The following is a 56,192-nucleotide window of genomic DNA, read 5'->3' as shown; positions in this document are numbered from 1 at the left end:
CATGGTCGGCAGCAGCTTATTGATGCTGGCGGCGACCTTGTCGAGGAACTCGGCGTCCGGGCTGACCAGGATCGCCTGGGCGTCCTCGTCGTGCTCGGCCTGGGAGAACAGGTCCATGGCGATCCAGTCCGGATCGGTCTGGCCGTCGCACACCACGAGAATTTCCGACGGGCCGGCGATCATGTCGATACCGACCTGGCCGAACACGTGGCGCTTGGCAGTGGCCACGTAGATGTTGCCGGGGCCGACCACCTTGTCGACCTTCGGCACGCTTTCAGTGCCATAAGCCAGGGCGGCAACCGCTTGGGCACCGCCGATGGTGAACACGCGGTCGACACCGGCAATGCAGGCGGCAGCCAGTACCAGTTCGTTGATTTCACCGCGCGGGGTCGGTACCACCATGACCACTTCGGTCACGCCGGCCACCTTGGCGGGAATCGCGTTCATCAATACCGACGAGGGGTACGAGGCTTTACCACCCGGCACGTACAAGCCGGCACGGTCAAGCGGTGTGACCTTCTGGCCCAGTACGGTGCCGTCGGCCTCGGTGTAGCTCCAGGAATCCTGCTTCTGTTTTTCGTGGTAGCTGCGCACTCGGGTCGCGGCGACTTCGAGGGCCTGGCGCTGGGGCGCGGTGATGCGCGTCAGGGCCAGTTCCAGGCGTTCGCGGGGCAGGATCAGGTCGGACATGGACTTGACGTCCAGATCGTCGAACTGCCGGGTGAAATCCACCAGGGCCGCATCACCGCGCTCGCGCACGGCCTTGATAATGTCGAGGACCCGCTGGTTGACCGAGTCGTCGGACACGCTTTCCCAGCTCAGCAGATGATCCAGATGATGGGCGAAATCCGGGTCGGCAGCGTTGAGTCGGGCAATTGCAGTGGACGTGGTCATAGCGAGGGCCTCAATAGAATTGGCAAAAACTCAGGCGCCCTAAACTAGCAGTCGTTTCCGCTTGGGCACCTGAGAATTCTGGCTATGAGGCGGATAGACGGGCGCAGCTTTTCAGCTACGCGGGTGAGTCAACCGCGGTGTCGAGACTCCACTGCCTGGCGCAGGGTGTCGATCAACGCCTGGATACGGGCGTGCTGCATCTTCATCGACGCTTTGTTGACGATCAGCCGAGAGCTGATGTCGGCGATAAAGTCCTGTGGTTCGAGACCGTTGGCACGCAGGGTGTTGCCGGTGTCGACCACGTCGATGATCTTGTCGGCCAGGCCGATAAGCGGCGCCAGCTCCATCGAGCCGTAGAGCTTGATGATGTCGACCTGGCGGCCTTGCTCGGCGTAGTAGCGCTTGGCGACGTTGACGAACTTGGTGGCCACGCGCAGGCGGCCTTTAGGCTCGACATCACCGACACGGCCGGCGGTCATCAGCTTGCACAGGGCAATGCGCAGGTCCAGCGGCTCGTACAGGCCTTGGCCGCCGTATTCCATCAACACGTCTTTACCGGCGACACCGAGGTCGGCCGCGCCATGTTCAACATAGGTCGGCACGTCGGTAGCCCGTACGATCAGCAGGCGAACGTCGTCCTGGGTCGTCGGGATGATCAGCTTGCGGCTCTTGTCCGGATTCTCGGTCGGCACGATGCCCGCTTCAGCCAGAAGCGGCAAAGTGTCGTCAAGGATGCGGCCCTTGGACAGTGCAATGGTCAACATGGGAAACGTCAGTCCTTCATCAGGCTATTGCTGTCCGGTCGCAAACGGCGCCAGACACAGATCGAGGCCATGACAGCCTCGATTTGAAACAAACCAGTGTCTGTAGGAGCGAGCTTGCTCGCGAAAAACGTCAACGATAACGCGTTTATTCAGACTCAACGCGGTGCCCACGAGTTCTTCGCGAGCAAGCTCGCTCCTACAATGCAGTGGGACTAGCCCGGTACGCGGCGGATTTTCGCGCCGAGCATCTGCAGTTTTTCTTCGATGCACTCGTAACCACGGTCGATGTGGTAGATGCGGTCGATCAGGGTATCGCCTTCGGCGATCAGCGCCGAGATCACCAGGCTGGCAGAAGCGCGCAGGTCGGTGGCCATGACTGGCGCGCCCTTGAGCTTCTCGGTGCCGGTCACGATGGCAGTGTTGCCTTCGACCTGGATCTTCGCGCCCATGCGGTGCAGTTCGTACACGTGCATGAAGCGGTTTTCGAAGATGGTCTCGATCACGGCACCCGTGCCTTCGGCAATGGCGTTCAAGGAGATGAACTGCGCCTGCATGTCGGTCGGGAACGCCGGGTACGGAGCGGTACGCACGTTGACGGCTTTTGGCCGCTTGCCGTGCATGTTCAGCTCGATCCAGTCTTCACCGGTGGTGATTTCGGCACCGGCTTCGCGCAGTTTTTCCAGGACCGCTTCCAGGATGGTCGGATCGGTGTCCTTGACCTTGACGCGACCACCGGTGACGGCGGCAGCAACCAGGTAGGTACCGGTCTCGATACGGTCCGGCATCACTTTGTAGGTGGCCGGGTGCAGGCGTTTCACACCGTCGATGGTGATGGTGTCGGTGCCGGCGCCGGTGATGTTGGCGCCCATGGCGATCAGGAAGTTGGCCAGGTCGACCACTTCAGGCTCGCGCGCAGCGTTTTGCAGCACACTGCGGCCGTTGGCCAGGGCGGCAGCCATCATGATGTTCTCGGTACCGGTCACACTGACGGTATCAAAGAAGAAGTTGGCGCCACGCAGGCCGCCTTCCGGCGCCTTGGCCTTGATGTAGCCGCCTTCGACGTCGATGGTCGCGCCCATGGCCTCAAGGCCACGGATGTGCAGGTCCACCGGACGCGAGCCAATGGCGCAACCGCCAGGCAATGCGACTTCGGCTTCGCCGAAACGAGCGACCATCGGGCCCAGTACCAGGATCGACGCACGCATGGTCTTCACCAGTTCGTACGGGGCGATCAGGGTCTTGATGGTGCGCGGGTCGATTTCGACGGACAGCTTCTCGTCGATTACCGGCTCGATACCCATGCGACCAAACAGCTCGATCATGGTGGTGATGTCGTGCAGGTGCGGCAGGTTGGCCACGGTCACAGGGCCATCGCACAGCAGGGTCGCAGCCAGGATCGGCAAGGCAGAGTTTTTCGCACCGGAAATGCGAATCTCGCCATCAAGGCGGGCACCGCCGGTAATAATCAATTTATCCATAAGAATCTCGACGCCTTGGGGGCTCAGGTGCGCTCGGCCCAGGCCGCGCGGCTGAAAAATTTCATAGTGACCGCGTGGATGCTGCCATCGGTGATCCACGGGTTCAAATGGGCATAGATCTGCTGCTGACGCTTGACCGGGCTGAGTGCCGCCAGTTCATCGCTAATCACGTTCAGCTGGAAGTTGCAGCCTTCGCCTTCAACTTCTACGTTCGTATCCGGCAGCTTTCCTTCGAGAAAGCTTTTAACTTCTAGGGCCTGCATGATCAACCTCTATCGGCGCCCAGTGCGCACGGGTCGCACATCATACAAAAAAGCCCCGCGCCTGCGAACCCCGCATAGCAGGACTCTGACGGGGGGCTTTATCGATAGTGTGTATTAAGGATTCGCCAACAGCTCGGTCAAACCGGAAACTTCGGCGATTTCACGCATGTCTTCGGGCAATGCACGAAGGGTGACCGACTTTTTGGCCGCTTCGGCATCGCGCATGAAACACAGCAGCAACGACAAGCCGACACTGCTGGACTTGGTTACCGCCGAGCAATCCAGCACCAGCGCAGGGGCCGTGCTGGTCTTGATCAGCGCCTGGCCCTGCTTGCGCAGGTCAGGCCCGGTGCGGTAATCGAGCACGCCGCTGAGGAACAGCTCGCCCGCGTCGCCGAGACGAACAGCCGACTCGGTCATTGCGCAGGTTTCCCGGCGGCTTTATCGGTCTCTTCCTTGGCCTTGGCGACTTCACCGGCCCAACCATTGATGGTTTTGTCCAGGTCGTTGCCATTGCGCTGCATGGCGTCGGCGAACTGGTCACGGAACAGCTTGCCGATGTTGATGCCGTTGATGATCACATTGCGCAGTTTCCACTCGCCATTGATCTTCTCCAGCGTGTACTGCACAGGGTAGACGGCACCATTGTTGCCCTTGACGCTCATGTTGACACTGGTGCGGTCACCCGACTCATCCCCGGCGGGAGCGACGGTAATGCCCTGGTTGTTGTACTCGAGCAAAGCGTTGCCATAGAACTGGAACAGGCCGCGCTTGAAGTTCTCCTGGAACGTCTGCATTTGCGCAGGGGTGGCCTTGCGCGAATATTTGACCGTCATGATGCTGCGAGAAATGCCTTCAGCATCGACGACCGGGCCCACGATGCTGTTCAGCGCCTCGTAGAATTTGCTCGGGTCTTGCTTGTACTGCTCTTTATTGGCAGTCAGGTCAGCCAACATCCTGTTGGTAGTGTCCTGCACCAGTTCGTGCGCAGAACCCGCTGCGTTGGCCATCAACGGCAGCGCTGCCAGCAGTACCAGGAGGCCACGTCGCAAGGTAGAGATCATGTACAGATTCCTCATTTGGCGTCTTTATTGACCGTATTGAGCAGGAATTTACCGATCAGGTCTTCAAGTACCAGCGACGACTGCGTGTCGTGGATGGTCGAGCCATCCTTGAGCAGGGCTGTTTCCCCGCCCACGCTGACACCGATGTACTTCTCGCCCAGCAGGCCCGCAGTGAGGATAGATGCAGTGGAGTCGGTCGGCAGATTATCTACCTTCTTGTCCAGTTGCATCGTCACTCGACCGGTGAAGCTGTCGCGATCCAGATCGATTGCCGTGACCTTGCCGATAGTCACACCGGCCATGGTCACTTTAGCTCTGACAGTCAAACCGGCGATATTGTCGAAGTACGCGTAAAGTTTATAAGTATCGGCGGTGGGGCTGGCCGAAAGGCCGCTGACTCGCAGGGCCAACAACAGTAAAGCCAGGATGCCAGCCAGCAAGAAAAGGCCGACACCGATTTCCACAGTGCGGTTTTGCATCAGAAATCTCCAAACATCAAGGCGGTCAAAATGAAGTCAAGGCCCAGTACTGCCAACGAGGCGTACACAACGGTCTTGGTGGTGGCGCGACTGATCCCTTCTGAAGTGGGCTCACAGTCGTAGCCTTGGAATACGGCGATCCAGGTCACTACAAAGGCGAAGACGATGCTCTTTATGATGCCGTTGAGCACGTCACCGCTGAAGGTCACGCTGTTTTGCATGTTGGCCCAGTAGGAGCCGTCATAGACGCCCAGCCAGTCCACCGCCACCCACGAGCCGCCCCAGATACCAACCACGCTGAAGATCATCGCCAGCAAAGGCAGGGAAATAAAGCCGGCCCACAGGCGCGGGGCAACAATGTACTTGAGCGGGTCCACGCCGATCATTTCCAGGCTGGACAACTGCTCGGTGGACTTCATGTTGCCGATTTCGGCGGTCAACGCAGAACCCGCACGCCCGGCGAACAGCAACGCGGTCACGACCGGCCCCAGTTCACGCAGCAGCGTCAGGGCAACCATCTGCCCCACCGCCTGCTCCGAACCGTAGCTGGACAGGATATTGAAGCCCTGCAACGCCAGCACCATCCCGATGAACACCCCGGAGACGACAATGATCACCAGGGACATCACGCCCACCGAATGCAGTTGCTTGATCAACAGGCCGAACCCGCCACCAATGCCACCGCGGCCGAGCAACGCGTGAAACAGGAAAATCGTCGAGCGGCCCAGCACTTCGACGATGTCGATACCGGATCGACCGAAAAGGCGAACCTTCTCGATGAGAGATGTCTTGCGCATCAGCGCTTCCCCAGAAGGTCTGAGCGGTAATCCGCTGCCGGAAAGTGAAAAGGCACAGGGCCATCGGGATCGCCGGTCATGAATTGGCGAATACGCGGGTTGTCGGCGTTCATCAGTTCTTCAGGCGTACCCTGCCCCAGCACCTGGCCATCGCCGACTACATAAAGGTAATCGGCAATGCTCGCGGTTTCTGCAAGGTCGTGGGAGACCACGATGCTGGTGATACCCAGCGCATCGTTGAGCAGACGGATCAGGCGTACCAGCACGCCCATGGCAATCGGATCCTGGCCGACGAAGGGCTCGTCGTACATGAGGATCTGCGGGTCGAGGGCAATGGCGCGCGCCAGGGCCACGCGGCGCTTCATGCCGCCGGACAGTTCGTCGGGCATCAGGTCGATGGCGCCGCGAAGGCCCACGGCCTGCAATTTCAGCAACACAATGTCACGAATCATTTCATCGGACAGCTGGGTATGCACCCGCAACGGAAACGCCACGTTCTCGAACACATCGAGGTCGGTAAACAGCGCACCGCTCTGGAACAGCACCCCCATATGCTTGCGCGCATCGAACAGATCGCTGCGCGACAGTGTCGGCAGGTTCTGGCCGTTGACCCATACTTCACCGGCGCTGGGGCGCAATTGCATGCCCATCAGACGCAGCAGCGTGGTCTTGCCGCAACCGGACGGCCCCATGATGCCCGTGACCTTGCCGCGGGGAATGCGAATATCGACGTTATTGAAGATGCTGCGCGTCCCGCGCTTGAAGGTCAGTCCCTTCAGCTCGACCGCGTAGGCGTTATCGGCACTCATCTAAACTCCTTGGGATGCAGCCTCTCACTCAGACACCATGCATGCGACAAACGTTTGCAACGGTGACGCATATAGATAGCCACATGGGCTGGGCGGACCGAACTGGCGGCGAACTATATCACTGCTGGTACAGGGCGCCCAAGGCCGGAACTGCGCTAGTTCAGTTTAAGGACAGGGAAAAAACGTTGCTGGCTATGTTACTGAGGATCGATCTCAGGCATTCGTTGAATAAAGCCTGACGAACTTGCGTGAGGGAATTGATCATTACCGCTATAATCGCCGACTTTTCGTCAGGCTATACGACTTCAGACATGAGCCAATCCAGCGACCTTATTCAATCCGCGCAACGCACCATCCGCCTCGAAGTTGAAGCCGTAGAAGGCTTGCTGGCCCATATCGACGCAGATTTCGTACGCGCCTGCGAGATGATCCTGGCCAGCAAGGGCCGTGTTGTCGTGGTCGGCATGGGCAAATCGGGCCACGTCGGCAACAAGATCGCCGCCACCCTGGCCAGCACCGGGACCACCGCATTTTTCGTGCATCCGGCCGAAGCCAGTCACGGCGACATGGGCATGATCACCAAGGATGACATCATCCTGGCGCTGTCCAACTCCGGCACCACCAACGAAATCGTGACCCTGCTGCCGCTGATCAAGCGCCTGGGCATCAAGATGATCAGCCTCACCGGCAACCCGGAATCCACCCTGGCCAAGGCCGCCGACGTGAACCTGAATGTTCACGTGGACCACGAGGCCTGCCCGCTGAACCTGGCGCCGACCTCCTCCACCACCGCCGCCCTGGTCATGGGCGACGCCCTGGCCGTGGCGCTGCTGGAAGCCCGTGGATTCACCGCTGAAGACTTCGCATTTTCCCACCCGGGTGGCGCCCTGGGCCGCCGCCTGCTGCTGAAAGTGGAAAACGTCATGCATTCGGGCGAGGAATTGCCCCACGTCCAGCGCGGCACTCTGCTGAAGGACGCGCTGATGGAAATGACCCGCAAGGGCCTGGGCATGACCGTGATCCTGGAAGCCGACGGGCGCCTGGCCGGGGTATTCACTGACGGTGACCTGCGCCGCACCCTGGACCGCACCATCGATATCCGTACCGCGACCATCGACGCCGTGATGACCCCCCATGGCAAGACTGCACGCCCTGAAATGCTGGCAGCCGAAGCATTGAAGATCATGGAAGACCACAAGATCGGCGCGCTGGTGGTGGTCGATAGCGACGACCACCCGGTGGGCGCCCTGAACATGCACGACTTGCTGCGTGCGGGAGTGATGTAAATGACCAGCGACCTGTTGCAACGCGGCAAACACATCAAACTGGCGATTTTCGACGTTGACGGCGTGCTGACCGATGGCCGCCTGTACTTTCTCGAAGACGGCAGCGAATTCAAGACGTTCAATACCCTCGACGGCCAGGGCATCAAGATGCTGATGGCTTCGGGCGTGCAAACGGCGATTATCAGCGGCAGAAAAACCCCCGTTGTGGAACGCCGCGCACAAAACCTCGGTATTCCTCACCTGTATCAGGGCCGCGAGGATAAACTGGTGGTTCTGGACGAGCTTCTTGGCCAACTCAACCTAAGCTATGAGCAGGTCGCCTATCTGGGCGATGATCTGCCCGACTTGCCGGTCATTCGCCGAGTGGGCCTGGGAATGGCCGTCGCCAATGCGGCGACGTTTGTTCGCGAGCACGCCCATGGCGTCACCACCGCCCGTGGCGGCGAAGGTGCCGCCCGCGAGTTCTGTGAACTGATCCTGCGAGCCCAGGGCAGTCTTGAAGCGGCCCACGCCGCCTACCTATAGAGCGTTTTATGCTGAGTAAAAAGATTCGCAACTTCCTGCTATTCGGAGTCATCGCCGCGCTGTTCCTCGCGGTGGGCTACTGGAATATCAGCCCGGGACGCTTCCTCGACCAGCCTGCAGCGCAGGTTGAAGAAGGGGCTATCGACTATTACGCAACCAATGCCTACAGCGTGCAGTTCCTGCCTGACGGCAAGGTGCAGTACGAAATGACCTCGGACAAAGTCGAGCATTTGAAGGCCACCGAAGTCACCCTGCTGACTAACCCGGACCTGAACCTGTACCGCGGCACCGAGTTCCCATGGCATGTCACGAGCAAGCGTGGCGAGGTGAACCCGGACGGCACCGAGGTAGAACTGATTGACTCGGTACGCGTTGCGCGCACTGACGCCAAAAAACGTGACACCGTGATTACCAGCAGTCGCATGACCGTATTCCCACAGAAGCAATATGCGCAGACCGAGCAAGACGTTAGAATCGACGGCGCTGGCGGTGTATCGACTGGCAAGGGAATGAAAGCGTATTTGAAAGAAAGCAGGATACACCTGCTATCGAACGTAAGAGGACAGTATGAGGCTCGTTAAAACTCTCCCTATTTTGCTCGGTCTGGGCGCAGCACTGGGAAGCGTGAGCGCCTGGGCTCTGCCGAACGATAGCCAGCAACCGATCCACATCTCGGCTGACGATGCGCAACTGGATGACAAGCAAGGCGTCGCCACCTATACCGGCGGCGTGATCATCACCCAGGGCTCGATGAAGATCACCGGCAACACGGTGACACTGACGCGCACCCAGGCGGGCGATATCGACGTGGTGACTTCGGTGGGCAACCTGGCGTACTTCGAACAGAAGCAGTCGGCTACCGACACCGGCCCGATGAAGGGCTACGGCAAGACCATCCAGTATCACGCCCAGCAGAATCGCATCGTGCTGATCGACCAGGCCAAGGTACTCAGCCCCGATGGCAACTCCACGGAAGGCGAGAAGATCACCTATGACACCGTGAAGCAGATCGCCAACGCCGGTCGCGCCAATGGCAGCAAGGTCACCGCGCCACGCCCACGTATCGACATGGTTATCCAGCCGAAGAAGAAGGCCGAGTAATGGCAACCCTGAAAGCCCAGCATCTGGCCAAGGCCTATAAAAGCCGTCAGGTCGTGCGCGACGTCAGCCTGTCGATCGACAGCGGCCAGATCGTCGGCTTGCTTGGCCCTAACGGCGCCGGCAAGACCACCTGCTTCTACATGATCGTCGGCCTGGTCCAGGCGGACCAAGGTCGCGTACTGATCGACGACCTGGATGTGAGCCACCAGCCAATGCACGGCCGTGCCCGCGCAGGTATCGGCTATCTTCCGCAGGAAGCGTCGATCTTCCGCAAGCTGTCGGTATCCGACAACATCATGGCCATCCTTGAAACCCGCAAGGAACTCGACCGTGAAGGCCGCCGCAAAGAATTGGAAAGCCTGCTGCAGGAATTCCACATCAACCACATTCGCGACAACCTTGGCATGAGCCTGTCCGGTGGTGAGCGTCGTCGCGTGGAAATCGCCCGCGCCCTGGCCACTGCCCCCAAGTTCATCCTGCTGGACGAACCGTTTGCCGGCGTCGACCCTATCTCGGTCGGCGACATCAAGCAGATCATCCACCACCTCAAGGCCAAGGGGATCGGTGTACTGATCACCGACCACAACGTGCGTGAGACCCTCGATATCTGCGAAACCGCGTATATCGTCAACGATGGCCAGCTGATCGCCGAGGGCGACTCTGCCACCATCCTGGCCAACGAACTGGTCAAGGAAGTGTACCTGGGTCACGAGTTCCGCCTGTAAGGCCGCCTGCAAAAACAAGGCGGTGGCAGGTCGTTTGCCCGATGCGCGGGAGTCAATGAAAACCTCCGGATTTTTATTGTTACCGCGCTCTAGGCAAAGCCCCCGATATCAGGCATATAATTTGCTTATGTTTGGCGCTCACGCGCCCTGTCGTGGATGGCGCATTGCGCCGGCGAATAAGGTGTTAAGCCCCTGCCATGAAACCATCGCTAGTCCTGAGAATGGGCCAGCAGCTGACGATGACACCGCAGCTGCAACAGGCCATCCGCCTGCTCCAATTGTCGACCCTGGACCTGCAACAGGAAATCCAGGAGGCCCTGGAGTCCAATCCGATGCTCGAACGCCAGGAAGAAGGCGACGACTTCGATAATGCAGACCCATTGGCCGACAACATCGAGCAAAAACCCAATTCCGACGTACAGGAACCCTCCTACCAGGAAACCGCCCCCACGGTGGATAACCTTGAGGAAGGCGATTGGAACGAACGCATTCCCAACGAACTCCCGGTGGACACCGCCTGGGAGGACGTCTACCAGACCAGCGCCAGCAGCCTGCCCAGCAATGACGATGACGAGTGGGACTTCACCACCCGCACTTCCGCCGGCGAGAGCCTGCAGAGCCATCTGCTGTGGCAACTGAACCTCGCGCCGATGTCGGACACCGATCGCCTGATCGCCGTGACCCTGATCGACTGCATCAATAACCAGGGTTACCTGGACGAGACCCTCGAAGAGATTCTCGAGGCCTTCGACCCGGAACTGGACATCGAGCTGGACGAAATCGAAGCGGTCCTGCACCGCATCCAACAGTTCGAGCCCGCCGGCATCGGTGCCCGCACCCTGAGCGAATGCCTGCTGCTGCAACTGCGCCAGCTGCCCGCCAAGACCCCATGGCTCGCCGAGGCCCAGCGCCTGGTCACCGACTATATCGACCTGCTGGGCAGCCGCGACTATAGCCAGTTGATGCGGCGCATGAAGCTCAAGGAAGACGACCTGCGCCAGGTCATCGAGCTGGTGCAAAGCCTCAACCCGCGTCCAGGCTCGCAGATCGAGTCCAGCGAAGCCGAATACGTCGTTCCCGACGTGATCGTGCGCAAGGACAACGAGCGCTGGTTGGTGGAACTGAACCAGGAGTCGGTGCCGCGCCTGCGGGTCAACCCGCAATATGCCGGTTTTGTGCGCCGTGCCGACACCAGCGCCGATAACACCTTCATGCGCAACCAGTTGCAGGAAGCGCGCTGGTTCATCAAGAGCCTGCAGAGCCGCAACGAAACCCTGATGAAAGTGGCCACCCAGATCGTCGAGCATCAGCGCGGCTTCCTGGAATATGGTGACGAGGCGATGAAACCGCTGGTCCTGCACGACATCGCAGAAGCGGTGGGCATGCACGAATCGACGATTTCCCGGGTGACCACACAAAAATTCATGCATACCCCACGGGGCATATATGAGCTGAAATACTTTTTCTCCAGTCATGTCAGCACATCCGAAGGCGGCGAATGCTCGTCCACGGCGATCCGCGCAATCATCAAAAAACTGGTTGCTGCGGAAAATCAGAAAAAGCCGTTGAGTGACAGCAAGATCGCTGGTTTACTGGAGGCACAAGGCATTCAGGTCGCCCGTCGAACCGTCGCCAAGTACCGCGAGTCCCTTGGGATCGCGCCTTCCAGCGAGCGTAAGCGTTTGATGTGACGGGCGGGCCACAGCGTTCCAGTGGCGGGTATTCCTACCCGCCGCTTTATGCACTGGCAACGAAGGAGAAGCTGTATGCAAGTCAACATCAGTGGACACCATGTAGAAGTCACCCCTCCACTACGCGACTACGTCGAGCAGAAGCTGAGGAAGCTTGAGGGTCATTTCGACAAGATCACCAACGTGCAGGTCATCATGAAGGTCGACAAGCTTCAGCAGAAAATCGAAGCGACTCTTCAGATACCCGGTGGAGAAGTGGTCGCCAATGCCGAACATGAAGACATGTATGCATCAATCGACTTGCTCACCGACAAGCTTGACCGCCAACTCAAAAAGCATAAGGAAAAGAATCTGAGCCTGCTCCAGGGCACAGGTCGTTAACTCTCCCCCCATGATCCGACTTGAAACCATCCTGACCCCCGGCCGTTCCCTCGTGAACGTGCCGGGCGGCAGCAAGAAGAAAGCCCTCGAACAAATTGCCAACCTGATCAGCAGCCAAGTGCCTGAGCTGGAGATGCAAGATGTCTTTGAGGCTCTGATTGCCCGTGAAAAACTCGGCTCCACCGGTTTTGGCAACGGCATCGCCATTCCCCACTGCCGCCTCAAAGGCTGCGAGACACCTGTCAGCGCCCTGCTGCACCTGGACGCACCTATCGATTTCGACGCGATCGACGGCGCCCCGGTAGACCTGCTGTTTGTTCTGCTGGTCCCACAGGCCGCCACCGACGCACACCTGGAACTGCTTAGGCAGATCGCAAGCATGCTCGACCGCAAGGAAGTACGCGACAAACTGCGCAGTGCCAGTAGCAACGAGGCGCTGTATCAAGTTGTCCTGGATGAGCAAAACGGGCAGTAATCATGCGTTTGATCATCGTCAGCGGCCGCTCCGGCTCGGGTAAAAGTACCGCCCTCAACGTCCTTGAGGACAACGGCTTCTATTGCATCGACAACCTGCCCGCCGGCCTGCTCCCGGAATTGGCGGAACGGGCACTGATCCATACCGAATTGGCCCAGCCCCTGGTCGCCGTTTCGATTGACGCCCGCAACCTGCCGAGCCACCTCACGCGCTTTCCGGAATTGCTCGAAGAGGTGCGCGCCAAGCACATTCATTGCGATGTGCTGTATCTGGACGCCGACGAAGAAACCCTGCTCAAGCGCTTCTCAGAGACCCGCCGACGTCACCCCCTCAGCAGCCCGCACCGTTCCCTGGCCGAAGCCATCGAGGACGAAACCAAGCTGCTGGGGCCGATCATTGACCTCGCCGACCTCAAGATCAACACCACCAGCCTCAACCTGTACCAGTTGCGCGATGCCATCAAGCTCCGCCTGCTGAACCAGCCGGAGCCTGGCACGGCATTTCTGGTCGAGTCCTTTGGTTTCAAGCGTGGCATGCCGGTGGATGCCGACCTGGTGTTCGACGTGCGCTGCCTGCCCAATCCTTATTGGAAGCCGGAACTGCGCGACCAGTCGGGGCTGGATCAGCCTGTGGCCGATTACCTGGCCGCGCAACCGGATGTGGAGGAGATGTTCCAGGACATTTCCAGCTACCTGCTCAAATGGTTGCCGCGCTTTGCCGCGAGCAACCGAGCCTATGTCACCATTGCCATCGGCTGCACCGGCGGTCACCACCGCTCTGTCTACCTGACCGAGCGCCTGGGCCAGGTGCTGCAACAAACCCTCAAGAACGTCCAGGTTCGCCACCGCGACCTTAGCTGAAAGGAACACCCCCGCGATGCCCGCTCTGGAAATTGAAATCATCAACAAGCTGGGCCTGCATGCCCGCGCCTCGGCCAAATTCGTCGGTATTGCCGGGCAGTTCCCTTGCCAGATCCGCGCCGGGCGTACACCTGAGAGCATGGTCGATGGCAAAAGCATCATGGCGATGATGATGTTGGCGGCCGGCAAGGGCACCAAGATTCATTTGAGCACCGAGGGCGAGCAAGAGCAGGAAGCAATGGACGCCCTGGTGGCGCTGATCAACAACTTCTTTGATGAGGGTGAGTAACCCCTACCCCCGCTGAGGCCTCACCCCAAGGCGGTATCCATCACCATCATCAAGCAGAACCCCATGCACAACCCCAGGCTCGCGAGTTTTTCGTGACCGTTGCGGCGCGACTCCGGGATCACTTCGTGGGTGACCACCAACAGCATCGCGCCAGCGGCCAGTGCCAGGCCCAACGGTAACAGCACCTCGGCCAGGGTCACCAGCCAGGCGCAAAGCACGGCGAACACCGGCTCTACCAAGCCTGACGCGGCGCCGATCAGGAACGCCCTGATCCGCGACATCCCTGCCCCAGCCAATACCAGCGCAATGACCAGGCCTTCGGGCACATCCTGCAAAGCAATGCCCATGGCCAAGCTGTCGGCATCCGGCATGCCGCCGCCGGCTGAGACGCCAACGGCCATGCCTTCGGGGATATTGTGGGCGATGATGGCAAACACGAACAGCCAGATACGCGGTGGAATCACCGGTTTATCCGGTGTGCCCACCAACATCTCCGGGCTGGCGCCGGAGACCTTGCGGTCCACCAGATACAGACCGAACGCCCCCAGCATGATGCCGAAGCTGATCAGCCCACCTGCCCCCCAGGGCGAAAGACCAAGGGCTTCGGCCGCAGCAATTCCCGGCACGACCAGCGAAAACGCGGTCGCCGCCAGCATCACACCGGCACCGAAGCCCAACAAGGTATCGCTCAACGCCACCGGCATCCGCCGAATCACCAAGACCGGAACCGCCCCCAGCGCCGTGCCAAGCGCGCAAATCGCCCCGCCCTGCAGGGCGCGCATGATGCGCGGTGCCAGATCCAGCCAGGCCAGCCCGTGGGCCACCAGCAATGCAGTACCTGCCAACAGCAGCAGCGAACCAAACGCATAACGAAACATTCGCACGCTGCTGATCGCCAGTGTTTCAGTGCCCATAGTCGGCCTTAGATCTTGTTATGGAAGTGAATGTCAGGCCAACGCGGCCTGATAGCGTGCGGCGACTTCCGGCCAGTTGATAACACTGTAGAAGGCGTTGATGTATTCAGGTCGACGGTTCTGGTAGCGCAGGTAGTAAGCATGCTCCCAGACGTCCAGGCCGAGGATCGGCGTGTTGCCATTCATCAACGGGCTGTCCTGGTTGCCGCTGCTTTCCACTATCAGCGTCTTTTGCGGAGTGACACTCAACCACGCCCAGCCGCTGCCGAAACGGGTCAAGGCGGCCTTGGTGAAGGCTTCCTTGAAACTGTCGAAACCGCCGAGTTGCTCTTCTACAGCTTTTCCCAATGCGCCGTCGGGCTTGCCGCCACCTTTAGGCGACATCACCGCCCAGAACAGCGAGTGGTTGGCATGGCCGCCGCCTTGGTTGATGACGGCCGCACGCAGTTTTTCCGGCAGTTGCTGCACGCTGGACACCAGTTTCTCTACAGGCCAGCCCGCAAACTCGGTGCCCTCGACCGCCGCATTGAGGTTATTGATGTAGGTCTGGTGGTGCTTGGTGTAGTGAATCTCCATGGTTTGCGCATCGATATGCGGTTCCAGGGCATCGTAGGCATAGGGCAAGGCAGGCAAGGTGTAGGTCATATCAATGTGCTCCGTATTGAGACGGGGTCGGCTGCACCGCAGTACCGCCCAGCAAGCGATGGGTGCGCGGGTACTCACCGTGATCGCTGATGAAATTCAACAGTTCGACGTAAGTCTTGCTGCTCTGGCGCAGCGCCGCTTCCCGCAGCTGCGGGCTCAGGCGCACGTCCTGCATGGCCTGGAGCAAGCGCTGGTGAATAGCGCAGAGGTATTCGGCGCTTTCCTCGGGCTGATTCAGGCGCAGGTGCAAATCCGCCAGGTTGTGATGGGAAATGACGCAAGCCGCTACTGCTTCGTCGGCATTCGCCCAGCGCTCGAACAACACTTGAGCCAGGGCCAGGGCTTGCAGATAGGCCTCGCGAGCGTCAACCAATTCGCCCTGCATAAAGCAGCGATTGGCGCGTTCGATCGTGCGTTTCCAGTGCTCCATGGTGAGCCTCCAAAGCAGGGTCGGTGATTACACGCCGCCGGCCGTGAGCTTCTCCGGATCCAACAGGACTTCCAGTTGGCTACGGGGCAGGTCGGTGTGCTCAAGGGCCACATCAATCACCGGACGGCCCTGCTGATAGGCCTTCTTGGCAATCTCAGCGGCCTTTTGGTAACCAATGATCGGGTTGAGTGCGGTGACCAGGATCGGGTTGCGCGACAGCGCTTCCTTGAGCTTGGCTTCGTTGACCTTGAAGCTGGCGATCGCCTTGTCTGCCAGCAGGCGGCTGGCATTGGCCAGCAATTCGAGGCTGCTGAGCAGGTTCTGGGCAATGATCGGCAGCATCACATTCAGCTCGAAATTGCCGGATTGGCCAGCGACGGTGATCACCGTGTCATTGCCGATGACTTGCGCAGCCACCATGGCCGTGGCCTCCGGAATCACCGGGTTGACCTTGCCTGGCATGATCGAGGAGCCCGGCTGCAGGCCCTCCAGTTCGATTTCCCCCAGGCCGGCCAGCGGGCCGGAGTTCATCCAGCGCAGGTCATTGGCGATTTTCATCAGCGACACGGCGGTGGCTTTCAACTGGCCGGAGACGGCGACGGCAGTGTCCTGGGAGCCGATCAGCGCGAACAGATTCTTGCCCGGCGTGAATTTCACGCCGGCCAGGCTGCTCAGTTGCTGGCTGAAACGCGCCGAAAACTCCGGATGTGCATTAATCCCGGTGCCCACCGCCGTACCGCCCTGGGCCAGAGCCTGCAGGGCCGGTAATAAGTCCTGCAGGTGACCGATATTGGCCTTGAGTTGCTGCGCCCAGCCATTGAGGACCTGGCTCATGCGCACGGGCATGGCGTCCATCAGGTGCGTGCGGCCGGTCTTGATGAATGGGTGAACCTCTTCGGCTTTCTGCTCGATCACCTGCACCAGGTGCAGCAGGGCCGGCAGCGTTTGCTCGTGCAGCACCAGCGCAGCACTGACATGGATGGTGGTCGGAATGATGTCGTTGCTGCTTTGACCGCAGTTCACATGATCGTTGGGATTGACCGTTTCGCCGAGCAAGCGGCTGGCGAGCGTCGCAATCACTTCGTTGGCATTCATATTCGAACTGGTGCCGGAACCGGTCTGGAAGATATCCACCGGGAAATGCCGCATGTAATCGCCTTCAAGCAAGCCTTGGGCGGCATCGACAATGGCTTTGCCCTGCCCTTCGCTGATCTGCTTGAGGTCGACGTTGACCTTGGCAGCCGCCGCCTTGGCCAGGATCAGTGCACGAATGAACTGCGCCGGCATGCGTTGATGACTGATCGGAAAGTTGTTCACCGCGCGCTGGGTCTGCGCACCGTACAAGGCCTCGGCGGGGACTTGCAGTTCGCCCATGCTGTCGCGTTCGATACGGGTGTTACTCATCGGAAGATCCTTGCACCAGGTCAGAAACGGAAATGGAGGGAAGCAATTCGCAGGTCGCCAATTGCCAGGCAAAGGTCTGCCAGCGCTTGAGGCGGCAGGCACAGTGAGAGAGTTTTTCCAGGTCGCGCAGTGGGCGCCAGGCTTGATCCAGACACAGGGATCGCCAATGCCACGGCAGTGCAATATCGCTGGCGGTGTCGATCAGCAGGCGGAATGAGGTTTCAGCGATGGTCCACGGATGGGTCGCGGTACAACACGCCAGGTATCGGCCCTCGTTGAGGTAATGTTCGATCAGGCGAGGCTCATTGGGATCCAGACCACAGCGAATCTGGCGACTCATCCAGCGCCAGCTTTCCAGGTAAGGATCCTCATGCAGGACAGAACTCATGATCCACACTCATCCGTTAATGATATTTATTATTAAATGATATTGAGAATCAAAACAAGAGTAACACCTCAATCCCCCTGACACACGCCCACAAAAAAGGCGCGCCATCCGTAAGAGGGCGCGCCTTTTTGTGAAGCTGTAGCGGGATTAGCTGCCTGCGACAGTCATCCGCTCGATCAGCACCGAGCCTGTGCGAATATTGCTGCGCAGTTCCAGGTCATTTCCCACGGCAACGATCTGCTTGAACATATCGCGCATGTTGCCGGCGATGGTCACTTCCTGGACGGCAAACTGAATCTCACCGTTTTCCACCCAGAAGCCCGCCGCGCCACGGGAATAATCCCCAGTGACCATATTCAGGCCATGGCCCATCAATTCGGTTACCAGCAGGCCACGTCCCATGCGACGCAACAGCGCCGCCTGGTCTTCGTCGCCATGGGTCACGAAAAGGTTATGCACGCCACCGGCGTTGGCGGTGCTTGGCAGGCCGAGTTTGCGGCCTGAGTAGGTGCCGAGTACGTAAGACACCAGCTCCCCGTTTTCGACGAACGGCTTGGCATACGTGGCCAGGCCGTCCCCATCGAACGCCGAACTGCCCATGGCCCGCATCAAGTGCGGACGCTCATCGATGGTCAGCCACTCGGGAAACAACGTCTGGCCGATCGCCCCTTCAAGGAACGAAGACTTGCGATACAGGTTGCCGCCGGAAATGGCACTCAGGAAACTGCCGAACAAACCGCCTGCCAGCTCCGCCGAAAACAGTACAGGCACTTCACAGGTCGGCACCGGACGCGCGCCCAGGCGGCTCGCGGCACGTTGTGCGGCACGTTGACCAATGCTGGCCGGATCTGCCAGCAATTCACCCTGACGACTTACGTCGTACCAGTAATCACGCTGCATCTGGCCATTGGCCTCGGCGATCATCACGCAGCTCAGACTATGGCGCGTGGACGCATACCCGCCGATAAACCCGTGGCTGTTGCCGTAGACGCGACAGCCCTGATGCGTGTTCAACGTGGTGCCATCGGCGTTCTTGATGCGGGTATCGGCATCGAACGCCGCCGCTTCGCAGGTCAGCGCCAGCTCGATGGCCCGCTCGGGCGTGATGTCCCAGGCATGGAACAGATCGAAATCCTTCAAGTCCTTGGCCATCAGCGCCTTATCGGCCAAGCCCGAGCTTTCATCCTCAGAGGTGTGCTGGGCAATCGCCAACGCGGCGGCAACCGTTTCGCGTATGGCCTCCGGACCGCTGGCCGACGTACTGGCCGAACCTTTGCGCTGCCCCACATACAAGGTGATGCCAAAGCCCTGGTCACGGTTGAATTCGACGGTTTCCACTTCCCGTTGACGTACCGACGTCGACAACCCCTGCTCCAGCGACACCGCCACTTCACAGGCACTGGCCCCCTGGCGCTTGGCCTCGGCAAGGATCTGCTCGACTTGTTCCTGCAGGGCCGGTAACGCTTGCGGACCGACGCTTTGGGCTGCACTCATGGTTTTCTCCACTCAAATTCTGCTTTCGGCTAAGGCCATCGAGCGACCGGGCCGGACAAGCGGCCCCCGACTGGTTATCATGGCGGCGTTTCTTTGCGGACTGCCACCATGGTTGATTCTTACGACGACTCCCTCGATGGGGAGAAAAGCAAAACCCAGGTCAAACGTGAGCTGCATGCTCTGGTCGACCTGGGCGAGCGCCTTACAACGCTCAAGAAAGACTTGATTGCAAAACTGCCACTGACCGACGAAATGCGCCGGGCGCTTGCGGACGCACCCAAGCACACCGCGAATATCGCGCGTAAACGGCACATCATGTTTATCGGCAAGCTGATGCGCGATCAGGACACTGACGCCATTCTCGCCTTGCTTGATCAAACCGATGCCTCCACTCGCCAGTACAACGAACGTTTCCACAACCTGGAACGTTGGCGTGACCGCCTGATCTCGGGCGATGACGCGGTGCTGGAGAAATTCGTGCTGGACTACCCGGACGCCGACCGCCAGCAACTGCGCTCCCTGATCCGTCAGGCCCAGCACGAGCAGGCGCATAACAAGGCGCCGGCCACCAGCCGTAAAATCTTCAAATACATCCGTGAGCTGGACGAGACTCAACGCGGCCTGCGTTGATGCCCTTCCCCGGGTGGCGATCTTCGCCACCCGAAGCTCCACCCCTTACGACCCCGTGCCACCCACGGTGATCGCATCAATTTTCAGCGTTGGCTGGCCGACCCCTACCGGTACCGACTGCCCGTCCTTCCCGCACATGCCCACGCCACTGTCCAGGGCCAGGTCGTTGCCGACCATCGACACCTTGCTCATGGCTTCCGGGCCATTGCCAATCAACGTTGCCCCTTTGACCGGCGCGGTAATCCTGCCGTCTTCGATCAGGTACGCCTCGCTGGTAGAGAACACGAACTTGCCGCTGGTGATATCCACCTGGCCGCCGCCAAGGTTGGCGCAGTAGATGCCGCGCTTCACCGAGGCGATGATCTCCGCCGGGTCGCTTTCGCCACCGAGCATGTAGGTGTTGGTCATGCGGGGCATCGGCAGGTGCGCATAAGATTCGCGACGGCCGTTACCGGTGCGCGCAACGCCCATCAGGCGGGCATTGAGCTTGTCCTGCATGTAGCCCTTGAGCACACCGTTTTCAATCAAGGTGGTGCATTCGGTCGGCGTGCCTTCATCATCGACGCTCAACGAGCCGCGGCGACCGGCCAGGGTGCCATCATCGACAATGGTGCACAGCTTGGACGCAACCATCTCGCCCATGCGCCCGCTGTAGGCGGAACTGCCTTTGCGGTTGAAATCGCCTTCCAGGCCATGGCCCACGGCCTCGTGCAGCAATACGCCGGACCAGCCCGGGCCCAACACCACCGGCAACGTGCCGGCCGGCGCAGGAATGGCTTCCAGGTTCACCAACGCCTGGCGCAAAGCCTCACGGGCATAGCCCATGGCACGGTCGTCGGTGAGGAAGTAACGGTAGTCGGTACGCCCGCCGCCGCCGTGGCCGCCACGTTCGCGGCGGCCGTTCTGCTCGACGATCACGCTGACATTGAAACGCACCAGCGGCCGCACGTCCGCCGCCAGCCCCCCGTCGGTGGACGCCACCAGGATGCGTTCCCACACACCGGCCATGCTCACCGAGACCTGCTGGATACGCGGGTCCAGGGCGCGGGTGGCCGCATCGATACGCTTGAGCAACTCGACCTTTTCCGCGCGGCTGATCACTTCCAGGGGGTTGTCCGGCGCATACAACTGCGCCACGTCCTGGGTACTGAACGCCTGTACCGTGCCATGTTGGCCGGCACGGGAGATCGAACGCGCAGCACGTGCGGCCAGGCCCAACGCCTCCAGGGTGATCGCGTTACTGTAGGCAAAACCGGTCTTTTCACCGGATTGCGCACGAACGCCTACACCTTGGTCAAGATTGAAACTGCCTTCCTTGACGATGCCATCTTCCAGGGCCCAGGACTCGGAGATCTGCCCCTGGAAATACAGGTCGGCGGCATCGATGCCTGGCCCGGCCAGATCGCCGAGCACGGTTTGCAAACTTTCGATGGTCACGCCACCGGGTGCCAGGAGGTGTTCACTGACTGAGGACAACAACTCGCTCATAGGTTTGGCCTTAAATTCATCGTTCTGAAGCAGGCCGCTGGGCGCCCTGCGAGAAAAAGCGCCGATGGTTGACCACCGGCATGCGCGCCCGTATCGACGCCTGTTCACTGCTATCGCGTTCGGCCAGCAACACCGCTTCGCCTTGATCCTGTTGTGCCAGCACCCGGCCCCATGGGTCGACGATCGCCGCATGACCATAAGTTTCCCGTGGCCCTGGATGCACACCGCCCTGGGCGGCCGCCAGCAGGTAACACTGGGTCTCGATGGCCCGTGCACGAATCAGCACATCCCAGTGGGCGGCACCGGTCACGGCGGTAAAGGCCGAGGGCGCGGTAATCAATTCAGCCCCCGCCGCGCGCAGCTCGCTGTACAGCTCGGGGAAGCGCAGGTCGTAACAGACCGTCAGGCCCAAACGGCCAACCGGCGTATCCGCCACCACCACGTTGCTCCCGAAAGCATAGTCATCGGACTCCCGATAGCGACCCCGGGCGTCCGCCACGTCCACATCAAACAAATGCAGCTTGTCGTAACGAGCGACGACTTCGCCGCGATCATCGACCAGCAGCGAGCAGGCATTGGATTTGGCGTGCGGTTGATCCTTGGGCGGCAACGGCAGCGTGCCAGCCACTATCCATAAGGTGAGGTCGCGGGCGGTCTGTTTCAACCATGGCAGGATCGGACCTTCACCCAGCGCCTCGGCGCGGCCGATATCCGCCACGTCGCGGCGGCCCATGGCGGCAAAGTTTTCCGGCAGCACCGCCAGCTTCGCACCGCCGGCCGCCGCTTGTTCCAACAAGCGCCGGGCCTGGACCAGGTTGGCCAGCACATCGCTCTGACTGACCATTTGGATTACTGCAAAGGACATGGGCCGATACTCCGTAAAAGGCATGGGGCCATGCTACTCCACAGGCTCTCAGTTTGGTTTTTCAAAGGGCTTGTCGAAGGTGATTTTTGGATCCTTCCATGGGCCTTCCACCTTGTATTGCACGCTGGCGAAACGCGAAACACGGTCACCGATCAGCTTGTCGATCAGGAACAGTGCGCCACCAATCGCCGGCGCGCCCACGATCAGCGCGGCAATCGGCAGGTTGTTGGTCACCGGCAACGTCACCAGCAACTTCGCATCGACACGGTCAGCCACCAGGTCCAGGGTGCCATTGAGCTCCAGGTTGCTCGACGGGCCGGTCATGGTGATCGGCTCGCGCGTCACGAACACGCCATTGCTGGCGACCAATTGGCCCTTGACCCGGTCATAACTCAAGCCCTTGCCCAGCAGGTCGGAGAAGTCCAGGCGCAGGCGGCGCCCGATGGAGTTGAAGTTGAGCAGACCGAACACCCGCAGCGCCTGGGCACCACCTTCCACCTCGACAAACTGACCTTTACGGAACGTCGCATCCAGGCTGCCGGAGAACCGTTTAGGCCCGACCCAGGCCGGCGAACCCGGCCACCGCCCATCTACATCCAGGTGGAAGTCCTCGCTGGTGACCGTGGGCGCATAGCCCCAGCCTTTGAGTACGTCGGCGATGTTCTTGCCGTCCAGGCGCCCCTTGTACCAACTGCTGCTGTCACCCGGGACACCTTCCCATCCGCCGGCGCCCTTGAGTTGCATGCCCTTGAGGCCCAGGTCCAGCGTATTGAAAGCCAGGCCTTTGGCCGTTGGCCGGATCTTGAGTGACCAGGCGCCAATCAGGTCCGGCCCCTGGAACAGCTGGTCAATGGCGATATCCAACGCCGGAATATCCTTGGGATCGATACTGGCCAACGGGTCCGGTGCGTTTTCATCAGCCTGTACCGTCGGGTCCACCGCCGGCAGCTTCACGTATTGCAGGTTGACCGCAATCGGCGCGCCCTTGGCATCCGGCAGGTTCACGGCGCCCTTGGCCTGCTGGCTGTCGAACTGTAAGCCCCAGGCAGCGGGCTTGCGATCCAGCTGCAGGTTGACCTGGTCGAACTGGGTACCCAGGCCGGTGAGCTTGCCAATCTTGAATTCGGCACCGCTCAGCAGCTGCTTGGCACTGCCACCTGGGTCATTGCCAGCATACTGGTTCACCAGTTTTTTCCACGGGTCGATATCCAGCTCCGAGAGCACGCCACGGATGCGCAAACCCTTGGCGCCTGGCAGCACGGCATCACCATCACCGAGGAACAACTCGCCACGGCCGTCATTGAGTTTGTCCGGCGGCGCGGCAAAGGTGAAGTTGGCCAACTCACCGTAATCAAACCAGTAGCGGCGCTCAGCCCCCTGCAAGGTCATGCGGAATACGCTGTCACGTCCCTGGCTGGCCGGCATGCCGAACGGCGCCGGCAAGTCCACCACAACACCCTTGAGGTTGGAGCTGACCATCAGTTGGCTGTCGGCACCGTCCAGGTTGAGCTGCAATTGATACGAAATATCGCCGGACATCGGCAACGGCTGACTGACTTTCAACCAATCCGTCAGACGCTTGACCGTCACCTGCCCCTTGGCAGCGACACGGGTGCTGATATTACCCGGCTTGCCATCGGCAAAGATCTGCGCGGTGATCGGCCGGTCAAATGCCTGGGCGGTAATCTTTTCGCCGCTCAAGCCCTTGGCGCTGTCGAAGCGGAAATTGCCCTTGAGCTGCGTCAGGTCCAGAGGCGGTTCCGCCAATTGCAGGCGTGCCTTGTCAGTCTGGAAATCCACCACGATCCTGGGCTCGATGCCCTTGACCAGCGGAACATCCAGATCCAGCATGCCTTGCAGGTCTCCTTCGCCTTTCCAGCCGGCGAAGGTGGAGGCCGTGCCGATTGGCGCTTCCTGGAGGATCTTCAGCCCATCACCCAGGCCACCGGCAAAACCACCGGTAAGCAGCAGATGGCTTTCCTTGCCGGACGGCGCGTGGGGAATATTGACGTAGACGTCCTTGACCTTGGTGTCGAGCAACTGCCCCTTGCTGGCCAGGATGCGTACGCCCGTCTCTTCGACAAACACTTCGCCATTGACCTTGTTCACATGGGGCCAACCCGGCTGGAACGCCAGTTCGGCGTCATGCACCTTGAAGAACAGGCTGATATTGCGCGCGGCGGGCAACGCATCGTGGTTCAGCGAGCCCTGGTACTGGAAGAACCCCTGGTCCACCGCACCCTTGAGAATTGCCGTGCGCAGCCACTCATCCAACGCGGGACTCAACACGGCCGGCAGGTATTTAGGGGTAAAGCGTCCATCGCCATCGACCATACCGACCCGCAGGTCCATATAGTCTTCCTGGCTGTGGTCGAAATGCAGGCGAATCAGGAAATCGGCAGCGATCTTGCCCTCTTCCCCCAGCACCTTGATATACGGGGCGATCAGGGTGAAGCCTTGTTTATCCAGCTTCCACGTCAGGCGTGCATTGGCCTGGAGGTACTGCCAGGGCTTGGCGAAGATCGGATCGAGGTGCAGGGAAAAATCCTTGCTGTCCATGCGCAACTCGCCCTGGCCAAGGTCGCCGCTGATGCTGCCGGAAACGTTGCGTGCGGCCGGCGCACCGAAGTAGGCGTCAAACCCGACCCGTTCCAGGTTGGCGGCAAAGCTGACTTTTTGATCGGTGGTGTCTTGAGGACGGAAATCCACCAGTACATTGCGCAGCAGACCGGTGGCCTTCAGGTGCTCGACGGTCTTGGCGACGCCTTCCGACAGCGGCGCCAGGGCGTTGAGCAACGGTGTGATGGGGGTCAGGTCGAGGCGGTCAGCCTGCAGCTTCCAGACTTCCAGGGCCGTGTCGGTCGCCAGGGTCTGCTGCAATTGCAGGCGCGATTCCCATCGGGTCTCGCCCAGGTTCATCGCCAGGGAATCGAACAACACCTTCAAGCCCGTATCGCTGCGTTGCAGATAGGCCGTAAGTGCAAGGTTTTCGATATGCACCGGCTTGCGCTCGGCGTAGCTGCCCTTCACCTGCGGCGAGTTGAGGCGCACGACCGCACTTTGCACCGTGCCTTTACCCCAGTTCAGCCAGAACTCACCGCCGGCCTTGAACTGCGTGAGTTTCCACTGCTGGGTCAGCCTGGCGGGGATCCACTTGGCCCAGTCGCTTTGGGGCAGACTCAGGTAGGCCTCGACTTCAGCATCCTTCCACTGGCTCGCGCGAATGCGGCTGCGCAGGCTCAGGGCAAGGGGCTGGCCGTCGGGCAAGGTCAGGCGGGCGTCCAGGCGCTGGCGGGTGACGCCCGTGTGCAGGCTCAAGCCCACATAGGTCAGGGTCAGCGGCGCCTGGTCGAACGGTTGCAGGGTGACCTGGCTGTCGAGCAGCGATACGCGCTTGACCATCTGCATGCGCTTGAGCAATTGCTCCGGGTCCAGCGGCTGGTCGTCCTGTATCGGCAAGCCTTGCAGCGCCCAATGGCCGTCCTTGTCTTCCTTGGCGCTCAGTTGCAGGCCACTGACTTCCAGGTGCGCAATACGCACTTCGCGCGCCATCAGGCTGGCCCACATGTCCGGCACCACTTCGACCTGATCCAGGCGCAAGGCACTGCTGCCCTCGCCGACCATTACGTCGTGGGCCAGCAACACGGGCGCAAAACCGCTCCAGCGGCCTTCAAGGCTGCCGATGTGCACAGGCATGTCCACCGCAGCCTGGGCCTTGGCTTCGATTTCCGCGCGGTATTCGGCCACCAGCGGGGTCAATTCGCGCCCCAGGCTCACGTACACCGCCGCCAACACCAGCAGCAAGGCGCACAGCCCAAGGCCCCAACGGGTCAAAGCGGCAAAAAAGCGTGTCAGACGCTCCATGTCAGGCGACCCTCAAGGCAGTAGTCGGACTGCAGATCAAGGTCTGCGAGTCGCGTAAAAAGAAAGCGAATGGGGATCAGAGCAGCACCACGTCATATTGTTCCTGGGAATACATGGTTTCGACCTGGAAGCGAATCGTACGCCCGATAAACCCCTCCAGCTCAGCCACGTTACCGGACTCTTCATCCAGCAGGCGGTCGACCACTTTCTGGTTGGCAAGCACTCTATAACCTTCGGCCTGGTAGGCCCGTGCCTCTCGGAGGATTTCCCGGAAAATCTCGTAGCAAACCGTTTCCGGAGTCTTCAACTTACCGCGGCCCTGGCAACTGCTGCAGGGCTCGCACAGCACCTGCTCCAGGCTCTCGCGGGTGCGCTTGCGGGTCATCTGCACCAGGCCCAGCTCGGTGATGCCGATGATATTGGTCTTGGCGTGATCGCGCTCCAGCTGTTTTTCGAGCGTGCGCAGCACCTGGCGCTGGTGCTCTTCATCTTCCATGTCGATGAAGTCGATGATGATGATGCCGCCCAGGTTACGCAGGCGCAGTTGACGAGCAATCGCCGTGGCCGCTTCGAGATTGGTCTTGAAGATGGTCTCTTCAAGGTTGCGATGACCTACGAACGCGCCGGTGTTGACGTCGATGGTGGTCATCGCTTCCGCCGGGTCCACCACCAGGTAGCCACCGGACTTGAGCGGCACCTTGCGCTCCAGGGCTTTCTGGATTTCGTCCTCGACGCCATACAGGTCGAAGATCGGCCGTTCGCCAGGGTAATGCTCCAGGCGATCGGCAATTTCCGGCATCAGCTCGGCAACAAATTGCGTGGTGCGCTGGAAGGTTTCCCGCGAGTCGATGCGAATTTTCTCGATCTTGGGGCTGACCAGGTCGCGCAAGGTACGCAGGGCCAGGCCCAGGTCTTCGTAGATCACACTCGGCGCGCCGATGGTCTTGATCTGTGCGCCGATCTGGTCCCACAGGCGCCGCAGATAGCGAATGTCCATGAGGATTTCGTCGGCACCTGCGCCCTCGGCGGCGGTGCGCAGGATAAAACCGCCCGCTTCCTTGATACCTTCGGCGGCCACGCAGTCGCTGACCACCTTTTTCAGGCGCTCGCGCTCGGCTTCGTCTTCAATCTTCAGGGAAATGCCGACATGGGCGGTGCGCGGCATGTAAACCAGGTAGCGCGACGGAATCGACAGTTGAGTGGTCAGGCGTGCGCCCTTGGAGCCGATGGGGTCCTTGGTGACTTGCACCACCAGGCTCTGCCCTTCGTGCACCAAGGCGCTGATGCTTTCCACCGCCGGCCCTTCGCGCAGGGAGATCTCCGAGGCATGGATAAATGCCGCCCGGTCCAGGCCGATATCGACAAATGCCGCCTGCATCCCCGGCAACACCCGCACCACCTTGCCCTTGTAGATATTGCCGACGATCCCGCGTTTCTGGGTGCGCTCGACATGCACTTCTTGCAGAACACCGTTCTCTACCACCGCCACGCGCGATTCCATCGGCGTGATATTGATCAGAATCTCTTCACTCATGGCTGGGTCTCGTTCAGGCGTTTTCACAATAGTGACCGATCGCTGTAAGGCTGGGCGCTGGAGTAACGCGTTCAGCGCGCGGTAAGGTTTTGCCAACAGGGTATGCCGAATTGTGCAAGCAGTTGCGCGGTTTCGCACACCGGCAGACCTACCACCGCGGAATAGCTGCCATTGAGCCCGGCCACAAACACCGAGCCAAGCCCTTGGATAGCATAGCCGCCCGCCTTGTCCTGGGGTTCGCCGCTGTGCCAGTAGCTTGTAGCCTCCTCGACAGAAATCCCACGGAAAAGTACACGACTGCTTACACATCGGGTTTCACAGCGCTGGCCGTCAGTCAGGGCAATCGCAGTCAGAACTTCATGTTCACGCCCCGCCAGTGCCATCAACATCGCCAACGCATCGGCTTGGTCTACGGGCTTGCCGAGGATCTTGCCGTCCACGATCACTGCGGTATCGGCGCCCAGGACGCAGGCGGCCGAGCGTTGCCCGAGCGCAGCAAAACCCGCTGCGGCCTTACCGCGAGCGAGACGCTCGACGTAGGAAACAGGGGTTTCGTTTGTAAGAGGGGTTTCATCAATGGCGGCGCTGACCACGGTGAAAGGCACACCGATCTGGGTCAGCAGTTCACGCCGCCTCGGGGAGCCCGAGGCCAGATATAGCGAATTCATTGCAGACTCTCCCTGTGGGGTTCGATAACCAGGCAGAGCCTCGCAATCCATTCAATTGATTTTATAGCGACGACGTAACCCACGCAGGCCGAAGCTGATCCACGGCCACAGCAGCGCACTGACCAGGGCCGGCAACACCAGCGCCAGGGTTGGCTGGCGGTTGCCGGTCAGGGCACTGAGCCACAACTGTACCAACTGCGCCAGGCCGAAGATCACCAGGATCACCAGGCATTGCTGCCACATCGGGAACATGCGCAGGCGCTGCTGCAACGACAGCACCAGGAAGGTAATCAGGGTCAGGATCAACGCGTTCTGGCCCAGCAAGGTGCCATACAGCACATCTTCCGCCAAGCCCAGGAACATCGCCGTCACCATGCCCACTTTATGGGGCAGGTTCAGCGACCAGAATGCCAGCAGCAATGCCAGCCACAGCGGACGCAGGATCTCCATGAACTGCGGCAGCGGCGAAACGCTGAGCAGCAAGCCGATAGCGAATGTCAGCCAGACGATCCAGCCATTGCTCGAATGAGTACCGGCCATTATTCCTCCCTCTGCCGTGTGGTGGCCGGGGCTGCGGCTGGAGGCTTCGCAGCGGGCGTCGTAGTGGCAGGCGTGGTGGCCGGCGGTTTCGCTGCAGTCGGTTTCACCGGGTGCACGCTATGGGCCGCAGGCTTGACCGGTGTGGCCACAGGCGCAGTAGCTGCCGGAGTTGCCGCCGGTACAACGGGGGTAGTCGACTGAGGCTTGGGCACGGTCGCAGGAATGATCGGCGCAGTGCCGTTCTTCTTGTCTTCCGCTTCCTGGGCCTGGGCGGCGTCGTTGGCGCGTTCTTCCGGAGTACGGTTGTCGCTGAACACCAGCAACAGGTAGCGGCTGCGGTTCAGGGCGGCAGTGGGTACGGCACGCACAATGGCGAAGGGCTGGCCGGAATCGTGGATCACTTCCTTGACCGTTGCCACCGGATAGCCTGCCGGGAACCGCTGGCCCAGGCCGGAGCTGACCAACAGGTCGCCTTCCTTGATGTCGGCCGTGTCCGCCACATGACGCAATTCCAGGCGCTCAGGGTTACCGGTCCCGCTGGCAATCGCGCGCAAGCCGTTACGGTTGACCTGCACCGGAATGCTGTGGGTGGTGTCCGTCAGCAGCAGTACCCGCGAGGTGTAGGGCATCAGCTCGACTACCTGCCCCATCAGTCCCCGAGCATCCAGTACCGGCTGACCAAGCACCACACCGTCGCGCTCACCCTTGTTGATAATGATGCGATGGGTAAAGGGGTTGGGGTCCATGCCGATCAACTCGGCCACTTCGACCTTTTCGTTGACCAACGCAGAAGAGTTGAGCAACTCGCGCAGCCGAACGTTCTGCTCGGTGAGGGCCGCCAGTTTTTGCATGCGCCCCTGCAACAGCAGGTTTTCGGTCTTGAGTTTTTCGTTCTCGGCAACCAGTTCGGTGCGGCTGCCAAATTGGCTGGCCACGCCCTGGTAGAGACGTTGCGGCAGGTCGGTGATCCAGTAGGTCTGCATCAACACCAGCGACATTTGGCTACGCACCGGCTTGAGCAGCGCAAAGCGGGCATCGACCACCATCAATGCGACCGAAAGCACGACCAGCACCAATAAGCGCACGCCCAATGAGGGGCCTTTGGCGAAAAGCGGTTTAATAGGCCGCTCCTCCCAGGCAAATGTTCTCTTTATTCATACGGCATCTAACCGGCCTGGATGCAGATTGAAGAAGATAAACGCCAACAGGCAGCACTGCAAAGTGCTGCCTGCGGGCGAAGCATGGTGCAACCAACGATCTTATTCGCTGGAGAGCAGGTCCATGGTGTGTTTATCCATCATTTCCAGTGCACGACCACCGCCACGGGCAACGCAGGTCAGCGGGTCTTCGGCGACGATCACCGGCAGGCCGGTTTCCTGGGCCAGCAGCTTGTCGAGGTCGCGCAACAGGGCGCCACCACCGGTCAGCACCAGGCCTCGCTCGGCGATGTCGGAAGCCAGCTCCGGCGGCGATTGCTCCAGGGCGCTCTTCACAGCCTGAACGATGGTGGCCAGGGACTCTTGCAGAGCTTCCAGCACTTCATTGGAGTTCAGGGTGAAGGCACGTGGAACGCCTTCGGCCAGGTTGCGACCACGAACATCGACTTCGCGAACTTCGCCGCCCGGGTAAGCGGTACCGATTTCCTGCTTGATGCGCTCGGCGGTGGATTCGCCGATCAGGCTGCCGTAGTTGCGACGTACATAAGTGATGATCGCTTCGTCGAAACGGTCGCCGCCTACCCGTACGGATTCGGCATACACCACACCGTTCAGGGAGATCAGGGCGATTTCAGTGGTACCACCACCGATATCCACCACCATCGAACCGCGCGCTTCTTCAACCGGCAGGCCGGCACCGATCGCAGCAGCCATCGGCTCTTCGATCAGGAACACTTCGCGGGCACCGGCGCCAAGGGCCGATTCACGGATGGCACGACGCTCCACCTGGGTGGATTTGCACGGAACGCAGATCAGCACACGAGGGCTGGGCTGCAGGAAGCTGTTTTCGTGAACCTTGTTGATGAAGTACTGCAGCATCTTTTCGCAGACGCTGAAGTCGGCGATCACGCCGTCTTTCATCGGACGAATGGCAGCAATATTGCCTGGTGTTCGGCCGAGCATGCGCTTGGCCTCGGTGCCGACGGCAACGACACTTTTCTGATTACCATGGGTCCGAATGGCCACAACCGATGGCTCATTCAGAACGATACCGCGCTCGCGCACGTAAATAAGGGTGTTGGCAGTGCCCAGGTCAATGGAAAGATCGCTGGAAAACATGCCACGCAGTTTCTTGAACATGGGGAAAGGACCCTAGGCAACGCGTGGGTAAAAAAGTGCGGCAAACTCTAACAACGACAGGGATTTTGGGCAAGGCGCCAATGTGCTAAATTGGCCGACTTTCTGTGCACCAACCCCCACAATCGCGGCCGTAAGACCGTAGAAATGCGGTAGTGTTCCGACAATCTAACACACGGACAGCCTCCGTTCTGTTTTCCACTGGAGATTCCCATGGCGCTTGAACGCTCCGACGTGGAAAAAATCGCTCATCTGGCCTCGCTTGGCCTGAATGAAGCCGATCTTCCACAGACCACCGCAGCCCTGAACAGCATTCTCGGGCTGGTTGACCAAATGCAGGCCGTGAATACCGACGGCATCGAGCCCCTGGCTCACCCGCTGGAAGCCAGCCAGCGCCTGCGCGCAGACGTCGTGACCGAGCGCAATAATCGCGAGGCCTACCAGTCCATCGCGCCAGCGGTCGAAAACGGCCTGTACCTGGTTCCGAAAGTCATCGACTAAAGGGAAAGAGCCTTTCATGCATCACATGACTCTGGCCGAGATCGCCCGCGGTCTCGCCGACAAAAAGTTTTCTTCCGAAGAGCTGACCAAGACCCTGCTTGCGCGCATCGCCGAGCTGGACCCCAAGGTCAACAGCTTCATCAGCCTCACCGAAGAGCTGGCCCTGAGCCAGGCCAAGGCCGCGGATGTACGCCGCGCCAACGGTGAAACCGGCGCCCTGCTGGGCGCACCGATCGCCCACAAGGACCTGTTCTGCACCCAAGGCATTCGCACCAGCTGCGGCTCGAAGATGCTCGACAACTTCAAGGCGCCCTACGACGCCACCGTGGTCGCCAAGCTGGCCGCTGCCGGAGCCGTGACCCTGGGCAAGACCAACATGGACGAATTCGCCATGGGGTCGGCCAACGAGTCGAGCTACTACGGCGCGGTGAAGAACCCATGGAACCTGGAACACGTGCCCGGCGGTTCGTCCGGTGGTTCGGCTGCGGCCGTTGCCGCGCGCTTCCTGCCAGCCGCCACGGCCACCGACACCGGCGGCTCGATCCGCCAGCCGGCGGCCTTCACCAACCTCACCGGCCTGAAGCCTACCTACGGTCGCGTTTCCCGCTGGGGCATGATCGCCTACGCCTCCAGCCTCGATCAGGGCGGCCCACTGGCCCGCACGGCCGAAGACTGCGCGATTTTGTTACAAGGCATGGCAGGCTTCGACGCCCAGGACTCCACCAGCATCGATGAACCGGTGCCGGACTACAGCGCCAGCCTCAATACTTCGCTCAAGGGCCTGCGCATCGGCGTGCCGAAGGAATACTTCAGCGCCGGCCTCGACCCGCGCATCGCCGAACTGGTACACAACAGCGTCAAGACGCTGGAAAAGCTCGGCGCCGTGATCAAGGAAATCAGCCTGCCGAACAACCAGCATGCGATTCCTGCCTACTACGTGATCGCGCCGGCAGAAGCCTCTTCCAACCTGTCGCGTTTCGACGGCGTGCGCTTCGGCTATCGCTGCGAAAACCCGAAGGACCTGACCGACCTGTACAAACGCTCCCGTGGCGAAGGCTTCGGCGCCGAAGTGCAACGCCGGATCATGGTCGGTGCCTACGCGCTGTCCGCCGGCTATTACGACGCGTACTACCTCAAGGCGCAAAAGATCCGACGCCTGATCAAGAACGACTTCATGGCTGCCTTTGAAGAAGTCGACGTGATCCTCGGCCCAACCACGCCGAACCCGGCCTGGAAGATCGGTGCCAAGACCGGCGACCCGATTGCCGAGTACCTGGAAGACCTCTACACCATCACCGCCAACCTCGCGGGCCTGCCGGGCTTGTCCATGCCCGCCGGTTTCGTCGATGGCCTGCCGGTGGGCGTGCAATTGCTCGCCCCGTATTTCCAGGAAGGCCGCCTGCTCAATGTGGCGCACCAGTACCAGTTGAACACCGACTGGCACACTCGCACCCCTACCGGCTTCTGAGGAGAACACTATGCAATGGGAAGTTGTGATCGGGCTGGAGATTCATACCCAGCTCGCCACCCAATCGAAGATTTTCTCCGGTAGCGCCACCACGTTCGGCTCCGAGCCCAACACCCAGGCCAGCCTGGTAGACCTGGGCATGCCTGGCGTACTGCCGGTGCTGAACCAGGAAGCCGTGCGCATGGCGGTGATGTTCGGCCTGGCGATTGACGCCGAGATCGGCCAGCACAACGTGTTCGCGCGCAAGAACTACTTCTACCCGGACCTGCCCAAGGGCTACCAGATCAGCCAGATGGAATTGCCGATCGTCGGCAAGGGCTACCTGGACATCCCGCTGGAAGACGGCACCATCAAGCGTGTCGGCGTCACCCGTGCGCACCTGGAAGAAGACGCCGGCAAGAGCCTGCACGAAGAGTTCAACGGTGCCACTGGTATCGACCTGAACCGTGCCGGCACGCCGCTGCTGGAGATCGTGTCCGAGCCGGACATGCGCAGCGCCAAGGAAGCCGTGGCCTACGTCAAGACCATCCACGCGCTGGTGCGTTACCTGGGCATCTGTGACGGCAACATGGCCGAAGGCTCGCTGCGTTGCGACTGCAACGTGTCGGTGCGGCCAAAAGGCCAGGCCGAGTACGGCACTCGCTGCGAGATCAAGAACGTCAACTCGTTCCGCTTTATCGAGAAGGCGATCAACACCGAAGTGCGGCGCCAGATCGAATTGATCGAGGACGGCGGCAAGGTGATCCAGCAAACGCGCCTGTACGACCCGAACAAAGACGAAACCCGCGCCATGCGCAGCAAAGAGGAAGCCAACGACTACCGTTACTTCCCCGATCCGGACCTGTTGCCGGTGGTGCTTGAGGACTCGTTCCTCAATGAGATCCGCGCCACCCTGCCGGAATTGCCGCCGCAAAAACGCGAGCGCTTCCAGGCGCAGTTCGGCCTGTCGGTCTACGATGCCAGCGTACTGGCTTCGAGCCGTGAGCAAGCCGACTACTTCGAAAAGGTCGTGAGCATTGCCGGTGACGCCAAGCTGGCAGCCAACTGGGTGATGGTCGAGCTGGGCAGCCTGTTGAACAAACAGGGCCTGGAGATCGACGAAGCGCCGGTGTCGGCCGAGCAATTGGGCGGCATGCTGCTGCGCATCAAGGACAACACCATCTCCGGCAAAATCGCCAAGACCGTGTTCGAAGCCATGGCCAGCGGTGAAGGCAGCGCCGACGAGATCATCGAGAAACGCGGCCTCAAGCAAGTCACCGACAGCGGCGCCATCTCGGCCGTGCTGGATGAAATGCTGGCGGCCAACGCCGAGCAGGTCGAACAGTACCGTACGGCAGACGAAGCCAAGCGCGGCAAGATGTTCGGTTTCTTTGTCGGCCAGGCGATGAAAGCCTCCAAAGGCAAGGCCAACCCGCAACAGGTGAACGAACTGCTGAAAAGCAAGCTCGAAGGCTGATTGCGATGAATGGTCCGGGCGAGACTTCATGCCTGACTCGGACCTCCTGTGGGAGGGGGCTTGCCCCCGATAGCAGAGTGTCAGTCACTGCTGTTTTGACTGAATCACCGCTATCGGGGGCAAGCCCCCTCCCACATTTGTGATGGGGGGCACCTTGATAATGAAGCGTCTATTAGGTCTATGGGCTCTATTCTCACTGCTGGCCGGCTGCGCCAGCGGCCTCATCGACCCCAACGGCTACGACGAAACCGGCACCGCCTCTTATTACGGCGCCAGGCACCATGGCAAAAAAACCGCCAGCGGTGAACCCTTCAACCAGAACGCCCTGACCGCGGCCCACCGGCGACTGCCCTTCGGCACCCAGGTCAAGGTCACCAATCTCGACAACGACAAATCCGTCGTGGTCCGCATCAACGATCGCGGCCCGCATACCCGTGGGCGCTTGATCGATCTATCACGCAAGGCGGCCGAGCAACTGGGCATGCTGAGCAGCGGCACTGCGCGGGTTCGCGTGCAAGCCTTGAGCAATTGAAGACGGAGCCCTGGCCATTTTCGGATTAACCGCCCTCTCGCCCTGGAGCCTGCTCGAACTGGTCAGCGGCCTGGTGCTGCTGATCCTCGGCGCCGAAATCCTGGTGCGCGCCGCCGTGCGCCTGGCCGCCAGCCTCAAGGTGCGGCCGCTGATCATCGGCCTTACGATCGTCGCCTTCGGCAGCAGCGCGCCGCAGATGACCGTCAGCCTGCAGGCCACCCTGGCCGGCAATACCGACATTGCCGTGGGCAGCGTGATCGGCAGCAGCATCTTCAACATTCTCGTGACCCTGGGCCTGTCGGCGCTGATCATCCCCCTGCGCGTCTCGCGGCAGCTGGTGCGCGTGGATATTCCGGTGATGATCCTCGCCGGGCTGCTGGTGTTTACCCTGGCGGCCAATGAAGAACTGACGCCGGTCGATGGCCTGCTGCTGCTGATTGCCCTGCTGGCCTACCTCGGCGTGCTGCATTACCAGACCCGCCATTCGCGCCGCCCGCGCACCCTGGATACCGTCGCCCGGGCGCCCTGGCTGAGCAGTGTGCTGCAGATGCTGGGCGGGCTGTTGATCCTGGTGCTGGCCGGGCACTTGCTGCTCGGCGCGGCGGTGGATGTGGCGGCGGACCTGGGCCTCTCGGAGCGCATCATCGGCCTCACGCTGATCGGCGTCGGTACGTCGCTGCCCTGCCTGGCTACCTCACTGATTGCCGCCCTGCGCGGCCAGCGGGAAATTGCCGTGGGCAACGTGATCGGCAGCAACCTGTTCAACCTGCTGGGCGTATTGGGGCTGACCGCGCTGCTCGCGCCTTCACCGCTGTCGGTGTCGCCCAACGCCCTGGACTTCGACCTGCCGGTGATGCTCGGCGTGGTGGTGCTGTGCCTGCCGGTGTTTTATACCGGCTACCGCGTCACCCGCGCCGAAGGCCTGGTGCTGCTGGGCCTGTACCTGGCGTATGGGCTGCACGTGATGTCGTTCACCACCGGCATGCCCCTGGCCAACAAGCTTGAACAACTGATGCTGTATTACGTCCTGCCAGCGCTGGTGGCTTTCCTGTTGTTCAGCACGCTGCGAGCCTGGCGCCGCCAACACAAGAGGGAATCGCAATGACCGATCAGAAAAAGCCCGGGGTTGAAATGCGTCGCCAGGTGATGGGCGATGTGTTCGTCGATCGTGCCCTGGGCAACGCCACCGAATTCACCCAGCCGCTGCAGGACTTCGTCAACGAACATGCCTGGGGCAGCGTGTGGACCCGCGAAGGTTTGCCGCTGAAGACGCGCAGCCTGATTACCCTGGCCGCCCTCACCGCGCTCAAGTGCCCGCAGGAGCTCAAGGGCCACGTGCGCGGCGCGTTGAACAACGGCTGTACTGTGGAGGAAATTCGCGAAGCGCTGCTGCATTGCGCGGTGTATGCCGGCGTACCGGCGGCGATTGATGCGTTTCGGGCGGCGCAGGAAGTCATCGACACCTATCAGAAAGAAGGCTAGATCCAGCCCCCCGCCTGCAACACGAAAATCCCGATGTTCGTGGTCACTGCCGCCATCAGCGTGGTGATCACGATAATCGCCGCCGCCAGTTCATGATTGCCCTCGGCCGCCCTGGCCATCACGAAGCTCGCCGCAGCGGTCGGCGCACCGAAGTACAGGAACAGGATTCCCAACTCCGGCCCGCGAAAGCCCAACAGCCAAGCGCCCAGGGTCGCGACCACCGGCAGCCAGACCATCTTCATCAAGCTCGCGCTCAGCGCCATATTGCCGCTCTTGCGCAACGCCGCCAGGGACAGGGTGCCGCCAATGCAGATCAATGCCAGCGGCAAGGTGGTGTCCGCCAGGTACTGCATGGATTTTTCCAGCCAACCCGGCAGGCCAATCTGAAAATACGCGAACGGCGCCGCCACGATGACGCTGATGATCAGCGGATTGGCCACCACACTTTTGCAGATGCTCCATGGGTCGGACTTGATCACCGGGCTGTACACCGCCAGCACAATGGTCGACAGCGTGTTGTAGAACAGGATCACCAGCGCCGCGAGGATCGCGCCGAGGGAAATGCCGTAGTCGCCATACATGCTGGCCGCCAGGGCCAGGCCGATCACCCCGTTGTTGCCGCGAAACGCGCCCTGGGTGTAGATGCCCCGGTCTTCACGCTTGCAGCGAAAAATCGCCCAGCCCCAGGCCAGGGCAAAGCTCAGCAGCGTGGCCACGGCAAAATAGATCAGCAACCCCGGCTTGAGCGCCGAGTGCAGGTCGGCGTGGAGGATGCCGAGGAACAGCAGCGCCGGCATGGTGACGTTGAACACCAGGGACGAAGCCGTGTGGATAAAGTTGTCGTTGATCCAGTTGATGCGCTTGAGCAGCACACCCAGGAACAGCATGGCGAATACCGGCGCAGTGATGGTGAGGGTGGTGAGGAAAATTGCCAGCATGCCGGGGAGAACCTTGGTGAGCGTCGTCAGGTGGCTAATGATAAGCCATACAGCCCAACGGCGCCTGATAGACCGCTATCGGGGGCAAGCCCCCTCCCACACTTGAAAGTATTCACAATTCAAACTGTGGGAGGGGCTTGCCCCCGATGGCAGGCGACGCGGTCTCAGGTAATCGGCGCCGGGTTGAACAAGGTGATGTCGTTATGCAGCTTGTGATGCTCCGCCCAGGTCTGCTTCTTACCGCTGGCCACGTCCAGGTAGAAGTGGAACAACTCCCAGCCCAACTCCTCGATGGTCGCGCGCCCGGTGGCAATGCGCCCGGCGTCGATATCGATGAGGTCCGGCCAGCGCTGCGCCAGCTCCGTACGTGTCGAGACCTTCACCACCGGCGCCATCGCCAGCCCGTAAGGGGTGCCACGCCCGGTGGTGAACACATGCAGGTTCATCCCCGCCGCCAGTTGCAGGGTACCGCAGACAAAGTCACTGGCCGGCGTGGCGCAAAAGATCAGGCCCTTGCTTTTGAAGCGCTCGCCAGGGCCCAGCACGCCGTTGATCGCACTGCTGCCGGACTTGACGATGGAGCCCAGGGACTTCTCGACAATGTTCGACAGCCCGCCCTTCTTGTTGCCTGGCGTGGTGTTGGCGCTGCGATCGGCCTCACCCTTGGCCAGGTAGCGGTCGTACCAGTCCATTTCCCTGACCAACTCTTCGGCAACTTCCTTCGTCTCTGCGCGCGAAGTCAGCAGGTAAATGGCATCCCGCACTTCGGTGACTTCGGAAAACATCACCGTTGCCCCGGCCCGCAGCAACAGATCCGAGGCATAGCCCAGCGCCGGGTTGGCGGTGATGCCGGAAAACGCATCACTGCCGCCGCACTGCATGCCCAGGATCAACTCGGACGCCGGCACGGTTTCCCGGCGACGCTGGTCGAGCTTCTTCAGGCGCACTTCGGCCAGGTCCATGATCTGTTCGATCATTTCGGTAAAGCCGTGGCTGGAATCCTGCAACCGATACAGCCACGGCTCGCTGAGGTCGACGGAGCTGTCGTTGTCATGCATCACCTGCCCGGCCTGCAATTTCTCGCAGCCCAGGCTGATCACCAGGGCTTCGCCGCCCAGGTTCGGGTTGCGCGCCAGGTTACGCACGGTACGGATCGGGATGTAGGCATCCGTCGCGGTGATCGCCACCCCGCAGCCGTAGCTGTGGGTCAGCGCCACCACGTCATCGACGTGGGGGTACTTGGGCAGCAATTCGTCCTTGATGCGCTTGACCGCATGATCCAGCACGCCCGTCACGCACTGCACCGTGGTGGTGATGCCGAGGATATTGCGCGTGCCCACGGTACCGTCGGCGTTGCGATAGCCCTCGAAGGTAAACCCCTCCAACGGTGCCTGGGTTTCAGGCACCTCGGTGGACAGCGGCAAGCTGTCCAGCGGTGGCGCGGAGGGCATGCGCAGTTGATCTTCCTGGACCCAACTGCCGCGCGGAATCGGCGCCAGGGCGTAACCGATGGTCTGTCCGTAGCGAATAATCTGACCGCCTTCAGGGATGTCTTCCAGGGTCACTTTGTGGCTCTGGGGGATGAAATCCACGGTCACCAGGCCGTCCGGGAACTCGGTCCCGGCCGGTACGCCCTGGTCGTTGACCACGATCACTACGTTGTCGCGCTCGTGCAGGCGGATGGAGCGCGGCGAGTCGGCATGTTCAATCAACTGCATCACGGGGCCTCTCAGGAATGCGCTTCGGTTAGGTTGGTCAACTCAGGCCCCTTGCTTGGCGGCTCTTTGAGTACTACACGCTTGATCGGGCCGACGATGACCAGATAGCTGAACACCGCCACCAGCGCGTTGGCGCCGACAAACACCAGGGCCCACTTGAACGAGCCGGTGGTGCTGATGATGTAGCCGATGACAATCGGCGTGGTGATCGACGCGAGGTTACCGAAGGTGTTGAACAAGCCGCCACTGAGACCGGCGATTTGTTTCGGCGAGGTGTCGGACACCACCGCCCAGCCCAATGCGCCAACACCCTTGCCGAAGAAAGCCAAGGCCATGAAGCCCACCACCATCCATTCAACGTCTACATAGTTGCACGCGATGATGCTGCTGGAGACCAGCAGGCCGGCAATGATCGGCGCCTTGCGGGCGAACGTCAGCGAATGGCCTTTGCGCAGCAGGTAGTCGGAAATCACCCCGCCCAGCACGCCACCGATAAACCCGCAGATCGCCGGCAACGAGGCGATGAAACCGGCCTTGAGGATGGTCATGCCGCGGTCCTGCACCAGGTAAACCGGGAACCAGGTCAGGAAGAAGTAGGTGATGCCGTTGATGCAGTACTGGCCCAGGTACACGCCAAGCATCATGCGGTTGGTCAGCAACTGACGGATGTAATCCCACTTCGGACCGTCGGTTTTCTTACCCTTGCCCTTGTCCTGGTCCATATCGACCATCGCGCCATTGGCGGCGATGTGATTGAGCTCGGCTTCGTTGATCATCGGGTGCTGGCGCGGGCTGTGGATAACTTTCAGCCAGATCAGCGAGAACACGATGCCGATCACGCCCATCACGATAAACACGTGCTGCCAGCCGAAGCGGTAGACGATCCAGCCCATCAGCGGCGCGAACAACACCGTGGCGAAGTACTGCGCCGAGTTGAAGATCGCCGAGGCCGTACCGCGCTCGGCGGTCGGGAACCAGGCGGCGACAATGCGCGCGTTACCGGGGAAGGACGGCGCCTCGGCCAGGCCCACCATGAAGCGCAGCATGAACAGCGCAACCACTGCGGTGGAGACACCGAACTCACCGACGTAGCCTTGCAGCACGGTGAACAGTGACCAGGTGAAGATGCTCAGGGCGTAGACTTTTTTCGAGCCGAATCGGTCCAGCAGCCAGCCACCGGGGATTTGCCCGGCCACGTAGGCCCAACCGAATGCGGAGAAGATATAACCGAGGGTGACCGCGTCAATGCCGAGGTCTTTTTGCAGGCTGGAGCCCGCGATGGCGATGGTGGCCCGGTCGGCGTAGTTGATCGTGGTCACCAGGAACAGCATGAGCAGGATCAAATAGCGGACATGGGTCGGCTTGGTCGCTTGCATGTAGAAGTACTCCCACTAATTATTTTTTTTGCGGGTAATGGTTTTCTGTTTTTGTCGTGGGGACCGGCAGGCCTCCGGCCCCCACTGGGTGTTGCGTATTACGAACCGATGTAGCTGGTTTTCACCACGGTGTAGAACTCCTGCGCATAGCGACCCTGCTCCCGCGAGCCATAGGACGAGCCTTTACGCCCACCGAATGGAACGTGGTAATCCACACCTGCGGTCGGCAGGTTGACCATCACCATCCCCGCCTGGGAGTGGCGCTTGAAGTGGTTGGCGTACTTCAACGACGTGGTGGCAATGCCCGCCGACAAACCGAACTCGGTGTCGTTGGCCATGGCCAGTGCCGCCTCGTAGTCCGCCACGCGCACGACGTTGGCGACCGGGCCGAAGATCTCTTCACGGCTGATACGCATGGCGGCTTCGCTGTCGGCAAACAGCGTCGGCGCCAGGTAGTAGCCTTCGGTGTCGCAGGTGACCAGGCCGCCACCGCTCACCAGCCGCGCACCTTCGCTTTGGCCGATGTCGATGTACTTCATGTCCTGGTCCAGTTGGGCCTGGGAAACCACCGGGCCGATGTCGGTGCCGCTTTTGAGCGCGTGGCCGACCTTGATCGACTTCATGCGCTCGGCCATGGCCGCGACGAACTGGTCGTGGATACCGGCGGTGACGATCAGGCGGCTGGACGCCGTGCAACGCTGGCCGGTGGAGTAGAACGCGCTCTGTACCGACAGCTCGACGGCCTGCTTGAGATCGGCGTCGTCGAGAATGATCTGCGGGTTCTTGCCGCCCATTTCCAACTGCACTTTGGCTTGGCGCGATACGCAGCTGACAGCGATCTGGCGACCCACACCGACGGAACCGGTGAAGCTGATGCCGTCGACTTTCGGGCTGTTGACCAGCACATCGCCCACCACACGGCCGCTGCCCATTACCAGGTTGAACACGCCGGCAGGGAAACCGGCGCGGGAGATGATCTCCGCCAGGGCCCAGGCGCAGCCCGGTACCAGTTCAGCCGGTTTGATCACCACGCAGTTGCCGTAGGCCAGGGCCGGGGCGATTTTCCAGGCGGGAATCGCGATCGGAAAGTTCCACGGGGTGATCAGGCCGACCACGCCAAGGGCTTCACGGGTGACTTCCACATTGACGCCCGGGCGTACCGACGGCACGTAGTCGCCGGACAACCGCAGGCATTCACCGGCGAAGAACTTGAAGATGTTACCGGCGCGGGTCACTTCGCCGATGGCTTCCGGCAGGGTCTTGCCTTCTTCCCGGGCCAACAGGGTGCCGAGTTCTTCGCGACGGGCGAGGATTTCACTGCCGACTTTATCCAGGGCATCGTGGCGAGCCTGGATCCCGGAAGTGGACCAGGCCGGGAATGCGGCGCGGGCGGCGTCGATGGCGGCGTTAACCTGGGTGACGTCGGCCTTGGCGTATTCACCAATGACATCGGACAACTCCGACGGGTTGAGGTTGACGCAGTAATCGGCGCCGGCAACCCATTCACCGTTGATGTAGTTCTCAAAACGCTTTACTTGGGACACGAATCTTCTCCTGACGCAAAAGGCCGCTGATTGCTCAGCGGCCTTGTGGATAATTTATTGCGGACCTTGCTTGTCGATCAGCGCGGCCAGGGCTTCGTATTCTTCCGGCAGCAGATCGGTCAGCGGCGTGCGCACAGGGCCTGCGTCATAGCCGACGATTTTTGCACCCGCCTTGACGATGCTCACGGCATAACCGGCCTTGCGGTTACGGATGTCCAGGTACGGCAGGAAGAAGTCGTCGATGATCTTGGCGACGGTGGCGTGATCGTCCTTGGCAATGGCGTGGTAGAAATCCATCGCGGTTTTCGGGATGAAGTTGAACACCGCCGAGGAGTACACCGGTACGCCCAGGGCCTTGTAGGCAGCGGCGTAGACCTCCGCGGTCGGCAGGCCGCCGAGGTAGCTGAAACGATCACCCAGACGGCGGCGGATCGACACCATCAACTCGATGTCACCCAGGCCATCCTTGTAGCCGATCAGGTTCGGGCAGCGCTCGGCCAGGCGTTCCAGCAGCGGAGCGGTCAGGCGGCACACGTTGCGGTTGTAGACCACCACACCGATCTTGACTGATTTGCACACCGCTTCAACGTGGGCGGCAACCCCGTCCTGGCTGGCTTCGGTGAGGTAGTGCGGCAGCAGCAACAGGCCTTTGGCGCCCAGGCGCTCGGCTTCTTGCGCGTACTCGATGGCCTGGCGGGTCGAACCACCGACACCGGCGAGGATCGGCACGCTGGTGGCGCAGGTATCCACGGCGGTCTTGATCACTTGGGAATATTCGCTGGCGGCGAGGGAGAAAAACTCACCAGTGCCGCCCGCTGCGAACAAAGCAGTGGCGCCGTAAGGGGCCAGCCATTCCAGGCGCTTGATGTAGCCCGCCTGGTGGAAGTCACCCTGGGCATTGAAATCGGTCACCGGGAAAGACAGCAGACCGTGGGAGAGGATGGACTTCAGTTCTTGTGGATTCATTATTCGAACACCCTGGGCGAAGACTTTCTATTGAAAGGTTGTTGGTTTTGTTGATGTCGTACGTCATCGTACAACTATAAATAATTTCGTCAACTGCAATTCATCGGCGTTGTGCACTTGAGGGCGTTGAAAGGCTTGGGCAGCGCTGTTCTTGACGTAGGAAATTATTCCTCTATGCTCTGCATTGCTGTATATACATACAGCATTCAAGGAAGATTCCTACGACATAGCAAGGAGCTAACATGTCAGGTCCTGAACTCGCAGCACCCGCAAAAAAACCGCCTACCCTGCGCTTCGAAGGCGGTGAACACACCGCCATCGGCGACGATACGCTGTTGCGCTTCAGCAAGGACGCCCCGGCAATCCCCGCGCGGCAAGTCGAACTGCACCTGCCCAACGGGCTGGCACTCACCTACGGCCAAGTGATCGCCCTGGGCGGTGATTTTTATGGCATCCCCGGCCAGCCCATCAACGAAGGCACCTCACCTGCCGATCGTATGCAGCGTTTCAGCGCCGCGTTCAACTCACTGGCCGTGCTGCCGGCCTCGCGGGACGAAGCGCCGAAGATCCTGGCGGTGATGCAAAAAGAGATCAACGCGGTCAACCAGGCGATCAAGGACGGCAAGCAAGCCCATGAAGCCTATGATGCCCTGGGTGATACGTTGTCCGAGGAATGGAACCGCATCACCGGTGGCGGCAGCGCGGTGTCGGCACTGATCCCACTGGGGCGTTACCTGAAACTGGCGGCGGACAACGCCGACCACTTCGGCGAATGGGCGCTGGCAGCCTACCTGGCGGGGCATGCAGCCGCCTTGCAACAGGCCGTGGTGGCCCACCAGACCGGTACCGATCAGGCATTGGAGCTGGCCTACGCCATGAACGGCTTTGCCGATCACTTCTTGACCGATCTATTTTCTGCCGGCCACCTGCGCGTGCCGCGCAAACAGCTGGCGGCGGTCGTCACTCCGGGCGAACTGGGCTCGCTGATCAGCCGCTTCATGCACGATGAAGACAGCAAGTTCGGGCTCAAGGTGCGCAATGCCGTGGGTGACGAGTGGCATGCCTATGGCGACAAACGCTATTTCGACAGTCTCGACGCAGCCAATCGGGCACAGGTCAAACGCGCCGTTCAGGCATCCGCTGATGAGATCTTCGAAACCTTCATCAGTGGCGTTGCGCCCTCCCCGGCCAACTTCAAGGCACCGCTGTATGTGCCGGATCTGAATGCCGCGCAGAACCCGGCGAATAACTTCTCGCCATTGTTCAAGATGGAGGGCGACAAGGTGCTGCGACGCAAGGACGTGAATGACCTCAACGACAAGCACTGGACCAATGATTGGTGGGGGTGGAGTACGTATTTGTTGCTTAAGGATTACAAGCCGAATACCCCGGCTTGAGCGGTACCGCCTGTCGATACTGTGAGCTCTAACAGTTATGTACCGTTCATCAAGGGCGGATAACACACCTCAGGGGCTTAGGCATTGGCTCCTGAGGCGAACACTGGACTCGTTAGCGTCCTACATCCAATCAATGCAAACGTCATAGAAAAACGCTGGACAGCACATGAGCCACCTGCTGACGATCAGCCTGCCCTTTCAGCCTCTTCATGGGCATGGCGCAGCCGCTCACGGCTATTGGTCAGGTGCAAACGCATCGCAGCCCGCGCCGCATCCGAATCCTGGCGGGCAATCGCCTCATAAATCTCTTCGTGTTCGCGGCTCAGGCGTCCCATGTAGTGCTGGTGGTCATCATGGGCCAGGCGTGCCGAGTTCAGGCGCGTACGCGGGATGATGCTGGTGCCCAGGTGGGTCATGATGTCGGTGAAGTAGCGGTTGCCGGTGGACAACGCAATTTCCAGGTGGAATGCGAAGTCCGAGGCCACCGCATCACCGGCGTGCGCCGCGCTTTCATTCAGGGCATCGAGGGCCGCGCGCATGGCGGCCAGCTGTTCATCGCTACGGCGCAGTGCGGCCAGCCCGGCGGATTCCACTTCAAGGCTGATACGCAGTTCGAGAATCGCCAGCACATCACGCAGGGTCACTACGGTGGCCGGATCGATGCGAAAGCCGCTCGGGCTCGGCGTGTCGAGCACAAAGGTGCCGATACCATGACGGGTTTCCACCTGCCCCGCCGCCTGCAAGCGGGAGATGGCCTCGCGGACCACGGTGCGGCTGACGCCATGGGCGTCCATGATCGCCGATTCGGTGGGCAGCTTGTCGCCACGTTTGAGTTGACCATCACGGATCTGCTCGGACAGCACCGTGACCAATTCCTGGGCAAGGCTGCGGCGCTTGCGGGGAAGACGAGGGGCGGTGCTGGCGTTTTCCATGTGGAATCATCTATCTCGGTGGACTAAAACAGCATCATAGCCCATGGCGGTTGTACGATCACCGTTTGTACCGCACTTTCATGTACAAGCGGGCAGCTTTCAGCTCCGGCTGTATAGGGCTCCCGTGAAAAGGGGGTTCAAATTCGAACATAACGCGTGGCTACTTCACGCCTGGGTCTTAGTGCCAAACGTTCTCGCGCACCTGACAATTATGACAGCAGACGGTTTTCCATCCCCGTAGCAGAGTAAAGCCTGTTCCAGCAAACAGGTGCCGGGTGATGAAACGCACAGGCTGGTATTGCACAACGATTGTCTGGCTGCTGGCATGCGCCGTCCACGCTGCACCGCCGAGCGTGCGCAATGGCGGTGGAGAAGACATCCTGCTGCAGGGTTTCCACTGGAACTCCAGCCGCAATGCCCCGCAGAAATGGTATGAGGTGCTGGCACAAATGGCCCCCACTATCGGCCAGGACGGCTTCACCAAAATCTGGCTGCCGCCCGCCTGGAGCGATCAATCCAGTTGGAGCGACGCGACGTCGGGAACGTCGGGCGGCGGTGAAGGCTACTTCTGGAGCGACTTCGACAAGAACAGCCAGTACGGCAGCGACAGCCAGCTCAAACAGGCGGTCGCCGCCTTGGCAGGTGCCGGCGTGCAAGCGATATACGACGTGGTGCCCAACCATATGAACGACAAGCTGCCAGGTAAACAGATACGCTTTCCCAGGGGGCTCAAGCTGTGGCGCGATGACTGCACAGCACCCGTGGTCTGTGATGAGGGCGACGCGTTCATGAGCGGCTCGGCCGACCTCAACACAAGCAACTCGGAAGTCTCGCAGCGCTTCATGCAGGAATTCAGGAACCTGCGGGACAACTACAGCGCCAAAGGCTTGCGCTTCGATTTTGTGCGCGGCTACGCGCCGGAGCGGGTCGATGTGTGGATGAAAAACTTGGGTGACCAAGCATTCTGCGTCGGCGAGTTGTGGAAAGGCCCCGGCGAGTATCCGGCGAACGACTGGCGCAGCCAGGCCAGTTGGCAGGATGCGTTGAAGGACTGGTCGGATCGGTCCCACTGCAGCGTGTTCGATTTTGCCCTCAAGGAGCGCATGCAAAATGGCAGCTTGGCCGAGTGGCGTCATGGCTTGAATGGCAATCCCGAACCGGCATGGCGGCAGGTCGCGGTGACCTTTGTCGACAACCACGACACCGGTTATTCGCCAGGGCAATACGGCGGGCAGCATCATTGGCCCCTTGCCGACCCGCAACGCAATATCGCCTATGCCTATATCCTGCTGAGCCCGGGTACGCCGACTGTGTATTGGCCCGACATGTACGACTGGGGCCGGGGCGACCTGATCCGCGAGCTGATCAGCCTGCGCAAGGACGCCGGCATCAGGGCCGATTCACCCATCAGTTTCCAGACCCACTATTCCGGATTGGTGGCCGCCATCCAAGGCAGCCGCAAGCGCCTGCTGATCGCCTTGGACTCCGACCTTTCCAAGGTGCCTGACGGCTTCAGCCCTGCCCTGTTTGCGGACGGGCAGCGCATCCGCTCGTGGCAGGCCGCCCCGGCACCTTCCGACACCACGACCACCCTGCACTGCGACAACGCCAGGCCGGAGCTCGGCCAGGCAGTCTACGCAGTGGGGTCGCCTATCGAACTCGGCGCCTGGGACCCGGCCCACGCTATCGCACTGCAATCCGGCGCATCCAATCGCTGGAGCGGCACTGTCGTGTGGCCCACACAGCAACACATCAAATGGAAATGCCTGATCCGCAGCCTGAGCAATGTCAACGAGGTCTACTGGCAAGGCGGCGTCGACAATCAGTTCACCACGGGAGCCGCCAGCGAAACAGCGGGGAGTTTTTGACAAAAAAATGCCCCGGCAGAGCCGAGGCATTTTTTAACGCAGGCCCGAAGACTTACGCACTTTACTTCACCACTTTCAGGCTCGGCCGACCGCTTGGACGCGGTGGCTCGGTATCCGGTGGCGGCACATCATCGCCATCTTCCTCTTCAATCACTTCGTCGTCCTCGAAAGGCGACTCCAGATCGAACACCATGCCTTGGCCGTTCTCCCGGGCATAGATGCCGAGGATAGCGCCAATCGGCACGAACAGCGTATGCGGCACACCACCGAAGCGCCCTTCGAAGCTGACCGCTTCATTGTCCATGTGCAGGTGGCGCACGGCGCTGGGTGATACGTTCAACACAATCTGCCCGTCACTGGCAAAACCCTGCGGTACCTGAACCGCAGGAAATTCGGAATTGACCAGCATGTGCGGGGTGCAATCGTTATCCACAATCCACTCATAGAGCGCGCGGACCAGGTAAGGTCGACTGGAGTTCATCAACGGCTCCTTAAGCCTTAGCGCATATCGCGTTCGACACCAGACAGACTTGCCTGGAAAGCCTCACGCGCAAACTGGCGCTCCATGTAATCAAGCAACGGCTTGGCAGGCCGTGGCAGTTCAATGCCCAGAATCGGCAAGCGCCAGAGTATGGGTAATAGGCAGCAATCCACCAAGCTTTGTTCCTCGCTGAGGAAAAAAGGTTTATCGGCGAACAACGGCGAAACACCGGTCAGGCTCTCGCGCAATTCCTTGCGCGCCTGCACCCGAGCGGCTTCTTTGCTGCGGGTATCCAGGATCAAATCCACCAGCCCGCACCAATCTCGCTGGATCCGATGGATCAGCAGGCGGCTGTTGGCACGGGCCACCGGATACACCGGCAGCAAAGGCGGATGCGGGTAACGCTCATCCAGATATTCCATCACCACGGTTGACTCCCACAACGCCAGGTCACGATCGACCAGGGTGGGCAAGCTGCCGTAAGGGTTCACTTCGATCAGTTTCGGCGGATGACGACCCACCTCCACACTGATGATCTCGGCGCTGACACCCTTCTCTGCGAGTACGATGCGTACTCGGTGGGAATAGTGGTCGGCGGGGTCGGAGTAACAGGCCAACCGATTGGTCACGCCCATGGCGGTCCTCCTCGCTTGTTGAAATTATGGAAAGCTCAAAAACGAGCGCGCCCAGAAAGCATCTCTGCAGCCTCTGGAAAGTCCAGGTCGCTACGGGTTAGAGATGCCGCTGGGCGCGCAAGATTAACAGCAATTGCTTACGGTTGGATCAATGCACATCCTTCCAGTATTCGCGTTTAAGCAGATAAGCGAATACGAAGAAGAAAGCCAGGTACAGCAAGACATACGTCCCGATGCGCTGGTGTTGCAGTTTGACCGGGTTGGCCGAATAGGCCAGGAAGGTCACCAGATTCTTGACCTTCTCGTCAAACTGCTCGTCAGTCAACGAACCAGGGGTTTCTATCTTCAGTTGATCGCACGCTTCATGGGTCAAAGGCGTCCCGGTCAACGGATCATATTGCTTCTTGCCGTCTTCGACGACCTGAACCTGCTTGCATCCTACCACTTGCTTGCCTTGCAGGCCGACCAGAACGTTAGGCATGCCGACGTTCGGGAACACACGGTTGTTCACGCCATAAGGGCGCGCCGGGTCCTCGTAGAAGGATTTCAGGTAGCCGTAGAGCCAGTCGGTGCCGCGTACACGTGCCACCAGAGTCAGGTCAGGCGGTGCTGCACCGAACCAGGTCTTGGCGTCGGCAGGCTTCATGCCGATATTCATGTGGTCGCCGATCTTGGCACCGGTGAACACCAGCTTCTCCAGCATCATTTCATGGGGGATACCGAGGTCATCGGCCACCCGCTCGTAACGCTGGAACTTGGCGCTGTGGCAGCCCATGCAGTAGTTGGCGAACGTACGCGCGCCGTCTTGCATAGCCGCCTTGTCAGACACGTCGATATCGACTTTTTCCAGTTCCGGGCCGCCGTGCTCGGCAGCGAAGGACAGTAGCGGCAGCGCCGCAAGCATCAATGCAACGAATAATTTTTTCATCAGCCAGTCACCCTTTCCGGAACCGGTTTGGTCTTCTCGAGCCGGGTGTAGAACGGCATCAGAATGAAGTAGGCGAAGTACAGGAAGGTGCAGACCTGCGACAGCAGCGTACGCTCCGGGGTCGGCGCCAATACGCCCAACACGCCCAGAATCACGAATGCAATGCAGAACACCCACAGCCAGATTTTGCTCAGCCAGCCTTTGTAGCGCATGGACTTGACCGGGCTTCGGTCGAGCCACGGCAACACGAACAGCACCGCAATGGCCGCGCCCATGGCGATGACGCCCATGAGTTTGTCGGGGATCGCCCGCAAGATCGCGTAGAACGGCGTGAAGTACCAGACCGGGGCAATGTGCTCAGGTGTCTTGAAGGCGTTCGCCTGTTCGAAGTTAGGCTTCTCGAGGAAATAACCACCCATCTCCGGGAAAAAGAACACGATCGAGCAGAACACGAAGAGGAACACGACCACGCCGACAATGTCTTTCACGGTGTAGTACGGGTGGAACGGGATGCCATCCAGCGGGATGCCGTTCTCGTCCTTGTGCTTCTTGATGTCAACGCCGTCCGGGTTGTTGGAACCCACTTCGTGCAGCGCCAGGATGTGCAGCACCACCAGGCCCAGGATCACGATGGGCAGCGCCACGACATGCAGGGCGAAGAAGCGGTTCAGGGTGATACCGGAGATCAGGTAGTCACCGCGGATCCACTGGGTCAGGTCGTTGCCGATGACCGGGATCGCACCGAACAGCGAGATGATCACCTGGGCGCCCCAGTACGACATCTGGCCCCATGGCAGCAGGTAGCCCATGAAGGCTTCTGCCATCAGCGCCAGGTAGATCAGCATGCCGAACACCCACACCAGCTCGCGGGGCTTCTGGTACGAACCGTAGAGCAAACCACGGAACATGTGCAGGTAGACCACGATAAAGAACGCTGAAGCGCCGGTGGAGTGCAGCAGACGCAGGATCGAGCCGTACTCGACGTCACGCATGATGTATTCGACGGAAGCAAACGCCTCCTCCGCCGACGGGGTGTAGCTCATCGTCAGCCAGACACCGGTGACGATCTGGTTGACCAGCACCAGCAGTGCCAGGGAGCCAAAGAAGTAGAAGAAGTTGAAGTTCTTCGGGGCGTAATACTTGCTGAGATGGTCTTCCCACATTTTAGTAGCGGGGAAGCGTGCATCGACCCAATCCATGAACTTGCTCATCACGCGTTCTCCTTATCGAGGCCAATGACAATGAGGTCGTCAGTTTCGTAGGTATGCGGAGGCACGGGCAGGTTCAAGGGAGCGGGCTGGGACTTGTAGACGCGACCCGCCAGATCGTAGTGGGAGCCGTGGCAGGGGCAGAAATAACCACCGACCCAGTCTTTCCCCAGATCGACTGGGGCAACTTCCGGGCGGAAAGTGGGTGAGCATCCCAAGTGGGTACACAGGCCGACCAGCAGCAGAATCTCTGGCTTGATCGAACGTGCTTCGTTTTTGGCGTAGGCGGGTTGGTCGGATTTCTCAGATTTGGGGTCAGACAACTGGCCTTCGATCTTTTTCAGATTTCCCAGGATTTCCTCCGTACGACGAACAATGAATACCGGCTGGCCGCGCCACTCAGCAATCATCTGCTGGCCTGGTTCGATCTTGCTGATATTCACCTTCACCGGTGCACCTGCGGCTTTCGCCTTGGCACTGGGAAACCATGACCCCACGAACGGGACCGCAGCCCCCACCGCTCCTGCAGCACCCACCACGGATGTGGCTGCTACCAAGAAGCGACGCCGGCCTGCATTCACGCCGTCATTGCTCATTCAGTCCTCTCCCATCAGCTTTTTGGCCTGTTAAATCAGGCGTCTACTAAGTATTAAATCTGAACTTATAAAAATTTTGCCGAATGGTAATGAAAAGCCCCACGTCTGACAAGGGAATTGCCCGGGGCTCCGCCTCCAGGCCTTGTAGTATAGGGGGTCTACGGATGTGGCAAGTTGTCACGGTGAAAAATGTGCATAAATCGCAGGCAATAAAAAACGCCCAGCTCCGTAAGGAGGCTGGGCGTTTTTGTGGAACGTAAAGCGAATTAACGCTTCGAGTACTGCGGACGCTTACGCGCTTTACGCAGACCGACTTTCTTACGTTCAACTTCACGGGCATCACGAGTCACGAAGCCAGCTTTGCGCAGAGCGCCACGCAGGGTTTCGTCGTACTGCATCAGAGCGCGAGTGATACCGTGGCGGATTGCGCCAGCTTGACCACTTACACCGCCACCGATAACGGTGACGTAGATGTCGAACTTTTCAACAGTCTCGGTCAATTCCAGCGGCTGACGAACTACCATGCGGGCAGTTTCGCGACCGAAGAAGTTATCCAGAGTGCGGTTGTTGATCGAGATGTTACCAGTGCCCGGACGCAGGAAAACGCGTGCGGTTGCGGTTTTGCGACGGCCAGTGCCGTAATTTTGAGTCGCCGACATAATGAACTATTCCGTTAAAACTTCAGTTCTTGGGGCTGCTGAGCAGCATGAGGGTGTACAGCGCCCGCATAGACTTTCAGCTTGCGAAACATATCGCGACCCAGTGGGCCCTTCGGCAGCATGCCTTTGACCGCGATTTCGATCGGGGCTTCAGGCTTCTTGGAGATCAGGCCTTCAAAGTTGGAAGACTTGATACCGCCTGGGAAACCGGAGTGACGGTAGTACATTTTGTCTTGCGCTTTGTTGCCGGTAACACGTACCTGCTCAGCGTTGATGATCACGATGTAGTCACCGGTGTCAACGTGAGGGGTGTACTCAGGCTTGTGCTTGCCACGCAGACGGCTGGCGACTTCAGTGGCCAGACGACCCAGGGTCTGACCAGCGGCGTCGACGACAAACCAGTCGCGCTGAACTGTTTCCGGTTTTGCAGTAAAAGTTGTCATTCTTTAATAGCCTCAGGGGCCGCCCTGTAAATTAGACGGCGGATCTTACTGAATAGTGCTTACTTTGACAAGTCAAAGGCAGCCGGATACAGACGCTATCGGGGGCTCGGGTCGGCGCGTCCGTTCAACGGCAAGATTCTTCGGCAGGCGGCGCATCACTTCCACTGCAGAAAGAGGTGGGCAATTATGCAGATTGCGAAAAAAAATTCAACCTGCTTTTATGATTGTTTTCCCTGAAGGAGTACCCGATGGATTATCGACAGCTGGGCCGAACGGATCTGAACGTGAGCGCGATAGCCCTGGGCACCATGACCTGGGGCGAGCAGAACAGCGAGGCAGAGGCCTTCGCGCAGATCGAACGGGCCAAGGCGGCGGGGATCAACTTCCTCGACACCGCAGAAATGTACCCGGTGCCGCCCAAGGCCGACACCTATGCCACCACCGAGCGTTACATCGGTAATTACTTCAAAAGCCGCGGCGACCGTGGCGACTGGATCCTCGCCAGCAAGATCGCCGGCCCCGGCAACACCATCGACTACATCCGCGACGGCCACCTGCGCCACAACCGCAAGCACATCGTCGAGGCACTGGACGCCAGCCTCAAGCGCCTGCAAACCGACTGGATCGACCTCTACCAGTTGCACTGGCCGGAGCGCAGCACCAACTTCTTCGGCCAACTGAGCTACAAGCACAAGGACGAAGACGACCTGACCCCGCTGGAGGAAACCCTCGAAGCCCTGGACGAGCAGGTCAAGGCCGGCAAGATCCGCCATATCGGCCTGTCCAATGAAACCCCGTGGGGCACCATGAAATTCCTGGCCCTGGCCGAAGCCCGTGGCTGGCCCCGCGCGGTATCGATCCAGAACCCCTACAACCTGCTCAACCGCAGCTTTGAAGTGGGCCTGGCCGAAGTGGCCATCCGTGAGCAATGCGGCCTGCTGGCTTACTCGCCCCTGGCGTTCGGCATGCTCAGCGGCAAGTACGAAGGTGGCGCACGCCCGGCCAAGGCGCGCCTGACCGAGTACAGCCGTTTCAGCCGCTACTTCAACCCGCAGTCGGAGGCGGCGTGCAGCCGTTACGTGGCACTGGCGCGGGAGCATGGCCTGGATCCGGCGCAGATGGCGTTGGCGTTTGTGACCCAACAACCGTTCGTGACCAGCAACATTATTGGCGCCACGAACCTGGAGCAACTGGACAGCAACATCGCCAGTGCTGATCTGAAACTGTCGAAAGAGGTGCTGGAAGGGATTGAGGCGATTCAGAAGGATCATCCGAATCCGGCGCCTTGATTGATCTGTAGACCGCTATCGGGGGCTTGCCCCCGATGACGCACTCAAGACCAGCAAAAATCAAAGCGCCCGCGCAATGATCTCCTTCATGATCTCGTTGGTCCCCGCATAAATCCGCTGCACCCGCGCATCCGCCCACGCCCGCGCAATCGGGTATTCCCACATGAAGCCGTAGCCGCCGTGCAACTGCACGCACTCATCCAGCACCTTGCATTGCAGGTCCGTGGCCCAGTACTTGGCCATCGCGGCAGTGGGCACATCCAGCTTGCCTTCCAGGTGCAGCGCCATGCATTTGTCGACGAATACGCGGCCGATCTGAATCTCCGTGGCCATCTCCGCCAGCTTGAAACGGGTGTTCTGGAAGTCGGCAATCGCCTTGCCGAACGCCTTGCGCTCACGGGTGTATTCCAGGGTCCACTGCAACGCCGCCTCGGCAGACGACAGCGCGCCAATCGCGACAGTCAGACGCTCCTGGGGCAATTCCTGCATCAGGTAGGCGAAGCCCATGCCGGCCTGGCCCAGCAGGTTTTCCTTGGGCACCCGCACGTCCTGGAAGAACAGCTCCGAGGTGTCCTGGGCCTTCATGCCGACCTTCTCCAGGCGCTTGCCCTTGGCGAAGCCGGGCGTATCAGCCTCCACCAGAAACAGGCTGGTGCCCTTGGCACCGGCCTTGGGATCGGTCTTGGCGACCACGATCACCAGCTCAGCCAGGAACCCGTTGGTGATAAAGGTCTTGGAGCCATTGATCACGTACTCATCACCGTCCAGCACGGCGGTGGTCTTGACCCCTTGCAAGTCGGACCCGGCACCCGGCTCGGTCATGGCGATGGCCGTGACTGTCTCGCCAGAGATCAACTTGGGCAGGTACTTGTGCTTCAGCGCTTCACTGCCGTAATGCAGGATGTAGGGCGCGACAATGTCCGAATGCAGGGAAAAGCCGATGCCAGTCAGGCCCAAGCGACTGATCTCTTCGATCACTACCGCGCTGTAGAGAAAGTCCGCGCCCAGCCCGCCGTACTCCTCCGGCAGATGGGAACACAACATCCCCGCCTCCCCCGCCTTGTTCCACAGGTTACGGTCGATGTAGCCCTGCTTCTCCCATTGCCCGTGAAACGGTGCAGCGTCTTTTTCAAGAAAGGTGCGCACGCTCTGGCGGAAGAGTTCGTGCTCCGGGCTGAACAAGGTTCTCGGAATCATGGGTCACCTGCGTGGATTGTCGGACAAGGAGGAACCCACAGAGCCTATGCCCCGATGGCGTCACAGGACACTGGACACATGCGACAAAAAATAAGACGATCCAGCCGTCTGGTGACCACTTTCCCCTATAAGAATAAATGAAATTATGTCTAACCAAATCTCCACGCCATTGCGGCGCGTCAGCATTTTGGCCATTGATCGGGTATTCGCTTCAACCCTGATGCAAGCCAAGGATTTCTTCCATCTCGCCAGCCTGCGTTATGGCAAACAACAAGGCCTGGGCCTGACCCCAGCGTTCGAAACACGCCTGGTGAGCCCCGACGGAAAATCGGTGCGCAGTTTCAGTGACGTGATCATGCCGGTGGACGGCGGCCTGGAAGACGCCGACATCATCGTGCTACCGGCCTTCTGGGATGACTTCGATGCCCTGTGCGCGCGCTACCCGCAAGTGCTGCCGTGGCTGCGCGAACAGCATGCACGGGGCGCGGTACTCTGCGGCGAAGCCACCGGGGTGTTCTGGCTGGCCGAAGCCGGCCTGCTCGATGGCAAGGAGGCGACCACCTACTGGCGTTTCTTCAACGCGTTCGGCGAACGCTTCCCCAAGGTCCAGCTCAACCAGGACAAGCACCTCACCGACGCCGACAACCTGTATTGCGCCGGCGGCACCACCTCGGCGTGCGACCTGTATATCTACCTGATCGAACGCTTCTGCGGCGCCAACATCGCCCAGGCCGTGGCCCGCGACATCCTCTACGAAGTGCAGCGCAGCTACTCGCCGGGACGTATCGGTTTTGGCGGGCAGAAGCTGCATCAGGACGTGATCATCCTGCAGATCCAGCATTGGCTCGAGGAGCACTTCGCCGACAAATTCCGCTTCGAAGACGTCGCCCGGGAACACGGCATGAGCATCCGCAACTTCATGCGCCGCTTCCAGACCGCCACCGGCGACAAGCCGCTGCACTACCTGCAACGGCTGCGTATCGAGACGGCCAAGGGCCTGCTCTCGGGCAGCCGCAAGAGCATCAAGACCATCAGTTATGAGGTGGGTTATGACGATGCGAGTTTCTTTGCGCGGTTGTTTCGCCAACACACCGAGTTATCGCCGAACCAATACCGCCAGCAATTCCAACAGGCTGCGTAAGCAAATGTGGGAGGGGGCTTGCTCCCGATAGCGGTGGATCAGTCATTGCTTTTTTTGCTGACATACCGCTATCGGGGTGTAGAACCGTAGACATCGTTTACATCTGAAACCGGGGACATCGTTTACACATTTGAGGCCTGGACGCGGGTCATACCTCGTCCAAGCCTCCCCAAGGGATAATCACACAGGTACAAATCCCAAGCATCATCTTCAGCTTCTTTGAGCCCTATCCTTTCCCCGGACAGCGCCTCGCTGATAAATACCAACTTGCCGTTCCACTTGATCGATCCGTCCTGCCTGACGCTTCGAACTTTCATTTCTGCCGGATATTCCACATCGGGCAAGCACCCTGGATAAATTCGGGTGGACGGCACATACAAGTCTCCCGGACTTTTCAT

The 56,192-nt window shown here is 60.3% G+C and carries 58 protein-coding genes and 1 pseudogene (1 of these 59 running past the window's edge); 21 read left to right on the top strand and 38 right to left on the bottom strand.

Annotated features, from left to right (window positions below):
- The 9 genes from hisD to BLQ09_RS07885 form a co-directional block, all read right to left on the bottom strand.
- Positions 1-894, bottom strand: partial view of a histidinol dehydrogenase gene (gene hisD / locus BLQ09_RS07925; protein ID WP_092356133.1) — the 5' portion only. It extends 426 nt beyond the left edge of the window; the window shows 894 of its 1,320 coding nt (coding positions 1-894); it begins with the start codon at positions 892-894; its stop codon lies off the left edge, out of view.
- 128 nt (positions 895-1,022) lie between these two features.
- Positions 1,023-1,658 carry an ATP phosphoribosyltransferase gene (hisG, locus tag BLQ09_RS07920; RefSeq protein WP_027604802.1) on the bottom strand — a complete coding sequence of 212 codons (636 nt, stop codon included), beginning with the start codon at positions 1,656-1,658 and terminating at the stop codon, positions 1,023-1,025.
- 212 nt (positions 1,659-1,870) lie between these two features.
- Positions 1,871-3,136, bottom strand: a complete 1,266-nt coding sequence (murA, locus tag BLQ09_RS07915) for a UDP-N-acetylglucosamine 1-carboxyvinyltransferase (protein WP_024073479.1) — start codon at positions 3,134-3,136, stop codon at positions 1,871-1,873.
- Between the two features lie 23 nt (positions 3,137-3,159).
- Positions 3,160-3,399, bottom strand: coding sequence for a BolA family protein (locus BLQ09_RS07910; protein ID WP_027604803.1), 240 nt, complete (start codon positions 3,397-3,399; stop codon positions 3,160-3,162).
- A gap of 114 nt (positions 3,400-3,513) precedes the next feature.
- Complete coding sequence (locus BLQ09_RS07905; RefSeq protein ID WP_092356130.1) at positions 3,514-3,819, bottom strand: STAS domain-containing protein; 306 nt, start codon at positions 3,817-3,819, stop codon at positions 3,514-3,516.
- Positions 3,816-4,463, bottom strand: coding sequence for an MlaC/ttg2D family ABC transporter substrate-binding protein (locus BLQ09_RS07900; RefSeq protein ID WP_027604805.1), 648 nt, complete (start codon positions 4,461-4,463; stop codon positions 3,816-3,818). Before BLQ09_RS07900 ends, BLQ09_RS07905 begins: the two co-directional genes overlap by 4 nt.
- Before the next feature lie 11 nt (positions 4,464-4,474).
- Positions 4,475-4,942, bottom strand: a complete 468-nt coding sequence (gene mlaD / locus BLQ09_RS07895; protein ID WP_003171814.1) for an outer membrane lipid asymmetry maintenance protein MlaD — start codon at positions 4,940-4,942, stop codon at positions 4,475-4,477.
- The gene (gene mlaE / locus BLQ09_RS07890; protein ID WP_010213107.1) at positions 4,942-5,739 is read right to left on the bottom strand and encodes a lipid asymmetry maintenance ABC transporter permease subunit MlaE; all 798 of its coding nucleotides are present in this window, start codon (positions 5,737-5,739) and stop codon (positions 4,942-4,944) included. Before mlaE ends, mlaD begins: the two co-directional genes overlap by 1 nt.
- Positions 5,739-6,548, bottom strand: a complete 810-nt coding sequence (locus tag BLQ09_RS07885) for an ATP-binding cassette domain-containing protein (protein ID WP_003171811.1) — start codon at positions 6,546-6,548, stop codon at positions 5,739-5,741. Before BLQ09_RS07885 ends, mlaE begins: the two co-directional genes overlap by 1 nt.
- A gap of 311 nt (positions 6,549-6,859) precedes the next feature.
- On the opposite strand from BLQ09_RS07885, the gene BLQ09_RS07880 reads away from it, so the two are divergent.
- The 10 genes from BLQ09_RS07880 to BLQ09_RS07835 all read left to right on the top strand — a co-directional run bounded on the left by BLQ09_RS07880 (position 6,860) and on the right by BLQ09_RS07835 (position 13,881).
- Positions 6,860-7,834, top strand: a complete 975-nt coding sequence (locus BLQ09_RS07880) for a KpsF/GutQ family sugar-phosphate isomerase (protein WP_027604806.1) — start codon at positions 6,860-6,862, stop codon at positions 7,832-7,834.
- A complete protein-coding gene (locus tag BLQ09_RS07875; RefSeq protein ID WP_027604807.1) occupies positions 7,835-8,359 on the top strand; it encodes a KdsC family phosphatase in 525 nt (174 codons plus the stop codon). It abuts the gene before it with no gap.
- Between the two features lie 8 nt (positions 8,360-8,367).
- A complete protein-coding gene (gene lptC, locus BLQ09_RS07870) occupies positions 8,368-8,940 on the top strand; it encodes an LPS export ABC transporter periplasmic protein LptC (RefSeq protein ID WP_027604808.1) in 573 nt (190 codons plus the stop codon).
- A complete protein-coding gene (gene lptA / locus BLQ09_RS07865) occupies positions 8,927-9,460 on the top strand; it encodes a lipopolysaccharide transport periplasmic protein LptA (protein ID WP_027604809.1) in 534 nt (177 codons plus the stop codon). Before lptC ends, lptA begins: the two co-directional genes overlap by 14 nt.
- Positions 9,460-10,185, top strand: a complete 726-nt coding sequence (lptB, locus tag BLQ09_RS07860; protein ID WP_027604810.1) for an LPS export ABC transporter ATP-binding protein — start codon at positions 9,460-9,462, stop codon at positions 10,183-10,185. The genes lptA and lptB overlap by 1 nt, the downstream gene beginning before the upstream one ends.
- 197 nt (positions 10,186-10,382) lie before the next feature.
- Positions 10,383-11,876 carry an RNA polymerase factor sigma-54 gene (locus BLQ09_RS07855; RefSeq protein WP_065924292.1) on the top strand — a complete coding sequence of 498 codons (1,494 nt, stop codon included), beginning with the start codon at positions 10,383-10,385 and terminating at the stop codon, positions 11,874-11,876.
- A gap of 75 nt (positions 11,877-11,951) precedes the next feature.
- The gene (hpf, locus tag BLQ09_RS07850; protein WP_027604812.1) at positions 11,952-12,257 is read left to right on the top strand and encodes a ribosome hibernation-promoting factor, HPF/YfiA family; all 306 of its coding nucleotides are present in this window, start codon (positions 11,952-11,954) and stop codon (positions 12,255-12,257) included.
- 10 nt (positions 12,258-12,267) lie between these two features.
- The gene (gene ptsN, locus BLQ09_RS07845) at positions 12,268-12,732 is read left to right on the top strand and encodes a PTS IIA-like nitrogen regulatory protein PtsN (RefSeq protein WP_027604813.1); all 465 of its coding nucleotides are present in this window, start codon (positions 12,268-12,270) and stop codon (positions 12,730-12,732) included.
- A gap of 2 nt (positions 12,733-12,734) precedes the next feature.
- Positions 12,735-13,592 (top strand): RNase adapter RapZ, encoded by an 858-nt coding sequence (gene rapZ / locus BLQ09_RS07840; protein ID WP_027604814.1) that lies wholly within the window; start codon positions 12,735-12,737, stop codon positions 13,590-13,592.
- 16 nt (positions 13,593-13,608) lie between these two features.
- Positions 13,609-13,881: an HPr family phosphocarrier protein gene (locus BLQ09_RS07835; RefSeq protein WP_027604815.1), complete on the top strand. Its 273-nt coding sequence runs from the start codon at positions 13,609-13,611 to the stop codon at positions 13,879-13,881.
- 20 nt (positions 13,882-13,901) lie between these two features.
- Here the strand turns inward: BLQ09_RS07835 and BLQ09_RS07830 are convergent, their stop codons facing one another.
- From BLQ09_RS07830 to pmbA, 6 genes are all read right to left on the bottom strand, one after another.
- Positions 13,902-14,795 (bottom strand): ZIP family metal transporter, encoded by an 894-nt coding sequence (locus BLQ09_RS07830; protein WP_027604816.1) that lies wholly within the window; start codon positions 14,793-14,795, stop codon positions 13,902-13,904.
- A gap of 33 nt (positions 14,796-14,828) precedes the next feature.
- Positions 14,829-15,440 carry a superoxide dismutase gene (locus BLQ09_RS07825; protein ID WP_027604817.1) on the bottom strand — a complete coding sequence of 204 codons (612 nt, stop codon included), beginning with the start codon at positions 15,438-15,440 and terminating at the stop codon, positions 14,829-14,831.
- 1 nt (position 15,441) lies between these two features.
- Complete coding sequence (locus BLQ09_RS07820) at positions 15,442-15,870, bottom strand: hypothetical protein (RefSeq protein ID WP_027604818.1); 429 nt, start codon at positions 15,868-15,870, stop codon at positions 15,442-15,444.
- Positions 15,871-15,897: 27 nt separating this feature from the next.
- Positions 15,898-17,274, bottom strand: coding sequence for a class II fumarate hydratase (locus BLQ09_RS07815; protein WP_092356127.1), 1,377 nt, complete (start codon positions 17,272-17,274; stop codon positions 15,898-15,900).
- Complete coding sequence (locus BLQ09_RS07810) at positions 17,267-17,662, bottom strand: hypothetical protein (RefSeq protein ID WP_027604820.1); 396 nt, start codon at positions 17,660-17,662, stop codon at positions 17,267-17,269. Before BLQ09_RS07810 ends, BLQ09_RS07815 begins: the two co-directional genes overlap by 8 nt.
- Before the next feature lie 147 nt (positions 17,663-17,809).
- Positions 17,810-19,156 carry a metalloprotease PmbA gene (gene pmbA, locus BLQ09_RS07805; RefSeq protein ID WP_027604821.1) on the bottom strand — a complete coding sequence of 449 codons (1,347 nt, stop codon included), beginning with the start codon at positions 19,154-19,156 and terminating at the stop codon, positions 17,810-17,812.
- 108 nt (positions 19,157-19,264) lie between these two features.
- On the opposite strand from pmbA, the gene yjgA reads away from it, so the two are divergent.
- On the top strand, positions 19,265-19,786 hold the full coding sequence (yjgA, locus tag BLQ09_RS07800; RefSeq protein WP_017138246.1) for a ribosome biogenesis factor YjgA: 522 nt from the start codon (positions 19,265-19,267) through the stop codon (positions 19,784-19,786).
- A 45-nt stretch (positions 19,787-19,831) separates the two neighbouring features.
- Here yjgA and tldD read toward each other — a convergent pair whose 3' ends face one another.
- The 8 genes from tldD to mreB all read right to left on the bottom strand — a co-directional run bounded on the left by tldD (position 19,832) and on the right by mreB (position 31,042).
- The gene (gene tldD / locus BLQ09_RS07795) at positions 19,832-21,274 is read right to left on the bottom strand and encodes a metalloprotease TldD (RefSeq protein ID WP_027604822.1); all 1,443 of its coding nucleotides are present in this window, start codon (positions 21,272-21,274) and stop codon (positions 19,832-19,834) included.
- Between the two features lie 16 nt (positions 21,275-21,290).
- Positions 21,291-22,139, bottom strand: a complete 849-nt coding sequence (locus BLQ09_RS07790; protein WP_027604823.1) for a carbon-nitrogen hydrolase family protein — start codon at positions 22,137-22,139, stop codon at positions 21,291-21,293.
- Between the two features lie 48 nt (positions 22,140-22,187).
- Entirely contained in the window at positions 22,188-26,003 is a 3,816-nt protein-coding gene (locus tag BLQ09_RS07785) for a YhdP family protein (RefSeq protein WP_092356123.1), read from the bottom strand.
- 76 nt (positions 26,004-26,079) lie between these two features.
- Positions 26,080-27,537 (bottom strand): ribonuclease G, encoded by a 1,458-nt coding sequence (gene rng, locus BLQ09_RS07780; RefSeq protein ID WP_010213134.1) that lies wholly within the window; start codon positions 27,535-27,537, stop codon positions 26,080-26,082.
- A gap of 71 nt (positions 27,538-27,608) precedes the next feature.
- Complete coding sequence (locus tag BLQ09_RS07775; protein ID WP_027604825.1) at positions 27,609-28,205, bottom strand: Maf family protein; 597 nt, start codon at positions 28,203-28,205, stop codon at positions 27,609-27,611.
- A gap of 51 nt (positions 28,206-28,256) precedes the next feature.
- Positions 28,257-28,745 carry a rod shape-determining protein MreD gene (mreD, locus tag BLQ09_RS07770; RefSeq protein WP_027604826.1) on the bottom strand — a complete coding sequence of 163 codons (489 nt, stop codon included), beginning with the start codon at positions 28,743-28,745 and terminating at the stop codon, positions 28,257-28,259.
- Positions 28,745-29,866, bottom strand: a complete 1,122-nt coding sequence (mreC, locus tag BLQ09_RS07765; RefSeq protein WP_092356120.1) for a rod shape-determining protein MreC — start codon at positions 29,864-29,866, stop codon at positions 28,745-28,747. The genes mreD and mreC overlap by 1 nt, the downstream gene beginning before the upstream one ends.
- Before the next feature lie 138 nt (positions 29,867-30,004).
- Positions 30,005-31,042: a rod shape-determining protein MreB gene (mreB, locus tag BLQ09_RS07760; RefSeq protein ID WP_002555108.1), complete on the bottom strand. Its 1,038-nt coding sequence runs from the start codon at positions 31,040-31,042 to the stop codon at positions 30,005-30,007.
- A 210-nt stretch (positions 31,043-31,252) separates the two neighbouring features.
- Between mreB and gatC the strand changes: the two genes are divergently transcribed.
- The 6 genes from gatC to BLQ09_RS07730 all read left to right on the top strand — a co-directional run bounded on the left by gatC (position 31,253) and on the right by BLQ09_RS07730 (position 36,478).
- On the top strand, positions 31,253-31,540 hold the full coding sequence (gene gatC / locus BLQ09_RS07755) for an Asp-tRNA(Asn)/Glu-tRNA(Gln) amidotransferase subunit GatC (protein ID WP_003171764.1): 288 nt from the start codon (positions 31,253-31,255) through the stop codon (positions 31,538-31,540).
- A gap of 16 nt (positions 31,541-31,556) precedes the next feature.
- Entirely contained in the window at positions 31,557-33,008 is a 1,452-nt protein-coding gene (gene gatA / locus BLQ09_RS07750) for an Asp-tRNA(Asn)/Glu-tRNA(Gln) amidotransferase subunit GatA (RefSeq protein WP_027604828.1), read from the top strand.
- Positions 33,009-33,018: 10 nt separating this feature from the next.
- Entirely contained in the window at positions 33,019-34,464 is a 1,446-nt protein-coding gene (gene gatB, locus BLQ09_RS07745; RefSeq protein WP_027604829.1) for an Asp-tRNA(Asn)/Glu-tRNA(Gln) amidotransferase subunit GatB, read from the top strand.
- A 160-nt stretch (positions 34,465-34,624) separates the two neighbouring features.
- Positions 34,625-34,996: a septal ring lytic transglycosylase RlpA family protein gene (locus BLQ09_RS07740; RefSeq protein ID WP_027604830.1), complete on the top strand. Its 372-nt coding sequence runs from the start codon at positions 34,625-34,627 to the stop codon at positions 34,994-34,996.
- A 58-nt stretch (positions 34,997-35,054) separates the two neighbouring features.
- Positions 35,055-36,101, top strand: a complete 1,047-nt coding sequence (locus BLQ09_RS07735; RefSeq protein ID WP_092356117.1) for a calcium/sodium antiporter — start codon at positions 35,055-35,057, stop codon at positions 36,099-36,101.
- The gene (locus BLQ09_RS07730) at positions 36,098-36,478 is read left to right on the top strand and encodes a carboxymuconolactone decarboxylase family protein (protein ID WP_065924306.1); all 381 of its coding nucleotides are present in this window, start codon (positions 36,098-36,100) and stop codon (positions 36,476-36,478) included. Before BLQ09_RS07735 ends, BLQ09_RS07730 begins: the two co-directional genes overlap by 4 nt.
- Here the strand turns inward: BLQ09_RS07730 and BLQ09_RS07725 are convergent.
- From BLQ09_RS07725 to kdgD, 5 genes are all read right to left on the bottom strand, one after another.
- The gene (locus tag BLQ09_RS07725; protein WP_027604833.1) at positions 36,475-37,416 is read right to left on the bottom strand and encodes an AEC family transporter; all 942 of its coding nucleotides are present in this window, start codon (positions 37,414-37,416) and stop codon (positions 36,475-36,477) included. The two genes, BLQ09_RS07730 and BLQ09_RS07725, sit on opposite strands and share 4 nt — an antisense overlap.
- Positions 37,417-37,580: 164 nt before the next feature.
- Positions 37,581-39,134, bottom strand: a complete 1,554-nt coding sequence (gene garD / locus BLQ09_RS07720; protein ID WP_092356114.1) for a galactarate dehydratase — start codon at positions 39,132-39,134, stop codon at positions 37,581-37,583.
- A gap of 11 nt (positions 39,135-39,145) precedes the next feature.
- Positions 39,146-40,510: an MFS transporter gene (locus tag BLQ09_RS07715; protein ID WP_027604835.1), complete on the bottom strand. Its 1,365-nt coding sequence runs from the start codon at positions 40,508-40,510 to the stop codon at positions 39,146-39,148.
- A gap of 98 nt (positions 40,511-40,608) precedes the next feature.
- Positions 40,609-42,054 carry an aldehyde dehydrogenase family protein gene (locus BLQ09_RS07710; RefSeq protein ID WP_027604836.1) on the bottom strand — a complete coding sequence of 482 codons (1,446 nt, stop codon included), beginning with the start codon at positions 42,052-42,054 and terminating at the stop codon, positions 40,609-40,611.
- A gap of 54 nt (positions 42,055-42,108) precedes the next feature.
- Positions 42,109-43,020, bottom strand: coding sequence for a 5-dehydro-4-deoxyglucarate dehydratase (gene kdgD, locus BLQ09_RS07705; RefSeq protein WP_027604837.1), 912 nt, complete (start codon positions 43,018-43,020; stop codon positions 42,109-42,111).
- Positions 43,021-43,262: 242 nt separating this feature from the next.
- Between kdgD and BLQ09_RS07700 the strand changes: the two genes are divergently transcribed.
- The gene (locus BLQ09_RS07700; RefSeq protein WP_027604838.1) at positions 43,263-44,417 is read left to right on the top strand and encodes a hypothetical protein; all 1,155 of its coding nucleotides are present in this window, start codon (positions 43,263-43,265) and stop codon (positions 44,415-44,417) included.
- Between the two features lie 185 nt (positions 44,418-44,602).
- On the opposite strand, the gene BLQ09_RS07695 is transcribed toward BLQ09_RS07700, so the two are convergent.
- A complete protein-coding gene (locus BLQ09_RS07695; RefSeq protein WP_027604839.1) occupies positions 44,603-45,349 on the bottom strand; it encodes a FadR/GntR family transcriptional regulator in 747 nt (248 codons plus the stop codon).
- A gap of 278 nt (positions 45,350-45,627) precedes the next feature.
- Between BLQ09_RS07695 and BLQ09_RS07690 the strand changes: the two genes are divergently transcribed.
- Positions 45,628-47,217 (top strand): glucan 1,4-alpha-maltotetraohydrolase domain-containing protein, encoded by a 1,590-nt coding sequence (locus BLQ09_RS07690; RefSeq protein ID WP_092356111.1) that lies wholly within the window; start codon positions 45,628-45,630, stop codon positions 47,215-47,217.
- Between the two features lie 61 nt (positions 47,218-47,278).
- On the opposite strand, the gene BLQ09_RS07685 is transcribed toward BLQ09_RS07690, so the two are convergent.
- From BLQ09_RS07685 to rplM, 7 genes are all read right to left on the bottom strand, one after another.
- Positions 47,279-47,698, bottom strand: coding sequence for a ClpXP protease specificity-enhancing factor (locus BLQ09_RS07685; RefSeq protein ID WP_027604840.1), 420 nt, complete (start codon positions 47,696-47,698; stop codon positions 47,279-47,281).
- A gap of 17 nt (positions 47,699-47,715) precedes the next feature.
- Positions 47,716-48,333 (bottom strand): glutathione S-transferase N-terminal domain-containing protein, encoded by a 618-nt coding sequence (locus tag BLQ09_RS07680; protein WP_027604841.1) that lies wholly within the window; start codon positions 48,331-48,333, stop codon positions 47,716-47,718.
- Between the two features lie 148 nt (positions 48,334-48,481).
- Complete coding sequence (locus tag BLQ09_RS07675; RefSeq protein WP_027604842.1) at positions 48,482-49,261, bottom strand: cytochrome c1; 780 nt, start codon at positions 49,259-49,261, stop codon at positions 48,482-48,484.
- Positions 49,261-50,472 carry a cytochrome b gene (locus BLQ09_RS07670; protein WP_003171746.1) on the bottom strand — a complete coding sequence of 404 codons (1,212 nt, stop codon included), beginning with the start codon at positions 50,470-50,472 and terminating at the stop codon, positions 49,261-49,263. Before BLQ09_RS07670 ends, BLQ09_RS07675 begins: the two co-directional genes overlap by 1 nt.
- Positions 50,472-51,065 carry a ubiquinol-cytochrome c reductase iron-sulfur subunit gene (gene petA, locus BLQ09_RS07665; protein WP_027604843.1) on the bottom strand — a complete coding sequence of 198 codons (594 nt, stop codon included), beginning with the start codon at positions 51,063-51,065 and terminating at the stop codon, positions 50,472-50,474. The genes BLQ09_RS07670 and petA overlap by 1 nt, the downstream gene beginning before the upstream one ends.
- 266 nt (positions 51,066-51,331) lie before the next feature.
- Entirely contained in the window at positions 51,332-51,724 is a 393-nt protein-coding gene (gene rpsI / locus BLQ09_RS07660; protein ID WP_003171743.1) for a 30S ribosomal protein S9, read from the bottom strand.
- Positions 51,725-51,738: 14 nt separating this feature from the next.
- The gene (gene rplM, locus BLQ09_RS07655; protein WP_003171742.1) at positions 51,739-52,167 is read right to left on the bottom strand and encodes a 50S ribosomal protein L13; all 429 of its coding nucleotides are present in this window, start codon (positions 52,165-52,167) and stop codon (positions 51,739-51,741) included.
- Between the two features lie 248 nt (positions 52,168-52,415).
- Here rplM and BLQ09_RS07650 point away from each other — a divergent pair, with 248 nt between their 5' ends.
- Positions 52,416-53,456 carry an NADP(H)-dependent aldo-keto reductase gene (locus BLQ09_RS07650; protein ID WP_027604844.1) on the top strand — a complete coding sequence of 347 codons (1,041 nt, stop codon included), beginning with the start codon at positions 52,416-52,418 and terminating at the stop codon, positions 53,454-53,456.
- 60 nt (positions 53,457-53,516) lie between these two features.
- On the opposite strand, the gene BLQ09_RS07645 is transcribed toward BLQ09_RS07650, so the two are convergent.
- The gene (locus BLQ09_RS07645) at positions 53,517-54,653 is read right to left on the bottom strand and encodes an acyl-CoA dehydrogenase family protein (RefSeq protein WP_027604845.1); all 1,137 of its coding nucleotides are present in this window, start codon (positions 54,651-54,653) and stop codon (positions 53,517-53,519) included.
- Positions 54,654-54,873: 220 nt separating this feature from the next.
- On the opposite strand from BLQ09_RS07645, the gene BLQ09_RS07640 reads away from it, so the two are divergent.
- Positions 54,874-55,794: a GlxA family transcriptional regulator gene (locus tag BLQ09_RS07640; RefSeq protein WP_169899207.1), complete on the top strand. Its 921-nt coding sequence runs from the start codon at positions 54,874-54,876 to the stop codon at positions 55,792-55,794.
- 122 nt (positions 55,795-55,916) lie between these two features.
- Here the strand turns inward: BLQ09_RS07640 and BLQ09_RS31405 are convergent.
- Positions 55,917-56,192: pseudogene (locus BLQ09_RS31405) on the bottom strand (IS481 family transposase); the annotation flags it as partial.

The sequence above is a fragment of the Pseudomonas sp. NFACC25 genome, from assembly GCF_900100935.1.
GTDB classification, from domain to species: Bacteria; Pseudomonadota; Gammaproteobacteria; order Pseudomonadales; family Pseudomonadaceae; genus Aquipseudomonas; species Aquipseudomonas marginalis.
This window is presented reverse-complemented; position numbering and strand designations above follow the sequence as displayed.

Coding starts and splice junctions, on each gene's coding strand:
- hisG (WP_027604802.1), bottom strand. CDS start 1,658: ATGTTGACCATTGCACTGTCCAAGGGCCGCATCCTTGACGACACTTTG.
- murA (WP_024073479.1), bottom strand. CDS start 3,136: ATGGATAAATTGATTATTACCGGCGGTGCCCGCCTTGATGGCGAGATT.
- BLQ09_RS07910 (WP_027604803.1), bottom strand. CDS start 3,399: ATGCAGGCCCTAGAAGTTAAAAGCTTTCTCGAAGGAAAGCTGCCGGAT.
- BLQ09_RS07905 (WP_092356130.1), bottom strand. CDS start 3,819: ATGACCGAGTCGGCTGTTCGTCTCGGCGACGCGGGCGAGCTGTTCCTC.
- BLQ09_RS07900 (WP_027604805.1), bottom strand. CDS start 4,463: ATGATCTCTACCTTGCGACGTGGCCTCCTGGTACTGCTGGCAGCGCTG.
- mlaD (WP_003171814.1), bottom strand. CDS start 4,942: ATGCAAAACCGCACTGTGGAAATCGGTGTCGGCCTTTTCTTGCTGGCT.
- mlaE (WP_010213107.1), bottom strand. CDS start 5,739: ATGCGCAAGACATCTCTCATCGAGAAGGTTCGCCTTTTCGGTCGATCC.
- BLQ09_RS07885 (WP_003171811.1), bottom strand. CDS start 6,548: ATGAGTGCCGATAACGCCTACGCGGTCGAGCTGAAGGGACTGACCTTC.
- BLQ09_RS07880 (WP_027604806.1), top strand. CDS start 6,860: ATGAGCCAATCCAGCGACCTTATTCAATCCGCGCAACGCACCATCCGC.
- BLQ09_RS07875 (WP_027604807.1), top strand. CDS start 7,835: ATGACCAGCGACCTGTTGCAACGCGGCAAACACATCAAACTGGCGATT.
- lptC (WP_027604808.1), top strand. CDS start 8,368: ATGCTGAGTAAAAAGATTCGCAACTTCCTGCTATTCGGAGTCATCGCC.
- lptA (WP_027604809.1), top strand. CDS start 8,927: ATGAGGCTCGTTAAAACTCTCCCTATTTTGCTCGGTCTGGGCGCAGCA.
- lptB (WP_027604810.1), top strand. CDS start 9,460: ATGGCAACCCTGAAAGCCCAGCATCTGGCCAAGGCCTATAAAAGCCGT.
- BLQ09_RS07855 (WP_065924292.1), top strand. CDS start 10,383: ATGAAACCATCGCTAGTCCTGAGAATGGGCCAGCAGCTGACGATGACA.
- hpf (WP_027604812.1), top strand. CDS start 11,952: ATGCAAGTCAACATCAGTGGACACCATGTAGAAGTCACCCCTCCACTA.
- ptsN (WP_027604813.1), top strand. CDS start 12,268: ATGATCCGACTTGAAACCATCCTGACCCCCGGCCGTTCCCTCGTGAAC.
- rapZ (WP_027604814.1), top strand. CDS start 12,735: ATGCGTTTGATCATCGTCAGCGGCCGCTCCGGCTCGGGTAAAAGTACC.
- BLQ09_RS07835 (WP_027604815.1), top strand. CDS start 13,609: ATGCCCGCTCTGGAAATTGAAATCATCAACAAGCTGGGCCTGCATGCC.
- BLQ09_RS07830 (WP_027604816.1), bottom strand. CDS start 14,795: ATGGGCACTGAAACACTGGCGATCAGCAGCGTGCGAATGTTTCGTTAT.
- BLQ09_RS07825 (WP_027604817.1), bottom strand. CDS start 15,440: ATGACCTACACCTTGCCTGCCTTGCCCTATGCCTACGATGCCCTGGAA.
- BLQ09_RS07820 (WP_027604818.1), bottom strand. CDS start 15,870: ATGGAGCACTGGAAACGCACGATCGAACGCGCCAATCGCTGCTTTATG.
- BLQ09_RS07815 (WP_092356127.1), bottom strand. CDS start 17,274: ATGAGTAACACCCGTATCGAACGCGACAGCATGGGCGAACTGCAAGTC.
- BLQ09_RS07810 (WP_027604820.1), bottom strand. CDS start 17,662: ATGAGTTCTGTCCTGCATGAGGATCCTTACCTGGAAAGCTGGCGCTGG.
- pmbA (WP_027604821.1), bottom strand. CDS start 19,156: ATGAGTGCAGCCCAAAGCGTCGGTCCGCAAGCGTTACCGGCCCTGCAG.
- yjgA (WP_017138246.1), top strand. CDS start 19,265: ATGGTTGATTCTTACGACGACTCCCTCGATGGGGAGAAAAGCAAAACC.
- tldD (WP_027604822.1), bottom strand. CDS start 21,274: ATGAGCGAGTTGTTGTCCTCAGTCAGTGAACACCTCCTGGCACCCGGT.
- BLQ09_RS07790 (WP_027604823.1), bottom strand. CDS start 22,139: ATGTCCTTTGCAGTAATCCAAATGGTCAGTCAGAGCGATGTGCTGGCC.
- BLQ09_RS07785 (WP_092356123.1), bottom strand. CDS start 26,003: ATGGAGCGTCTGACACGCTTTTTTGCCGCTTTGACCCGTTGGGGCCTT.
- rng (WP_010213134.1), bottom strand. CDS start 27,537: ATGAGTGAAGAGATTCTGATCAATATCACGCCGATGGAATCGCGCGTG.
- BLQ09_RS07775 (WP_027604825.1), bottom strand. CDS start 28,205: ATGAATTCGCTATATCTGGCCTCGGGCTCCCCGAGGCGGCGTGAACTG.
- mreD (WP_027604826.1), bottom strand. CDS start 28,745: ATGGCCGGTACTCATTCGAGCAATGGCTGGATCGTCTGGCTGACATTC.
- mreB (WP_002555108.1), bottom strand. CDS start 31,042: ATGTTCAAGAAACTGCGTGGCATGTTTTCCAGCGATCTTTCCATTGAC.
- gatC (WP_003171764.1), top strand. CDS start 31,253: ATGGCGCTTGAACGCTCCGACGTGGAAAAAATCGCTCATCTGGCCTCG.
- gatA (WP_027604828.1), top strand. CDS start 31,557: ATGCATCACATGACTCTGGCCGAGATCGCCCGCGGTCTCGCCGACAAA.
- gatB (WP_027604829.1), top strand. CDS start 33,019: ATGCAATGGGAAGTTGTGATCGGGCTGGAGATTCATACCCAGCTCGCC.
- BLQ09_RS07740 (WP_027604830.1), top strand. CDS start 34,625: ATGAAGCGTCTATTAGGTCTATGGGCTCTATTCTCACTGCTGGCCGGC.
- BLQ09_RS07730 (WP_065924306.1), top strand. CDS start 36,098: ATGACCGATCAGAAAAAGCCCGGGGTTGAAATGCGTCGCCAGGTGATG.
- BLQ09_RS07725 (WP_027604833.1), bottom strand. CDS start 37,416: ATGCTGGCAATTTTCCTCACCACCCTCACCATCACTGCGCCGGTATTC.
- garD (WP_092356114.1), bottom strand. CDS start 39,134: ATGCAGTTGATTGAACATGCCGACTCGCCGCGCTCCATCCGCCTGCAC.
- BLQ09_RS07715 (WP_027604835.1), bottom strand. CDS start 40,510: ATGCAAGCGACCAAGCCGACCCATGTCCGCTATTTGATCCTGCTCATG.
- kdgD (WP_027604837.1), bottom strand. CDS start 43,020: ATGAATCCACAAGAACTGAAGTCCATCCTCTCCCACGGTCTGCTGTCT.
- BLQ09_RS07700 (WP_027604838.1), top strand. CDS start 43,263: ATGTCAGGTCCTGAACTCGCAGCACCCGCAAAAAAACCGCCTACCCTG.
- BLQ09_RS07695 (WP_027604839.1), bottom strand. CDS start 45,349: ATGGAAAACGCCAGCACCGCCCCTCGTCTTCCCCGCAAGCGCCGCAGC.
- BLQ09_RS07690 (WP_092356111.1), top strand. CDS start 45,628: ATGAAACGCACAGGCTGGTATTGCACAACGATTGTCTGGCTGCTGGCA.
- BLQ09_RS07685 (WP_027604840.1), bottom strand. CDS start 47,698: ATGAACTCCAGTCGACCTTACCTGGTCCGCGCGCTCTATGAGTGGATT.
- BLQ09_RS07680 (WP_027604841.1), bottom strand. CDS start 48,333: ATGGGCGTGACCAATCGGTTGGCCTGTTACTCCGACCCCGCCGACCAC.
- BLQ09_RS07675 (WP_027604842.1), bottom strand. CDS start 49,261: ATGAAAAAATTATTCGTTGCATTGATGCTTGCGGCGCTGCCGCTACTG.
- BLQ09_RS07670 (WP_003171746.1), bottom strand. CDS start 50,472: ATGAGCAAGTTCATGGATTGGGTCGATGCACGCTTCCCCGCTACTAAA.
- petA (WP_027604843.1), bottom strand. CDS start 51,065: ATGAGCAATGACGGCGTGAATGCAGGCCGGCGTCGCTTCTTGGTAGCA.
- rpsI (WP_003171743.1), bottom strand. CDS start 51,724: ATGTCGGCGACTCAAAATTACGGCACTGGCCGTCGCAAAACCGCAACC.
- rplM (WP_003171742.1), bottom strand. CDS start 52,167: ATGACAACTTTTACTGCAAAACCGGAAACAGTTCAGCGCGACTGGTTT.
- BLQ09_RS07650 (WP_027604844.1), top strand. CDS start 52,416: ATGGATTATCGACAGCTGGGCCGAACGGATCTGAACGTGAGCGCGATA.
- BLQ09_RS07645 (WP_027604845.1), bottom strand. CDS start 54,653: ATGATTCCGAGAACCTTGTTCAGCCCGGAGCACGAACTCTTCCGCCAG.
- BLQ09_RS07640 (WP_169899207.1), top strand. CDS start 54,874: ATGCAAGCCAAGGATTTCTTCCATCTCGCCAGCCTGCGTTATGGCAAA.